Origin of the sequence: Cupriavidus numazuensis, from assembly GCF_905397435.1 — a bacterium.
Lineage (GTDB): Bacteria > Pseudomonadota > Gammaproteobacteria > Burkholderiales > Burkholderiaceae > Cupriavidus > Cupriavidus numazuensis.
On the sequence record NZ_CAJPVI010000063.1, the window covers coordinates 1 to 47,206 of the forward strand.

Annotated in this window: 41 protein-coding genes and 1 rRNA gene; 15 read left to right on the top strand and 27 right to left on the bottom strand. The window is 66.9% G+C overall.

Annotated elements, in window-relative coordinates; all coding sequences use genetic code 11:
• The 6 genes from KHO41_RS34190 to KHO41_RS34215 all read right to left on the bottom strand — a co-directional run.
• Positions 1–102: ribosomal RNA gene (locus tag KHO41_RS34190) — 16S ribosomal RNA — on the bottom strand; the annotation flags it as partial.
• A 582-nt stretch (positions 103–684) separates the two neighbouring features.
• Positions 685–1,461 (bottom strand): enoyl-CoA hydratase, encoded by a 777-nt coding sequence (locus tag KHO41_RS34195; protein ID WP_211957657.1) that lies wholly within the window; start codon positions 1,459–1,461, stop codon positions 685–687.
• A gap of 61 nt (positions 1,462–1,522) precedes the next feature.
• Positions 1,523–2,668, bottom strand: a complete 1,146-nt coding sequence (locus KHO41_RS34200; protein WP_244874163.1) for a glycosyltransferase family 9 protein — start codon at positions 2,666–2,668, stop codon at positions 1,523–1,525.
• Positions 2,669–3,203: 535 nt separating this feature from the next.
• The gene (locus tag KHO41_RS34205) at positions 3,204–3,956 is read right to left on the bottom strand and encodes an amino acid ABC transporter ATP-binding protein (RefSeq protein ID WP_211957690.1); all 753 of its coding nucleotides are present in this window, start codon (positions 3,954–3,956) and stop codon (positions 3,204–3,206) included.
• A 31-nt stretch (positions 3,957–3,987) separates the two neighbouring features.
• Positions 3,988–4,641, bottom strand: coding sequence for an amino acid ABC transporter permease (locus tag KHO41_RS34210; protein ID WP_211957659.1), 654 nt, complete (start codon positions 4,639–4,641; stop codon positions 3,988–3,990).
• Positions 4,642–4,764: 123 nt separating this feature from the next.
• Positions 4,765–5,562, bottom strand: a complete 798-nt coding sequence (locus KHO41_RS34215; protein WP_211957660.1) for an amino acid ABC transporter substrate-binding protein — start codon at positions 5,560–5,562, stop codon at positions 4,765–4,767.
• A 338-nt stretch (positions 5,563–5,900) separates the two neighbouring features.
• Here KHO41_RS34215 and paaG point away from each other — a divergent pair, with 338 nt between their 5' ends.
• The 3 genes from paaG to paaK all read left to right on the top strand — a co-directional run bounded on the left by paaG (position 5,901) and on the right by paaK (position 8,564).
• Entirely contained in the window at positions 5,901–6,686 is a 786-nt protein-coding gene (gene paaG, locus KHO41_RS34220; RefSeq protein ID WP_211957691.1) for a 2-(1,2-epoxy-1,2-dihydrophenyl)acetyl-CoA isomerase PaaG, read from the top strand.
• Between the two features lie 46 nt (positions 6,687–6,732).
• Entirely contained in the window at positions 6,733–7,176 is a 444-nt protein-coding gene (gene paaI, locus KHO41_RS34225; protein ID WP_211957661.1) for a hydroxyphenylacetyl-CoA thioesterase PaaI, read from the top strand.
• An 83-nt stretch (positions 7,177–7,259) separates the two neighbouring features.
• A complete protein-coding gene (gene paaK / locus KHO41_RS34230; protein WP_211957662.1) occupies positions 7,260–8,564 on the top strand; it encodes a phenylacetate--CoA ligase PaaK in 1,305 nt (434 codons plus the stop codon).
• Between the two features lie 18 nt (positions 8,565–8,582).
• Here the strand turns inward: paaK and mltA are convergent, their stop codons facing one another.
• Entirely contained in the window at positions 8,583–9,728 is a 1,146-nt protein-coding gene (gene mltA, locus KHO41_RS34235; protein WP_211957663.1) for a murein transglycosylase A, read from the bottom strand.
• 130 nt (positions 9,729–9,858) lie between these two features.
• Between mltA and KHO41_RS34240 the strand changes: the two genes are divergently transcribed.
• Entirely contained in the window at positions 9,859–10,059 is a 201-nt protein-coding gene (locus KHO41_RS34240) for a hypothetical protein (protein ID WP_211957664.1), read from the top strand.
• A gap of 25 nt (positions 10,060–10,084) precedes the next feature.
• On the opposite strand, the gene apaG is transcribed toward KHO41_RS34240, so the two are convergent.
• Positions 10,085–10,459 carry a Co2+/Mg2+ efflux protein ApaG gene (gene apaG / locus KHO41_RS34245; RefSeq protein ID WP_041679716.1) on the bottom strand — a complete coding sequence of 125 codons (375 nt, stop codon included), beginning with the start codon at positions 10,457–10,459 and terminating at the stop codon, positions 10,085–10,087.
• A 206-nt stretch (positions 10,460–10,665) separates the two neighbouring features.
• Here apaG and rpe point away from each other — a divergent pair, with 206 nt between their 5' ends.
• The 8 genes from rpe (at position 10,666) to KHO41_RS34285 (ending at position 18,128) form a co-directional block, all read left to right on the top strand.
• Complete coding sequence (rpe, locus tag KHO41_RS34250) at positions 10,666–11,367, top strand: ribulose-phosphate 3-epimerase (protein WP_211957692.1); 702 nt, start codon at positions 10,666–10,668, stop codon at positions 11,365–11,367.
• An 8-nt stretch (positions 11,368–11,375) separates the two neighbouring features.
• The gene (locus KHO41_RS34255; RefSeq protein WP_211957665.1) at positions 11,376–12,113 is read left to right on the top strand and encodes a phosphoglycolate phosphatase; all 738 of its coding nucleotides are present in this window, start codon (positions 11,376–11,378) and stop codon (positions 12,111–12,113) included.
• A 442-nt stretch (positions 12,114–12,555) separates the two neighbouring features.
• A complete protein-coding gene (gene trpE, locus KHO41_RS34260; protein WP_211957666.1) occupies positions 12,556–14,073 on the top strand; it encodes an anthranilate synthase component I in 1,518 nt (505 codons plus the stop codon).
• 27 nt (positions 14,074–14,100) lie between these two features.
• On the top strand, positions 14,101–14,670 hold the full coding sequence (locus tag KHO41_RS34265; protein WP_211957667.1) for an aminodeoxychorismate/anthranilate synthase component II: 570 nt from the start codon (positions 14,101–14,103) through the stop codon (positions 14,668–14,670).
• A 68-nt stretch (positions 14,671–14,738) separates the two neighbouring features.
• Positions 14,739–15,767, top strand: a complete 1,029-nt coding sequence (gene trpD / locus KHO41_RS34270; protein WP_211957693.1) for an anthranilate phosphoribosyltransferase — start codon at positions 14,739–14,741, stop codon at positions 15,765–15,767.
• A 7-nt stretch (positions 15,768–15,774) separates the two neighbouring features.
• Positions 15,775–16,578 (top strand): indole-3-glycerol phosphate synthase TrpC, encoded by an 804-nt coding sequence (gene trpC, locus KHO41_RS34275; RefSeq protein WP_211957668.1) that lies wholly within the window; start codon positions 15,775–15,777, stop codon positions 16,576–16,578.
• A 128-nt stretch (positions 16,579–16,706) separates the two neighbouring features.
• Positions 16,707–17,327, top strand: a complete 621-nt coding sequence (locus KHO41_RS34280) for a CYTH domain-containing protein (protein WP_211957669.1) — start codon at positions 16,707–16,709, stop codon at positions 17,325–17,327.
• A 33-nt stretch (positions 17,328–17,360) separates the two neighbouring features.
• Entirely contained in the window at positions 17,361–18,128 is a 768-nt protein-coding gene (locus tag KHO41_RS34285; protein WP_211957670.1) for a uracil-DNA glycosylase, read from the top strand.
• A gap of 29 nt (positions 18,129–18,157) precedes the next feature.
• Here KHO41_RS34285 and KHO41_RS34290 read toward each other — a convergent pair whose 3' ends face one another.
• Positions 18,158–18,430 (bottom strand): acylphosphatase, encoded by a 273-nt coding sequence (locus KHO41_RS34290; RefSeq protein ID WP_211957671.1) that lies wholly within the window; start codon positions 18,428–18,430, stop codon positions 18,158–18,160.
• Positions 18,431–18,640: 210 nt separating this feature from the next.
• Between KHO41_RS34290 and KHO41_RS34295 the strand changes: the two genes are divergently transcribed.
• Positions 18,641–20,395: an ABC transporter permease gene (locus tag KHO41_RS34295; RefSeq protein ID WP_376989890.1), complete on the top strand. Its 1,755-nt coding sequence runs from the start codon at positions 18,641–18,643 to the stop codon at positions 20,393–20,395.
• Positions 20,396–20,402: 7 nt separating this feature from the next.
• The gene (locus tag KHO41_RS34300) at positions 20,403–21,752 is read left to right on the top strand and encodes an ABC transporter ATP-binding protein (RefSeq protein WP_211957672.1); all 1,350 of its coding nucleotides are present in this window, start codon (positions 20,403–20,405) and stop codon (positions 21,750–21,752) included.
• Positions 21,753–21,940: 188 nt separating this feature from the next.
• Here KHO41_RS34300 and KHO41_RS34305 read toward each other — a convergent pair whose 3' ends face one another.
• From KHO41_RS34305 to KHO41_RS34325, 5 genes are all read right to left on the bottom strand, one after another.
• Positions 21,941–24,253: an FUSC family protein gene (locus KHO41_RS34305; RefSeq protein ID WP_211957673.1), complete on the bottom strand. Its 2,313-nt coding sequence runs from the start codon at positions 24,251–24,253 to the stop codon at positions 21,941–21,943.
• A 62-nt stretch (positions 24,254–24,315) separates the two neighbouring features.
• Complete coding sequence (locus KHO41_RS34310; RefSeq protein ID WP_211957695.1) at positions 24,316–26,130, bottom strand: M61 family metallopeptidase; 1,815 nt, start codon at positions 26,128–26,130, stop codon at positions 24,316–24,318.
• Positions 26,131–26,185: 55 nt separating this feature from the next.
• Complete coding sequence (acuI, locus tag KHO41_RS34315; RefSeq protein WP_211957674.1) at positions 26,186–27,190, bottom strand: acrylyl-CoA reductase (NADPH); 1,005 nt, start codon at positions 27,188–27,190, stop codon at positions 26,186–26,188.
• Positions 27,191–27,312: 122 nt separating this feature from the next.
• A complete protein-coding gene (locus tag KHO41_RS34320; protein WP_211957675.1) occupies positions 27,313–28,062 on the bottom strand; it encodes a DsbC family protein in 750 nt (249 codons plus the stop codon).
• Positions 28,063–28,101: 39 nt separating this feature from the next.
• On the bottom strand, positions 28,102–29,379 hold the full coding sequence (locus KHO41_RS34325) for a UbiH/UbiF family hydroxylase (protein WP_211957676.1): 1,278 nt from the start codon (positions 29,377–29,379) through the stop codon (positions 28,102–28,104).
• A gap of 114 nt (positions 29,380–29,493) precedes the next feature.
• Between KHO41_RS34325 and ychF the strand changes: the two genes are divergently transcribed.
• On the top strand, positions 29,494–30,585 hold the full coding sequence (gene ychF / locus KHO41_RS34330; protein ID WP_211957677.1) for a redox-regulated ATPase YchF: 1,092 nt from the start codon (positions 29,494–29,496) through the stop codon (positions 30,583–30,585).
• An 895-nt stretch (positions 30,586–31,480) separates the two neighbouring features.
• Here the strand turns inward: ychF and KHO41_RS34335 are convergent.
• The 13 genes from KHO41_RS34335 to KHO41_RS34395 form a co-directional block, all read right to left on the bottom strand.
• Entirely contained in the window at positions 31,481–31,975 is a 495-nt protein-coding gene (locus KHO41_RS34335) for a GDYXXLXY domain-containing protein (protein WP_211957678.1), read from the bottom strand.
• Positions 31,972–33,096, bottom strand: coding sequence for a DUF4401 domain-containing protein (locus KHO41_RS34340; RefSeq protein ID WP_211957679.1), 1,125 nt, complete (start codon positions 33,094–33,096; stop codon positions 31,972–31,974). Before KHO41_RS34340 ends, KHO41_RS34335 begins: the two co-directional genes overlap by 4 nt.
• Entirely contained in the window at positions 33,093–34,121 is a 1,029-nt protein-coding gene (locus tag KHO41_RS34345) for a DUF2157 domain-containing protein (protein ID WP_211957680.1), read from the bottom strand. The genes KHO41_RS34340 and KHO41_RS34345 overlap by 4 nt, the downstream gene beginning before the upstream one ends.
• A gap of 83 nt (positions 34,122–34,204) precedes the next feature.
• Positions 34,205–35,254 carry a UDP-glucose 4-epimerase GalE gene (gene galE / locus KHO41_RS34350; RefSeq protein WP_211957681.1) on the bottom strand — a complete coding sequence of 350 codons (1,050 nt, stop codon included), beginning with the start codon at positions 35,252–35,254 and terminating at the stop codon, positions 34,205–34,207.
• Positions 35,247–35,654, bottom strand: coding sequence for a hypothetical protein (locus KHO41_RS34355; protein WP_211957682.1), 408 nt, complete (start codon positions 35,652–35,654; stop codon positions 35,247–35,249). The genes galE and KHO41_RS34355 overlap by 8 nt, the downstream gene beginning before the upstream one ends.
• A 54-nt stretch (positions 35,655–35,708) precedes the next feature.
• On the bottom strand, positions 35,709–38,027 hold the full coding sequence (locus KHO41_RS34360) for a polysaccharide biosynthesis tyrosine autokinase (protein WP_211957683.1): 2,319 nt from the start codon (positions 38,025–38,027) through the stop codon (positions 35,709–35,711).
• Positions 38,027–38,851: a Crp/Fnr family transcriptional regulator gene (locus tag KHO41_RS34365; RefSeq protein WP_211957684.1), complete on the bottom strand. Its 825-nt coding sequence runs from the start codon at positions 38,849–38,851 to the stop codon at positions 38,027–38,029. The genes KHO41_RS34360 and KHO41_RS34365 overlap by 1 nt, the downstream gene beginning before the upstream one ends.
• A gap of 57 nt (positions 38,852–38,908) precedes the next feature.
• Complete coding sequence (locus tag KHO41_RS34370) at positions 38,909–40,069, bottom strand: polysaccharide biosynthesis/export family protein (RefSeq protein WP_211957685.1); 1,161 nt, start codon at positions 40,067–40,069, stop codon at positions 38,909–38,911.
• A 23-nt stretch (positions 40,070–40,092) separates the two neighbouring features.
• On the bottom strand, positions 40,093–41,814 hold the full coding sequence (locus tag KHO41_RS34375) for an FAD-dependent oxidoreductase (protein ID WP_211957686.1): 1,722 nt from the start codon (positions 41,812–41,814) through the stop codon (positions 40,093–40,095).
• Positions 41,814–43,040 (bottom strand): glycosyltransferase, encoded by a 1,227-nt coding sequence (locus KHO41_RS34380; protein WP_211957687.1) that lies wholly within the window; start codon positions 43,038–43,040, stop codon positions 41,814–41,816. The genes KHO41_RS34375 and KHO41_RS34380 overlap by 1 nt, the downstream gene beginning before the upstream one ends.
• On the bottom strand, positions 43,037–44,425 hold the full coding sequence (locus tag KHO41_RS34385; protein WP_244874164.1) for a hypothetical protein: 1,389 nt from the start codon (positions 44,423–44,425) through the stop codon (positions 43,037–43,039). The genes KHO41_RS34380 and KHO41_RS34385 overlap by 4 nt, the downstream gene beginning before the upstream one ends.
• Positions 44,426–44,460: 35 nt before the next feature.
• A complete protein-coding gene (locus KHO41_RS34390) occupies positions 44,461–45,663 on the bottom strand; it encodes an acyltransferase family protein (protein WP_211957688.1) in 1,203 nt (400 codons plus the stop codon).
• 165 nt (positions 45,664–45,828) lie between these two features.
• Positions 45,829–47,115 (bottom strand): glycosyltransferase WbuB, encoded by a 1,287-nt coding sequence (locus KHO41_RS34395; RefSeq protein ID WP_211957689.1) that lies wholly within the window; start codon positions 47,113–47,115, stop codon positions 45,829–45,831.
• Positions 47,116–47,206: the final 91 nt, after the last annotated feature.

Genomic DNA, 47,206 nt, shown 5'->3' on the forward strand with positions numbered 1-47,206 from the left:
TCGCCACTCGCCACCAGGCCGAAGCCCGTGCTGCCGTTCGACTTGCATGTGTAAGGCATGCCGCCAGCGTTCAATCTGAGCCAGGATCAAACTCTTCAGTTCAATCTCTGTATGGACCCGAAGGTCCTCGCTCTTTCGAGCGGTCGCTCACTCTCAGAAAACTGACTGACCAGATCCGAAAATCCAGTCACGTTTTGCTGTGCGAGCACTGATAACTTTTGAAGCTCCGAAGTCCGAAGACTTCGTGCGTCCGCTACCCAGCGCCCACACTTATCGGTTGTTTGGTTGTTAAAGAACCCGTCCTTGCGGACCACGCTACCGGCTTTGCCGTTTGCGTCGCTGCGTCAGCAGCAGAGAAACGAGATTATGCAGAACTTTCTTCGTTTCGTCAACCGGGTCAGCATCTTTTTTTGCTTCGGTTCGTCGCGCCAAACACCTCGCTTCGAACCACCCAATCGACCCCGCAACCCTTGCCAGCCCTGCTTTGCAGCGCCGCGTTGTGTTGCGAGGGGGCGAATATTAGGCCGGTTTGCCGAGGGTTGCAACACCTTTGTCACAACGGCACAGCAACCTGCACCATCCAATTCACCCAACTCTTTGATCGATAAGGGAATACGGCGTTCCTTTTAGCACCGGGAAACTGAATACCCCTGAGAAAGCCTCGGGTATTCCCCTATCCAGTGATCAGCGATGCTTGAAGTCAGGGCTGCGTTTCTCGACAAAAGCAGCCATGCCTTCCTTCTGGTCTTCGCTGGCAAACGTCGCATGGAACAACCGGCGCTCGAAGCGCACGCCTTCGGCGAGCGTAGTCTCGTAGGCCGCGTTGATCGATTCCTTGATCATCATGACCACGGGCAACGAGTAGCCGGCAATGGTCTCCGCCGCCGCGAGGGCTTCGTCCAGCAGTTTGTCCGCCGGCACCACGCGCGAGACCAGGCCGGCGCGCTCCGCCTCGGCGGCATCCATCATGCGGGCGGTCAGGCACAGGTCCATGGCTTTGGCCTTGGACACCGCGCGCGGCATGCGCTGGGTGCCGCCGGCGCCGGGCATGGTACCGAGCTTGACTTCGGGCTGCCCGAAGCGCGCGTTCTCGGCGGCAATGATGATGTCGCACATCATCGCGAGTTCCGAGCCGCCGCCGAGCGCGTAGCCTGCCACGGCCGCAATCACCGGCTTGCGGATGGTACGGATCGTTTCCCAGTTACGGGTAATGTAGTCGCCCTTGTACACGTCCATGAACGAGTACTTGGCCATCATGCCAATATCGGCGCCGGCCGCGAACGCTTTTTCGCTGCCAGTAATCACGATGGCACCGATGTTCTCATCCTTGTCGAACGCCGTCAGTGCGGCGCCCAGTTCATCCATCAGTGCGTCATTGAGCGCATTCAGCGCCTTCGGGCGGTGCAGCGTGACCAGCCCGACGCGGCCGCGCGTTTCCACGAGGATGTTCTCGTACGACATGTCTTCTCCTTTGTAGGCAAATGCAGCCGGAGAGTTTGCCACGTTGCCGCGGCAATTGGGACTATCCGCGCGGGGTGGCAGGCGCGATGACGGCGCGACCGCCGGCATTCGCGAGACCACCTGGCTTGGCCCACAAACCCTTTTGCGGGGCTTGCCTGTTCAGGGGTCGATCGCCGTTCTTCGTTGCCGCATCTGCCGCACGGGGATTCCCATCGGCCGAAATAAGCGCATAGGACGCCTGCACGACCTGATCCACCTGCACGTCCTCGATCAACGTGCCCGTCGATGGCTTGACGATGCGCAGGCGGTTGCTGTCCCCGGCCGGACCTGTCACGTGAGAAAGCGTCGGACCGAAAATCGCGATGACCGGCGTACCGAACGCCGCCGCGACGTGGGTTGGCCCGGTATCCGTGCCGATCAGAAGATCCGCGTCGGCGATCAGCGCCATCATTTCCGGCAGCGGCGTCTTGCCGCACAGGTTGATGACGCCCGGAAACTTGTCCGCTATCCGCGCAATATGCTCTGCTTCGGCCGGTGTACCAATAAGCACCGGTTGATGGCGCGGGAAGTATCGCGACCATCCGTCCAGCAACTCGATCCATCTCCCCACAGGCCAGAGTCGCGTGTTGGCTCTGTTGTGATAGAACGAGCTGTTGCCGGTATGCAGGCAGATAAAGGGCGATGCCAGCCCGTAGCGCGCCCGGATATCGATATCCGGCCTCCTCAGCGAAGGCATGGCCCGCTGTGCAATATGCTCAGGCGTGCAATAGGCGAGCAGGCGCTGGACGACCGTTGTCCTGTGGGTGTCCGGCGGATCCACTTCCTGACGCACCTTGTAGACCTTGACCTTGTGAGCGGCCGGGAAGCACCAGCCAAGACTCGGGAAAAAGTCCGTCCGGTTGATGGTCAGGTCCAGGATCAGGTGATAGGGATAGCGGACCAGCGCCTGCGCGAGTATCAGCCACTTGTGCGGATTCACCAGCAAGGGCAGCCGGGGGCCGCCACGCAGGATGAGGATCCGCGAGATGCGCGGATCGTGCTTGAACAGTTCGCCAGACCGGTGCTTCAGCAGCAGGTCGATCTCGATATCGTTCCCATAGGTTTCGCGCAGGGCGTCGATGGACGCGCTGGCCCATACAACATCCCCCAGGCCGCCAATGCAAAGAACCAGTGCACGGGGCCGCGATTTGCCGTTGGCCAGCTTCATTTTCTGCAACATCGATTCTCCAGCTTCCGAAATGGGGTCGGCCCTGCCCTTTTGGGTGCTTTAAGGCGCATCGAGGAAGCGCAAATGCGCGCGGGCGGCTCGAACGTTTGAACGGAATCCTGAGCCCCGGGAAGGAGCCATGGAGTCTGCCAGACCTTTGTTTGGATATAAAGACAGGCAAATTGATGTTTGGTTGCATCGACATCGCATTCCGATTGGCAACTCACGCAGGCAGCTGATACATCACTTTTTCAGCTTCGCGCGGCCCCTCATATCTAAAATAGGAAAAATGCGGGAATGGCGGGCGGCACCCTCCAACCAGTGTCAGCGGGAAAATTGGACGTAGGTTCTGTACGGGAAATAAGACGGAGCTAGCCGTATTGCGAACCATGCATCGCCGGCCGGACAGCTTCGAGGGGGAGAAAGGTGACCAGCGGGAGCCGTGGCCCGGCCAGCAACCACGGGGTGGCGGCGGAGCGCCTAGGAAGATGCCACCGCACAATTTCGACTGTCATGCGGTGGCGAGTTGCAGCAACTAGAGCATGTGCGCGAGGAATTCGCGAGTACGCGCATGGGCCGGGGCTCCAAATACGTGCTCGGGCGGCCCTTCCTCCAGGATCCTGCCTTCATCCATGAACACCACATGATTGGCGACTTCGCGCGCGAAGCCCATCTCGTGCGTGACCACCAGCATGGTCATGTGTTCGTCGGCCAGTTGCCGCATGGTGCGGAGAACCTCGCCAGTCAGCTCGGGGTCGAGCGCCGACGTCGGCTCGTCGAACAGCATGATGTCGGGCTCCATCGCCAGCGCGCGGGCAATCGCCACGCGCTGCTTCTGCCCGCCGGACAGGCGCGCGGGATAGCTGTCCCGCTTGGCCAGCAGGTCGACCTTGCGCAACAGTTCCTCGGCCTTGGGCACTACCGCATCGCGCGACAAACCCTTGACGGTCATCGGCGCTTCGATGATGTTCTGCAGCACCGTCATGTGCGGGAACAGGTTGAACGACTGGAACACCATGCCCATCTTCCGGCAAATACGGCGCACTTCCGTATCCGGCACGTACTTTGCCACGCCGTCGGCGCCAGTCGATGCAAGCGCCTCGCCTTCGATCTCAACGGTGCCGCTGTCGATCACCTCGAGATGGTTGAGGCAGCGCAGCAACGTGCTCTTGCCCGAGCCCGACGGCCCGATCACCGCCGTGACATCGCCCTTGCGCAAAGTCAGGGAGACACCGCGCAGGACCTGCAGCGGCCCGAACGCTTTGACGATGTCCCGCGCCGCGACCATGGGTGCACGATTGGAATCGGCTCCGGCCGCGTCAGTCATCATGTTTGGCATAGCGTTTCTCGAGGTTCTGGAAGAACCAGGTCAGGATCAGCGTCATCACCAGATAGAAGAGCGCTGCGACCAGGAACGGCGTGGTCGTGAAATCGCGCTGCACGATGCCGCGCGCGGTGCGGAGAATATCGTTGAGCGCGAGCACGTAGATCAGCGATGTGTCCTTGATCAGCGTAATGGTCTCGTTGCTGACCGGCGGCAATACCCGGCTGACCATCTGCGGCAGCACCACGCGGCGCATGGTCTGGAAATAGGTCATGCCGAGCGCCTTGCTGGCTTCATACTGGCCGCGATCGACCGACTTGATGCCCGCGCGGAAGATTTCCGCGAAATAGGCGGCATAGTTCAGCGCGAACGCCACCACCGCGGCGGGAAAATCGGGCAGCCGCACGCCGATGACCGGCACGAACGGCAGCGCGAAATAGATGAACAGCATCTGCAGCATCAGCGGCGTGCCGCGCATCAGCCAGATATAGCCGTTGACGAGGCTGCTCAGCAGCGGCCACTTCGAAATGCGGGCAAGCGCCAGCGCGAGACCGAGCGGTACCGACAGGGCCAGCGTGATGAAAAATAGTGTGAGGGTGATTTTCGCACCCTGCGCCAAGGGCGGCAGAAGGGATAAGACGTAATCCATGCTTGCGCGGATGGGAGGGGTTCGGATCCCGGGCGCCTGGCTGCTGATACTTTGCCGGCGCGCGGGCCGCGATGAGGCGCGACGCAGCGCCAATTGGGCACGAGGCGTCGCGAACGATCCGGATTACTTGGTGATGTCGGCGCCGAACCAGCGGGTGGCGATGCGGGCCGCCGTACCGTCTTCCTTCATCGAATGCAGCGTCTTGTCGAGTTTGCCAAGCAGCTCGGCATCGTCCTTGCGCACGCCCACGCCGTAGTCTTCCGTACCGAAGTTCTCGTCGAGCACACGGTATTCGCCTGCGCGCTTGCTGATCAGGTAGCGGCCCACGACTTCGTCGACCACGATCGCATCGAGGCGGCCGGCCGACAGGTCCATCAGCGCCGTCACGTTGTCGCCGAAGGTCTTCAGTTCCTTCAGGCTGCCCGCGACCTGCGCTTCCTTCTTGATGGCGTCCACGGCGCTGCTGCCATCCTGTGCGCCGACAATGCGGCCGGACAGGTCAGCCTTGGTCTTCACCGGGGAGTTGGTGCCGACGATGATGATCTGGTGGTTCGTCATATAAGGAGCGGTGAAGCTGATGTTCTGCTTGCGCTCTTCAGTAATGGTCAGGCCGTTCCACAGCACATCCACGCGCTTGCCGTTGAGCTCGGCTTCCTTGGCGCTCCAGTCGATGGGCTTGAACTCGACCGTCATGCCGAGGCGGTGGCTCGCCTCCTTGGCCATGTCGATATCGAAGCCGACAAGTTCGTTATTGCTGTCGCGGAAGCCCATCGGCGGGAAATTGTCGTCGAGGCCGACGATGATCTTGGCGGCGGCAGCCGGAGCCGGCTCCGTGCCGGCGGCAGGCGCCGATTCCTTCTTGCCGCACGCACCGAGTAGCGCGACGGTCGAAATGAGGAGTAGTGCTGCGAACTTCTTCATGGAGGTATCCAATACAAATAGACGGCGCGCCGGTGTCCCGGGTACGGAGACCGGCGGATTTGAGGTTATTGCTGGCAGCGCGATTATAGAGCGACACCCTCCGCCGGCATTGCGGAGGTCGCCGGCAATCGCGCAAAGCTGCTCGAGTTGCCGCGGGTAAGGCACATGGAATGGCTTGAATGGGTGGGAGCAGGCGGTCGTGCATCACACCCGCGGCCGGATTTTGATGCTACCATTCACCGACCGATCGGTCGGTTAATTAAAGCCGCCCGCCGAGAACACCAAGGCAGGAGACAACAATGCCCCCGATGTCCGCGCCCGCTGGCCAGCCGGTCAGTATGGACTCCGGCCCGGTCTTGCTTGCATGGCAAGGCAATGTGGCTGTCATCACCCTGAACCGCCCCGACAAGCTCAACAGCTTCACGCGCGAGATGCACGGCGCGCTGCAGCAGGCACTCGATCATGTGGAGGCCGGCGGCGCCCGCGCCCTGCTCCTGACTGGCGCGGGCCGCGGCTTCTGCGCCGGACAGGATCTGGCCGACCTCGACTTCACGCCCGGGAAGATGACCGACCTGGGCGGCCTGATCGACGGCTATTTCAATCCGCTCGTGCGCCGCCTGCAGGCGCTGCCAATGCCGGTCGTGGCGGCCGTCAATGGCACTGCCGCGGGCGCCGGCGCCAACCTCGCGCTGGCTTGCGACATGGTGCTGGCGGCGCGCTCGGCCAGTTTTATCCAGGCTTTCGTCAAGATCGGTCTGGTGCCGGATTCCGGCGGCACCTGGCTGCTGCCCAAGCGCATCGGCATGTCGCGCGCGATGGGCCTGGCCATGACCGGCGAAAAGCTCACGGCCGAAAAGGCCGAGAAATGGGGCTTGGTCTGGGAAATCATGGACGATCCGCTGCTGCACGAGCAGGCGCTGGCGCTGGCCACGCACCTGGCAGCCCAGCCGACGCGTGCGCTCGCCGCCATCAAGCGTGCCATGTATGCGAGTACGACCGCGACCCTCGATGCACAGCTCGACCTCGAGCGCGACCTGCAGCGCGAGCTTGGGCAGTCCGCCGACTATGCGGAAGGCGTCAATGCCTTCCTGGAAAAGCGCGCGCCGAAGTTCACCGGCCGCTGACCGGCAGGCGCCACCGGGCGCCGCCCCATCGAGACAGGAGACCCGCTTGACCAAGAATCCGCAGGCACTCGCCGAGGCGGCCGCCGCCGCCATGTATGAAGCCGATACCTGCAGCCGCTGGCTCGGCATCGTGGTGCAGGAAGTGCGGCCCGGCTATGCCAGGTTGACCATGCCGGTGCGCCCCGAATTCCTCAATGGCCACGGCATCTGCCACGGCGGCCTGATGTTTACACTGGCTGACTCCAGCTTCGCTTTCGCGTGCAATAGCCACAATATCAATACGGTGGCAGCGGGCTGCAGCATCGAGTTCCTCAAACCCGTGCATGGCGGCGACGTGCTGACCGCCGAAGCGGTGGAACAGACATTGTCCGGGCGGCACGGCATCTACGATATCCGCGTGACCAACGCCGCCGGCGAAGCCGTGGCGATGTTCCGCGGCAAGTCGGCGCAGATCAAGGGACACGTGGTACCGCCGGACAGCAGCACCTGAAGTTCGCCAGGCCCGTGGCCTGACCCAGCACAAGACGATGACACGATGCAATCGACATGAACGCCCCACGTGCAGGAGACGATATGAGCACGCGCCTGACCGATCTGCCGCTCGAGCCCATCGAGACCGCCAGCCGCGCCGAGCTGCAGGCACTACAGCTCGAACGCCTGAAATGGTCGCTGCATCATGCCTACGAGCATTCGCCGGTCTACCGCCGCAAGTTCGACGAGGCCGGCGTGCATCCGGATCAGGTCCAGACGCTCGCGGACCTCGCGCGCTTCCCGTTCACCACAAAACAGGACCTGCGCGACAACTATCCGTTCGGCATGTTCGCGGTGCCGCAGGATCGCGTGGCGCGCGTGCATGCGTCGTCGGGCACCACGGGCAAGCCGACCGTCGTCGGCTACACGCTCAAGGACATCGACACGTGGGCCACGGTGATGGCGCGCTCGATCCGGGCCTCTGGCGCGCGGCGTGGCGACAAGGTGCACGTCAGCTACGGCTACGGGCTCTTCACCGGCGGCCTTGGTGCGCACTACGGCGTGGAGAAGGCCGGCCTCACGGCGATTCCGTTCGGCGGCGGGCAGACCGAGCGCCAGGTGCAGCTGATCATGGATTTCAAGCCCGAGATCATCATGGTCACGCCGAGCTACATGCTCGCCATCGCCGACGAATTCGAGCGCCAGGGCATTGATCCCGCCACGACCTCGCTGCGCGTCGGCATCTTCGGCGCCGAGCCGTGGACGCCGGAAATGCGCCAGGCAATCGAGAAGCGCATGAATATCTCCGCCGTCGACATCTATGGTCTGTCCGAAGTGATGGGCCCGGGCGTTGCCAATGAATGCGCCGAGACCAAGGACGGCCCGACCATCTGGGAAGACCACTTCTACCCCGAAATCATCGACCCGGACACCGGCGAGGTGCTGCCCGACGGCGAGTTCGGCGAGCTGGTGTTCACGTCGCTGACCAAGGAAGCGATGCCGGTGGTCCGCTATCGCACGCGCGACCTGACCCGCCTGCTGCCGGGCACCGCACGCGCGGCGTTCCGGCGCATGGAGAAGGTCACCGGCCGGACCGACGACATGATGATCGTGCGCGGCGTGAACGTGTTCCCGTCGCAGATCGAGGAGTTGATCCTGAAGCGCCCGGAACTGGCGCCGCACTACCAGTGCGTGCTGACGCGCGAAGGGCCGATGGACCTGCTGACCGTGCGCGTGGAATGCGCCCACGGCGGCGAACCGGCGACGGCGCAAGCCGCGCGCGACGCGCTGGCCCACGATATCAAGGCCTATATCGGCGTCAGCGCCGGCATCGAGGTGCTGCCGACCGGCGGCATCGAGCGTTCGGTCGGCAAGGCCCGGCGCATCGTCGACCAGCGCCCGCGCTGACGGTTACCGCGCGGCGCGTCAGCTGCGCGGCATCAGCACCCACATCCGGCCGCCCTGCTTCATGCGGCCGGCAGTCTCGCCAGCGGCGTCGCCTGCCCCCCAGAAGAAGTCCGCGCGCACCCCGCCCTTGATCGCGCTGCCGGTGTCCTGCGCGAACATCAGCCGCTCGATCGGTTCGGTCGACAGCGGGCGCGTGGTCGACAGGAACACGGGCACGCCGAGCGGAATCGTGGCCGGATCGACCGCGATCGAGCGTTCCGCCGTCAGCGGCACGCCCAATGCGCCAACCGGGCCGTCATTGGTCGGCGGCAGTTCGCGGAAGAACACGAAGCGCGGGTTCACGTTGAGCATTTCCTCGACGCGCGACGGATTGGCGCGCGCCCATGCCTTGATGCCCTGCATGGTTGCCTGCGCCGGCGTGATCTCGCCACGGTCGAGCAGCCACTTGCCGAACGAGCGGAACGGCTGGTCATTGGTGCCGCCAAAGCCCACGCGCATCACGGTGCCGTTGGCCAGCCGGATGCGGCCGGAACCCTGGATCTGCAGGAACGCGGCTTCCACGGGGTCGTCCACCCACACCAGTTCGCTGCCGCGCATCGCCGGATTCTGCAGCAGCTCGGCGCGCCCGGGCAGTGCGCGGTTGGCGAACTGCGCCGGCTTGCGGTACAGCGGAACCTGGTATTGGCCCTGGCGCGTGCGCGAGCCATGCAGGATGGGCTCGTAGTAGCCGGTGATCAGGCCGCTTTCGGTGCCGTCGCCGTTGACCACGCGGAAAGGCTGGAAGTTGGATTCGAAGTAGGCGCGCATGGCACCGAGGTCGCCGGCGTCGACCATCAGGCCTGCGGCACAGGCGCGGCCCCACTCGGCGCGCTTCTTCAGCGCCTGGCAGCTAGCCTGCAGCGCAGGCCACGCGGCGCGCATGTCGTCCTGCGTCCAGCCGCTGATCTCGTTCCAGTTCGCGGCCTGCAGGCGGCCCTTCTGCGCACCCGGGGTCGGCGCGGTCGTGCCGGGCGTACCACCGGTTTCGATGCGCGGCGGCGGCCCGCTCATGCAGCCGGCCAGCAGCGCGGCGCCGGCGGCCAGCGCCAGCCAGCCGCGCCACGGCGCACCGGTACGGCTGGCCTGGGATCGCGAAAACGTGGAAAGGGAATTCGGAATTGCCATCTTGTCTGTTCGTATTGTCCAGCGCCGCCGCGCATGCATCGGGGACGATGCCCTACAATGCCCGGCGTCAGTCTTCACCGTTGCCGGCGCCTGTGAGGGACGCCCGCCTTACCGATCATGTACGAGGATCATGTCCGAGTTCCTTGAAGCCCACCCGATGCTGCTGTTCGCGCTCGAAGCCGGCGTGGCGCTGTTCCTGCTGATCTTCATCGTGGTCTGGACCATGGGTACGGCGAAGAAAAATCCACGCCCTACCCGCGCCCCGACCGACCATGCGTCGCGCCAGACTGAGGCGCCCGCGCAGGATCAGGACAGCCAGCCGCGCCAGTAGGTTCCCGGCGCCGCGAGTTTGCGCCTCAGTGCAGCATGCGCGGCAGTACCAGCGCGAATTCGGGAATCGGCACCTCGAAGCGGTGTCCGTCCTCGGCCACGCAGAAATACTCGCCCTTCATCGAGCCGACCGGCGTCGAGATCGTGGCCCAGCTCGTGTACTCGAAGTGCTCGCCCGGCTTGAGCAGCGGCTGGTGGCCGACCACGCCGAGGCCGGAGACTTCCTGCGACGCATTGTCGCTGTCAGTGATGATCCAGTGGCGCGAGATCAGTTGCGCCGCAACCTCGCCCGTATTGTGGATCGTGATGGTGTAGGCGAAGGCGTGGCGCCCGCGTTCGGGGTCGGACTGGTCGGGCAGGTACTGGGTACGTACCGCCACGGAAAAGGCGTACTCGCTCATTTGTCTGGTCTGCGGGATCCGGCTCAAGGGTAGGCGCATTGTGCGGCAAGGCTCCGGTAGCGGCAAGTGCAGCACCGGCCCCGGCCCTGCGGCGCGGACAGGCGTAAAATACGCGCGATTCGCCGGCCGGCAGTCCCGGATCGCCCCGCAGGGGCAGGATTTCCGCCATGCCGCCGCCCAACAGTCCCCTTTTTCCGCCCGCCGCCATGAGCACGCCCACCTACCGCATCGCCCCGTCCATCCTGTCCGCCGACTTCGCCCGCCTGGGCGAGGAAGTCCGCCGCGTGACCGAGGCCGGCGCCGACTGGATCCACTTCGACGTGATGGACAACCACTACGTCCCGAACCTGACGGTGGGCCCGCTGGTCTGCGAAGCGATCCGCCCGCACGTGACCGCGCCGATCGACGTGCACCTGATGGTGCGCCCGGTGGACCGCATCATCCCGGACTTCGCCAAGGCCGGTGCCAATATCATCACCTTCCACCCGGAAGCCAGCGAACACGTGGACCGCTCGCTCGCGCTGATCCGCGACAACGGCTGCCAGGCCGGCCTGGTGTTCAACCCGGCCACGCCGCTGCACCACCTGGACCACGTGATGGACCGCCTCGACGTGATCCTGCTGATGTCGGTCAACCCGGGCTTTGGCGGCCAGTCGTTCATCCCCGAGACGCTGAACAAGCTGCGCGCGGTGCGCCAGCGCATCGATGCCTACACCGAGCGCACCGGCCGCAAGATCCTGCTCGAAGTGGATGGCGGCGTGAAGGTCGACAATATCGCCGAGATCGCCGCGGCCGGCGCCGATACCTTCGTGGCCGGCTCGGCCGTGTTCGGCAAGCCCGACGCGGACGGCGGCTACCGCGGCATCATTGCCGCGCTGCGCGGCGAGCTGGCCAAGGCCGGCCAGTGAGCGCCGCGATGAGCGCCGGCATGACGCTGCGCCGCACCGACTGGCGCGGCATCGAAGGCGTGATCGTCGACCTGGACGGCACCATGGTCGACACCGCCGGGGACTTCCACGCATCGATCAACGCGATGCTGCTGGCGCTCGCGCACCTGCACCCGAACCTGGGGCCGGTCGCGCCGATGTCCGAGCAGGAGATCGTGAGCTTCGTCGGCAAGGGTTCGGAGAACCTGATCCGGCGCGTGCTGGACGCGCGTTTCTCGCCACTGCACGCCAACGGCCTGTTCGCGCAAGCCTACGCACTCTACGACCGCGAATACATCCGCATCAACGGCCAGTTTTCGCAGATCTACCCCGGTGTGCGCGAAGGCCTGGCGGCCCTGAAGGCGGCCGGGCTGCGCATGGCCTGCGTGACCAACAAGCCGTACAGCTTCACCGAGCCGCTGCTGGCAAAGACCGGGCTGGCCCAGTATTTCGAGCTGGTCTACGGCGGCGACGCGTTCCCGCTGCGCAAGCCTGACCCGTACCCGCTGCTCAAGGTGGCCGAGGTTTTCCGCCTGGATCCGTCCGCCATGCTGGCGATCGGCGACTCGGAAAACGATGCACAGGCGGCGCGCGCGGCCGGCATGGGAGTGCTGCTGATGCCCTATGGCTACAACCATGGCAACCCTGTACAAGCCGTTGACGCCGATGGTATAGTCGATTCCATTGCCCGCGTGGCAGAGCTTCTTTCTGCACACGAAACGCGCTGAAATCCGGCTCAAAACCGGCAGTCCAAAGGCAATCAGACTTTCATAGCCCTGAACACCTCAATGTTCTTCAATCGCAAACGCATCTCTTCTGGCAGTGATCGGCAGGCTTGGCCCTGGCGTCGCTGGCGCGCCTCCCAACAGGCGTAAAGTGCGTTCGCGAGTCCGCTGAGCGGCCTTCGTACCGAAGGCTCGCCAGCACCGGCCAGGGTGCCGGCATCCTTACCAGGATCCCCTTTCACTCCCCGCCAGCAAGCGTAGCTGCATATGCTACGTTTAGCTCAAGAACGCGCCACACGCCGCCACGGCCGTGTGCGGTCTTGTCCGCAGTCATCCCGCACCACGGTTCCGCAGCCCGGAGCGGCCTTGCGCCTGCTCCCGCCCAATTGCCGACACCACGGCGCCGCGCCAACAAGAACCCGCCGCGCCGCAAACGAGGATCGACATGACCGAACTGGAATTCAAATCGCTGGCCGACCAGGGCTACAACCGCATCCCGCTGATCGCCGAGGCCTTCGCCGACCTGGAAACGCCGCTGTCGCTGTACCTGAAGCTGGCCCAGTCGCAGACGCGCGGCGTCAACACCTTCCTGCTCGAATCCGTGGTCGGCGGCGAACGCTTCGGCCGCTATTCGTTCATCGGCCTGCATGCGCGCACGCTGCTGCGCTCCTACGGCAACCGCGCCGAAGTGGTCACCGACGGCAAGGTGGTCGAGACCCACGAAGGCAATCCGCTGGACTTCATCGCCGAGTTCGAGAGCCGCTTCAAGGTGGCGCTGCGCCCCGGCCTGCCGCGCTTCTGCGGCGGCCTGGCCGGCTATTTCGGCTACGACGCGGTGCGCTATATCGAGAAGAAGCTGGCCAACACGCAGAAGCCCGATGACCTCGGCCTGCCCGATATCCAGCTGCTGCTGTGCGAAGAGCTGGCCGTGATCGATAACCTGTCGGGCAAGCTCTACCTGATCGTCTACGCCGACCCGACCACGCCCGAAGCCTACTCCCGCGCCCGCCAGCGCCTGCGCGAACTGCGCATGAAGCTGCGCCAGCCGGTGGATGTGCCCGTGACCAGCCCGTCGGTGCAGACCGACGTCTACCGCGAGTTCGACAAGGCCGATTACCTGGCCGCCGTGCACAAGGCCAAGGAATACATCATGGCCGGCGACATGATGCAGGTGCAGATCGGCCAGCGCCTGATGAAGCCGTACCGCGACGCACCGCTGTCGCTGTACCGTGCGCTGCGCTCGCTGAACCCGTCGCCGTACATGTACTTCTACAACTTCGGCGATTTCCAGATCGTCGGGGCCTCGCCGGAGATCCTGGTGCGCCAGGAATCGCGCAAGGTCGGCACCAATGGCGATTCGCGCGACGAGCATATCGTCACCATCCGTCCGCTGGCCGGCACGCGTCCGCGCGGCAATACGCCCGAGAAGGACGCGCAACTGGCCACCGAACTGCTCAACGATCCGAAGGAGATCGCCGAGCATGTGATGCTGATCGACCTGGCGCGCAACGATATCGGCCGCATCGCCGAGACCGGCTCGGTCAAGGTCACCGACAAGATGGTGATCGAAAAGTACTCGCACGTGCAGCACATCGTCAGCTCGGTCGAAGGCACGCTGCGCCCGGGCATGAGCAACCTCGACGTCCTGCGCGCCACCTTCCCGGCCGGCACGCTGTCGGGCGCGCCCAAGGTGCACGCGATGGAAATCATCGACGAACTGGAGCCGCGCAAGCGCGGCATCTACGGCGGTGCCGTGGGCTACCTGTCCTTCGGCGGCGAGATGGACCTGGCAATCGCGATCCGCACCGGCATCATCAAGGATGGCAATCTCTACGTGCAGGCCGCAGCCGGCATCGTTGCGGACTCGGACCCCGAAGCCGAATGGAGGGAAACCGAAGCCAAGGCGCGCGCCGTGATCCGCGCCGCCGAGCAGGTCCAGGATGGCCTGGACTCCGACATCTGAACGAGAGGGAACAAGGGAGAAAAGGCCATGCTGCTGATGATCGACAACTACGATTCGTTCACCTACAACCTCGTCCAGTACTTCGGCGAACTCGGCGAGGACGTGCGCACGTACCGCAACGACGAGATCACGATCGAGGAAATCGAGGCGCTCAAGCCCGACCATATCTGCGTATCGCCGGGCCCGTGCAGCCCGAAGGAAGCCGGCGTCTCGGTTGCCGTGCTGCAGCACTTTGCCGGCAAGGTGCCGCTGCTCGGCGTGTGCCTGGGCCACCAGGCCATCGGCGAAGCGTTCGGCGGCAAGGTAATCCGCGCCAAGCAGGTCATGCACGGCAAGGTCAGCACCATCGAGACCACGCAGCAAGGCGTGTTCGCCGGCCTGCCCAAACACTTCGACGTGACGCGCTATCATTCGCTGGCGATCGAGCGCGAGACCCTGCCGGACTGCCTGGAAGTGACCGCCTGGACGCCTGACGGCGAGATCATGGGCGTCCGCCACAAGACGCTGGCCGTCGAAGGCGTGCAGTTCCATCCCGAGTCGATTCTTTCCGAACAAGGCCATGCGCTGCTGGCCAACTTCCTGAAGACGACGCGATGAGACTGCTCGACACTGCCACGCCATCCGTTTCCATCGCGCCGCACGCCACCCAACCGACCGAGACCGCCATGACCATCACCGCCCAGGAAGCGCTGACCCGCTGCATCGAACATCGCGAGATCTTTCACGACGAGATGCTGCACCTGATGCGCCAGATCATGCAGGCGCAGATCACGCCGGTGATGGTGGCCGCAATCCTGACCGGCCTGCGCGTGAAGAAGGAAACCATCGGCGAGATCTCGGCCGCGGCGCAGGTGATGCGCGAATTCGCCAACAAGGTCACGGTGACGGACCGCGAGAATTTCGTCGATATCGTCGGCACCGGTGGCGACGGCTCGCATACCTTCAATATCTCGACCGCGTCGATGTTCGTGGCGGCGGCTGCCGGCGCCAAGATCGCCAAGCACGGCAACCGCGGCGTGAGCTCCAAGTCGGGCAGTGCCGATGTGCTCGAAGCGCTGGGCGTCAACATCATGCTGACGCCGGAGCAGGTCGGCCAGTGCATCGAACAGACCGGCATCGGCTTCATGTTCGCGCCGACCCATCACCCGGCCATGAAGAACGTGGCGCCGATCCGCAAGGAAATGGGCGTGCGCACGATCTTCAATATCCTGGGCCCGCTGACCAATCCGGCTGACGCGCCGAACATCCTGATGGGCGTGTTCCACCCGGATCTCGTCGGTATCCAGGTGCGCGTGATGCAGCGCCTGGGCGCGAAGCACGCGCTGGTCGTGTACGGCAAGGACGGCATGGACGAGGTGTCGCTCGGCGCCGCCACGCTGGTCGGCGAACTGAAAGATGGGGAAGTGCGCGAGTACGAGATCCATCCGGAAGACTTCGGCCTGTCGATGATTTCCAACCGCGGCCTGAAGGTTGCCGATGCAGTCGAGTCGAAGGAAATGCTGCTCGAAGCGCTCGGCAACGTGCCCGGCACGCCGCGCGAGATCGTCTCGCTTAACGCAGGCACCGCGCTGTACGCGGCCAACGTCGCCGATTCGATTGAAGACGGCATCCGCCGCGCGCGCGAAGCCATCGCCAGCGGCGCCGCGCGCGAGAAGCTCGACCACTTCGTGCGCGCCACGCAGCAATTCAAGTAAGGCAACCATGTCCGACATCCTCGACAAGATCCTGGCCGTCAAGGCCGACGAAGTCTCTGCGGCGCGCAAGAAGCGCGACCTGCCGAGCCTGCGCGCGGAGGCCGAGAGCCTGCGCCATGAAGCCGGCTTCGCGCCGCGTGGCTTCGAACGCGCGCTGCGCGAGAAGATCGCCGCCGGCCACGCCGGCGTGATCGCCGAAGTCAAGAAAGCATCGCCGTCCAAGGGCGTGCTGCGCGAGAACTTCGTGCCCGAGGCGATTGCAGAGAGCTACGCGAGCCACGGCGCCGCCTGCCTGTCGGTGCTGACCGACGTGAATTTCTTCCAGGGCCACGCCGACTACCTGAAGCGCGCTCGCGGCGCCTGCCCATTGCCTGCCCTGCGCAAGGACTTCATGGTCGACCTGTACCAGGTCTACGAAGCGCGCAGCTGGGGCGCGGACTGCATCCTGCTGATCGTCGCCGCGCTGGACCCGGGCCTGATGGCCGACCTGGAAGCGTGCGCACATGAACTTGGCATGGATGTGCTGGTGGAAGTCCACGGTGCCGACGAACTCGACAGCGCACTGCGCCTGAAGACGCCTCTGCTCGGCGTCAACAACCGCAACCTGCGCACGTTCGAAGTCTCGCTCGACAACACGCTGGACCTGCTGCCGAGCATGCCGGCCGACCGGCTCGTGGTGACGGAATCCGGCATCCTGGGCCCGAACGACGTGAAGCGCATGCGCGAAGCCGATGTGCATGCGTTCCTGGTCGGCGAAGCGTTCATGCGCGCGCCGGACCCGGGCGTGGAACTGGCACGGTTGTTCACCTGAGTGACAATCCCCGCCGAACACTGAAGTACGCTGCCGGTTTGCTCCCCTCTCCCGCAAGCGGGAGAGGGGACCGGATTGCAGTTATTGCACCGGGATCGCATTTGTCCGCCCCGAGTCTCCCACACGACATGCCCATGGAAATCGAACTGAAGCTCGCCGTTCCCAACGATGCGCTGGCCCCGATCGCCGCGTGGCTCGACGCCAACGGCGAGTCGAAGGGCGAAGTCACGCTGCTCAACGTCTACCTCGATACGCCCGAACGCGACCTGGCCCGCGCGCGCGCCGCGCTGCGCCTGCGCCGCAAGGGCCCGCAGTGGCTGCAGACGCTGAAGACCGCGGGGCAGAGCCAGGGCGGGCTGGCGAGCCGGCACGAGTGGGAAACCGAGGTGGCCGGCGAGGCGATCGATCTGCAAAAGCTGCCCGATGAAGCGCGGGCCTTGCTCGCTCCGCTGGCCGACCGCCTTGCGCCGGTCTTTCGCACCGACTTTGCGCGCCGCGTCTGGATTCTCGAACACGATGGCGCGCGCATCGAGGCCGCGCTCGACAACGGCACCATCACCGCCCCTGCCACCCACGCGCAGGAGCGCATCCAGGAACTGGAACTGGAATGGCTGTCGGGCGATGAAAGCCGCGCCGCCGACACGCTGCGGGCACTCGGTGCACGCTTGCAGGCCGTTGCCGCCCTGACGCCCTCCGACCTCAGCAAGGCCGCTCGCGGCTACCGGCTGGCCGGTGTCGCGGACGCCTGATCCGCTCCTGCCCTTCCGCACTCATTCGTACGCATGCAAGCCGATCTTTTTGCCATTGAGACTGACACCGCCACACCGCCCGCCGCCACCGCCGGGCTGCAAGCACAAGCCGACGCCCTGCCCGCCGACTGGCGCGCCCTGCTCGCGCCCTGCTTGACGGCACCCGCCTGGCAGGAACTGGCCGCCTTCGTCGATGGCGAGCGCGCTGCGGGCAAGCCGGTCTTCCCGCATGAGGTCTTCCATGCGCTGCACCTGACGCCGCCCGATGCGGTCAAGGTCGTGATCCTCGGACAGGACCCGTACCACGGCACCGGCGTGGTCGGCGGCGTGGAACTGCCGCAGGCACACGGTCTGGCGTTCTCGGTGCCGGACGGCATCAAGGTGCCGCCGAGCCTGCGCAATATCTTCAAGGAAATCGCCGCCGAATATGGCGACAGCCCGGCGCCGCGCGCGTCCGGCAACCTCGAAGGCTGGGCGCGCCAGGGCGTGCTGCTGCTGAACACGGTATTGACGGTGGAACAAGGCCAGGCCGCGAGCCACGCACGCCGTGGCTGGGAGGCCGTGACCGACTGCGTGATCCACGCGCTGGCCGCGAGCCATCCGAACCTGGTGTTTCTGCTGTGGGGCAGCCACGCGCAGGCCAAGAAGCCGTTGCTGACCGATAGCCACTGCGTGCTTGAGGCGCCGCACCCCTCGCCGCTGTCGGCGCATCGGGGCTTTCTTGGCTGCGGGCATTTCCGCGAGGCCAACCGGTGGCTCGAGGCGCATGGCAGGACGCCGGTGGATTGGCTGGCTGCCTGAACCGCTGTCTGCTGCCGGACGGGCTGCGGCTATACCGTCGGCCGAAACTCAAAATCCTCGAACGATCCCTGCCCCGGCTCCATGTCCACGCGCGAGACATGCGCAGCCGGCGGACCGGCCTGCATCCAGTTGCGCAGCGCCTCCAGCTGCTGGACCGTGCCGAAGGCCATGACCTCGACCGTGCCGTCGGCCCGGTTGCGCACCCAACCCCTTACCCCAAGCGCGATGGCCGCTTGCGCGCAGCCCGCTCGGTAGCCGACCCCCTGCACGCGCCCATGCGCGGTCATGTGCCAGGTTTCCATGGCAAGCTCCTTTTGCGGCATGTCGACAGCAACGATACATCGACACGTCACCCACAAGACGTAAACTAGTCGGCTGTCCCAGGCGTTACCAGAGAATGCGCGCCACAAGGCGTGATGTCGGCGGCACCCATGCCGCCTGCCGGGCCTGACCCCCAGGCCGCCCCTTCCGCCGCCGGCACCTGCCTGCCGGTTGTCCAGCCACCAAGCGCCATGATGCAACCGCCCGCCAACGATCATCCGGTCACGCCAGCACCTGGCTATGACAGCCAGTTGCTGACTGCCCCGCCCAACCGCTTCGATTTCGCGCTGCTGCCGATCCTCCTCGCGATCATCGTCATGGTGGCGTTCGCGGCACAGCAGATGAACGTGCCGTTCGTGCCCGGCGAGCCGATGACGGTACACCTGGACATCGCCTACCTGCCCTATTACCTGATGCGCACGAGCATCCGCATGCTCGCGGCGCTGGCGGCGTCGCTGGTGTTCTCGCTCGCGTTCGCGGCGCTGGCGTCGAAGAACCGCACAGCCGAAAAGGTGCTGGTGCCGGCGCTGGACATCCTGCAATCGATCCCTGTGCTCGGCTTTCTGTCGATCACGGTGACCGGCTTCATCGCGCTGTTCCCGGGCAACCTGATCGGCGTGGAATGCGCAGCGATCTTCGCCATCTTCACCTCGCAGGCCTGGAACATGGCCTTCAGCCTGTACCAGTCGTTCCGCACGATCCCCGGCGACCTGATCGAGGCGGCGGCCATGTTCCGGCTGTCGCCGTGGCAGCGCTTCTGGCGGCTCGAAGTGCCGTTCGCCATGCCGGGACTGCTGTGGAACATGATGATGTCGATGTCGGGCGGCTGGTTCTTCGTGGTCGCGTCAGAGGCCATCTCGGTGTCCGGCCAGGACATCCGGCTGCCGGGCATCGGATCCTATATCGCGCTGGCCATCCAGCAGCAGAACCTGGCCGCCATCGGCTGGGCCATCCTGGCGATGCTGGTGGGCATTCTGGTGTACGACCAGTTGCTGTTCCGGCCGCTCGTGGCATGGGCCGACCGCTTCCGTTTCGAGACGCTGGCGCAGGACAAGGAGCCGGAGTCGTGGCTGCTCGACCTGCTGCGCCGCTCGGAATGGGTGCGGGCGCTGCTCGCGCGCACGGCGGCGCTGGCGGAGCGCACGCTCGCGTGGGGCGCACGGCGCCAGGGCGCCGCGACGGCTGAACCCGATCCGCGCCGCGTGCAATGGCGCGAGCGCGCCAGCAATGCTGTCATCCTGCTGGTGGCAATGGCCGCACTGGGCCGCGTGATGTATTTCGTGCACAGCGAAGTCGGCTGGGCCGAAGTCGGCCATGTGCTGTGGCTCGGCACCCTGACCATGGTGCGCGTGATCGTGCTGATCGCGCTGGCGGCAGTGATCTGGGTGCCCATCGGCATCCGCATTGGCCTGAACCCGTCCGTCGCACGTATCGCGCAGCCGGTGGCGCAGTTCCTGGCGGCGTTCCCGGCGAACCTGATGTTCCCGCTGGTCGTCATGCTGATCGTGCGCTTCGGCCTGAACCCCGAAATCTGGCTGAGCCCGCTGCTGATCTTCGGCACCCAGTGGTACATCCTGTTCAATGTGGTGGCCGGCGCCTCGGGCATTCCGACCGAGCTGAAGCTGGCCGCGCGCAACTTCGGCCTGCGTGGCTGGCTGCTGTGGAAGCGCTTCCTGATCCCCGCCGTGTTCCCGAGCCTGCTGACCGGACTGGTGACGGCCGCGGGCGGTTCGTGGAATGCCAGCATCGTGGCCGAATACGTGACCTGGGGCGACCGCACGCTGGTGGCCACGGGCCTTGGCAGCTATATCGCCGAGACCACGGCGCGCGGCGATTTCCCGCGCATTGCGCTCGGCATCGGCGTGATGGCGCTGTTCGTGGTCGGCTTCAACCGGTTGCTGTGGAACCGCCTGTATCAACTCGCGCAGGAGCGCACCCGCTTGTAAGGCAACGATGGCAGAAAACCTGAACCCCGCCGTCACGGCACCGGCCGTGATCGCGCTGCGCGGCGTCTCCAAGATCTTCCGCACGGCCAACAAGAGCGACCGCGCCGTGCTCGAAGGCGTCGACCTGACGCTGCGCGAAGGCGAGATCGTGGCGATGCTCGGCAAGTCCGGCTCGGGCAAGTCGACATTGCTGCGCATCATGGCCGGCCTCGTCGGCGCCGACCGCGGCGACGTGCAGTTCCGTGGGAGGCGTCTGGCCGGCACGGCCGAGGGCATCGCGATGGTGTTCCAGTCGTTCGCGCTGTTCCCGTGGCTCACGGTGCAGCAGAACGTGGAACTCGGCCTCGAAGCGCAGGGCGTCGCCAAGGCCGAGCGCGCACGCCGCGCCGAAGCGGCGATCGACATGATTGGGCTCGCCGGCTTCAACGGCGCGCTGCCCCGCGAGCTGTCCGGCGGCATGCGCCAGCGTGTGGGCATTGCCCGCGCACTCGTGACCCAACCCGACCTGCTGCTGATGGACGAGGCGTTTTCCGCGCTCGACGTGCTGACCGGCGAAACCCTGCGCGACGAGATGCTGGACCTGTGGGAAAGCGGCCGTGCGAATATCAAAAGCATCCTGATCGTTTCGCACAACATCGAGGAAGCAGTGATGATGGCCGACCGCATCGTCATCCTGTCGAGCGATCCGGGGCGCATCCGTGCCGAAGTGCGCGTGCCGTTCCCGCGCCCGCGAAATCGCGACGACGCCCAGGTGCGCGCGCTGATCGACGAGGTCTACACGCTGATGACCTCGCCCGCGGCGGCCGAGCCACGCGCGCCCGCACTGGCCCCGTCGCGCCAGATCGGCTACCGCTTGCCCGAGGTGGACATCAGCCAGATGGATGCCATCCTGGACCTGCTGTCCGAACCGCCGTTCCATGGCCGCGCGGACCTGCCGCACCTGGCCGACGAAGCCGGCCTGACCGACGACGACCTGCTGCCCGCGTGCGAAGCGCTGCAGCTGCTGCAGCTCGCGCATATCGAACGCGGCGACATCACGGTCACCACGGCTGGCCGCGATTACTACGCGGCCGAGCCGACCGTGCGCAAGGAGATGTTCGGCAGGCAGTTGCTCGCGCATGTCGCGCTGGCCACGCATATCCGGCGCGAACTGGAAGCGTCGGAAGACGGCGAGGTCGGCGAGGAGCAGGTGCTGCGCGAGCTGGAGGCGTTCCTCAAGCCCGAGGAAGCGGAGCGCGTGCTGTCCGTGGCGGTGGACTGGGGCCGGTATGGGGAGGTTTATGAGTACAGCTATAACAGCGGGATGTTGACGTTGCCGAGGGAAGAGCAGGCAGAGTCTGGGCAGGCTGCCGGATAGAACCGTTGCCTGCCAGTACTCAGGGCCCGGACTCCCCTCTCCCATTTGTGGGAGAGGGGTTGGGGGAGAGGGTAGGCGTATCTCGATGCGATACGCCCGACTTCGTAGATGCGCCTGCCCTCTCCCCCCCCTCTCCCGCAAGCGGGAGAGGGGGGGGCACACCATTGGTGTACGAGCCTGCCCCGCCCTCAATCCCGCGTCCGCATCGCCCTTCCGATCGCCCCGGTGCGCAGCGCGATCTTCGCCGCATCCTCGCGCAGCGCGCGCAACCGGCGCTCGAGCACCGCATTGGCGGAACGGCCGGTCGAACTTGCCGTCGGGCCAGGCTCTTGAACGGATTCCCCCGCCGCCGCCGCATGCGCAAGCTCATCGGCACGGCGCCGGTCGGCCGAATCGGCAAGCCGCGCACGCCGGTCATCGGCGTGCTCGGGCGGCGGGCCTTCCAGCGACGGACCGCTGGCGCTGGCCACCTGCTCGCTCGGCCGGATAAAGCCCGCGCCGCGGCTACCCGAGCGGTCGTCCGCAGCCAATCGTTCGATCGCGAGCTGCAGGCTGCGATTCGCCGCATCGGTCGCCTGTTCGATCGCAGACTCCGCCGCAGGAATATCAAGCTCGGTGTAGTGCTGGCGCACCTGGATACGCGCCGCCGCCACGTGCGCCGCGACCAGGTAGTTCTGCACGATGAAGCGGTTCAGGTTGTCCACCGCGCGGTGCCGGCTCTTGGGCTCGTCGAGCATGCGCTGGAACGAGCCGATCAGTGCCGATAGCGCGTCCATGAACTGCTTGCGCTGCACGCGATAGGCGAAATCGTCCTTGGCACGGCGCAGCAGCAGGTCGCGCGTGGCGGCGATGTAGCGGCGGTTGGCCTGCAGCACGCCTTCCACGAGCTTCGGGATCGCGCGGTATTCCCAGCTCGGCAGCACGAAGCTGAACAGCGAGGCGATGATGCCGCCGATCACCGTATCGACGAGCCGTTCTCCGGCCGCGTTCTGCGTGTTCGGCATCAGCAGGTTGATCTGGATAAGCACCTGCACGCAGGCCGCGATCGCCGTGTAGCGGTATTTGATCGTCGAGAACGCCGCGCTCGCGACCAGTGCCAGGAACAGGAAACCGAGCAGCACCAGCGGTTCGTGGAACACCTTCAGGATGCCCACGGAAATGATGCAGCCGATCAGCGTGCCGATCACGCGGTCGTTGTAGCGCTGCTTGGTCATGCTGAAGTTCGGCTTCAGGATGACGATGATGGTCAGCAGGATCCAGTAGCCGTGCGATGCGTATGGCAGGTGGTCCGCGATCCACAACCCCAGCGCCACCGCCATCGAGATACGGATCGCGAAGCGGAACGCCGGCGCACGCCACTTGAGGTTGTCGCGCAGCACGCCGAGTTCGTATTTCTGGCGCGTCAGGAACGGCGTCATGTCGGCGCCGGGCAGCACTTTGGCTGGCTCTACAGGCGTGCGCGAGGCTTCGTGCAACTGTCCCACCAGCGTGATGGCGCCGCGAATCATGTCCAGCGTCTCGCACAGCGCCGTCATCGCCGCAGGCGAAATGTGGTGGTGGCGCAGCTGGGCGATCTCGCGCTCCACGGCACGCAGGTCGTCGCGGTAATCGACGGCGGCGTAGGACGGCCGCCCGCGCGTGACTTCGTAGGCGATCTCCTCGACGTCCTTGCACATCAGCATCACCAGCCGATGCAGGTGGTCGAGCACCGGCGTGCTGCCGAAGGTCTGGCGCAGCAGCGGATAGTCGGTATTGGTCGACAGGATGTACTCGTACAGGTCCAGCATGCGCAGGTGGACCTGCACCAGCAGCCCGTCATGCGGCGTGCGGTTGCCGCGCAGCACCAGATCGCGCGCGGCCTGCTGGCGCTCGGCCACGATGATCTGCTGGCGCACTAGCCGGTTGAACTGCGCCTCGTAATCGTTGCCGGCGTCGTAGAAGGCGGCCTTGACCTCCAGATAGCTAGCCATCTCGTACAGCGATTCCGCGAGGATCTGCTGCTTGGTGCGGCGTTCGGTGATCCAGCTCACCAGCATCGCGTAGCCAAGATACGCCACGGCGCCGAGGATGAACAACGCCGTGTGCTCGAGCGCGCGGCGCACCACGAAGTCCTCGTTGATGGTCAGCGTCATCACGAACAGCGTGGAGAACTGCAGCGGCAACGTCTTGTTCCCGTACACCGACATCATGCCGGCCATGAAGGTGACCAGCACGAGCACGAATGGCATCACGCGCGGGAACGGTGTTGCCAGCGCGACCACCAGCGTGACGCCACCGCACAGCAGCACGCTGGCCAGCATCTCGTTGAACTTGTGGTTCACCGGGCTGGGCAGATCCATCAGGCTCGTGCACAGCGCGCCCATCGAGATCACCATCGCCGTGGGCAGGTCGGCAAACTGCAGCGCGATCAGCGTGGCGCCGATCACCCCCGTGGCCGAGCGCAGGCCACGGTAGACATAGTGCGAATAAACGAAGGTGCGGGGATCGTGCGCGTATTGCATGGACGCGTGGCTAGGTCAGGCTGGGCGGAGATGCGGGCGGGATGCGGACGGGCTGGGACGCTTCAGCGTCCCAGCCAGCGCGTGCGCGAAGCGTGTTTCCCGCTCTCCAGGTTCAGCTTGTACTGTGCCGCCGGTTCGCGCGCGAGCGTCAGTGGCAGCACGTGCAGTTCATCGCGACGGAAGACATGCAGCGTGACCGGGTCGCCGGCGCGGTAGCGTCCGAGCAGCTTGTCGAGCTGGCCCGGTGCGACACGCAGGCCGTCCACGGCGGCGAGCAAGTCGCCCGCGGAGATGCCGCCGGCCTGTGCTGCGCCGCCGTCGAGCACCTGCGTCACGCGCACCCAGCCATCGTCCGACTTGACCTTGATACCGAGCGCCGCCGTGCGGGCCGGCTTCTGCGCTTCGGCCTTCACGCCGAAGCGCTTGAACAGCGGCGCCAGCGGCAGTTCGCCGGTGCCATCGGTCAGCGAGCGCAGCAACGCGCCCAGGCGCAGGCCCGTGATCTCGTCGAACAGCGCATGGACTTCGGCCTCGGTCACGCCGCGCTGCACGGCGTCCGGCGCATAGAAATCGCGGCCATAGCGCTGCCACAGCGCGCGCATCACGTCGTCGAGCGAGCGCCGTCCGCCGGTCTTGTCGCGAATGGTCAGGTCCAGTACCAGCGCCACCAGCGATCCCTTGGTGTAGTAGCTGACGATGGCATTGGGCGCGTTCTCGTCCTGCCGGTAGTACTTGGTCCACGCATCGAACGAGCTTTCGGCCACGCTCTGCTTGGTGCGGCCATTGCCACGCAGCACGCCGTTCCAGGTCTTGGCCAGCATCTCGACATACTGCGTGTCGGTCACGCAGCCCGAGCGCACCAGCACGAGGTCGTCGTAGTAGCTCGTAAAGCCCTCGAACAGCCACAGCAGCGGCGTGTAGGTTTCCTCCTGCAGCCGATATGGCACGAACGCCGCGGGCTTGATGCGCTTGACGTTCCAGGTATGGAAATACTCGTGGCTGCACAGGCCCAGGAAGGTGCGGTAGCCCTCGCTGGTCTCGCTGTCGCCGAGCACGGGCAGGTCCGAGCGCGCGCACATCAGCGCGGTGCTGGCGCGATGCTCGAGGCCGCCGTAACCATCGGTAGTCACCATCGTCATGAAGACGTAGCGGCGATTGCTGTCGAGGAACGGTGCGCGTGCGCTGCGCGGTTCGAACAAGCGGATCTGAGCTTCGCAGATGCGCTTGAGGTCGCGGCAAACGCGGTCGATGTCGAGTTGCGGCACGCGGCCGGTGAACACGAGGTCATGCTGCGCCCCGCATGCGCGGAAGCTGGCCATCAGGAAATCACCCATTTCGACCGGGTGATCGACCAGTTCGTCGTAGTCGGCGACCTGATAGCGGCCGAAGCCGTAGCGCTTGGCACCTTCACGGCCCGAGGCCTCGCGCATTGCCGTGGCGACGCGCCAGTTGCGGTAGGTCTCGCCGGCGGGCGCGTGGATGTCCACCGTGCACGGCTGATCTTCCTGTCCCTCCACGCACAGGAAGACCGAGCTGCCGTTGAAGAAGCCGTGGGTCGTATCGAGATGCGCGGCGCGCACCGACAGGTCCCACGCGTAGACCTCGTAGCTCAGCGTGAGCGGACCGGCGGAAACGTCGACCGGCGCGGCCTGCCAGCTCTGCTTGTCGAGCTTGGTCAGGGTCACCGGCTTGCCGCCCGCATCGGCGCGGATGCGCACGATATGGCGGGCGAAGTCGCGAATCATGTAACTGCCCGGAATCCAGGCCGGCAGGAAAAAGCGCTGGCCGGCGGGATCGGGCGAAGTCACCGTGACGGTGACGGCGAAAAGATGCGCTTCAGGTTGAAGCGGGGCGATGGCATAGCGGATCGGCGTCATGGGCATGATTGTATCGTTCGTCATTCGGCGCGATCCGCCGAGGCTGCCAACGCGCTCAGGTGCGGTTGACGTTGACCACCGTGCGCCCGCGCAAACCGCCTTCGACGATGCTGCGGCCGGCGTCGACCGCTTCGCCCAGCGTGATCTCGCGCGTAATCGCGTTGAGGCGGTCCGGCTCGAGGTCCGTGGCCAGCCGCGCCCATGCCTGTTCGCGCAGCGACATCGCCGCCATCACGCTGTCGATACCGGCCAGCGTCACGCTGCGCAGGATGAATGGCGCGACCGAAGCCGGAAAATCCATGCCCTGCGCGAGCCCGCATGCCGTCACCACGCCGCCGTAGCGCACCTGCGCGCATGCATTGACCAGCGTGTGCGAGCCCACCGCGTCCACCACTGCCGCCCAGCGCTCCTTCTGCAGCGGCTTGCCCGGCGCCGACAGTTCGGCACGGTCGATGACCTCCGCCGCGCCGAGCGCCTTGAGGAAATCCGCTTCATCGCGCTTGCCGGTGGAAGCCACCACGCGATAGCCGAGCTTGCCGAGGATCGCGATCGCCACCGTGCCCACGCCGCCTGATGCGCCGGTGACGAGCACATCGCCATCTCCAGGACGTACCGGGCCGTTGACGCCGCCGCGCTCCAGCCCGAGCACCGACAGCATCGCCGTGTAGCCGGCCGTGCCGATCGCCATGGCCTGGCGCGTCGTAAAGGCATCGGGCAGCCGCACCAGCCAGTCGCCCTTCAGGCGCGCACGGTGCGCCAGGCAGCCCCAGTGCGTTTCGCCGACGCCGTAGCCGTTCAGCACCACCTTGTCGCCGGCCTTCCAGCGCGGGTGCGACGACTCCAGCACCGTGCCGGCGCCATCGATGCCGGCCACCATCGGCCACTTGCGCACCACCGGCGAGCGGCCCGTGATCGCCAGCCCGTCCTTGAAGTTGATCGTCGAATAGTCGACCGCGACCAGCACGTCGCCGTCGGCGGGCAGCTGGCTCTCGTCCAGCGTGGCGATGTTGGCCTGGGTCGCACCGTCGGCCTGGGTCAGCAGCAATGCCTGGAACGTCATGGAAGTCTCCTGTGCCGCCCTGCCGGGCGATCTTGCGAAGGGATGATCCGGGAATGGTCCGGAATGCAAAGCGGCCGGACTGAGCCGGCCGCCTGCTAGGGCCGGGACATGCCGGCCGGTCCTTACTTCTTGATGCTGGCGAGCTTGCGTTCGAGCGTGCCGGCGTCGGCCGCGCCCGGAATGCGTGTGCCGTCCATAAAGAACACGGCCGGCGTGCCCGTGATGTTCATGCTCTGGCCGAGTGCGAGGTTGTCATCGACCGGCGTCTTGCAGTTGCCGTTGCCGGTCAGCGCGACCTTGTTCAGCATCCAGTCACGCCACGCCTTGGTGCGGTCGGCCGCGCACCAGACCTGCTTCGCCTTGGTTTCCGAATCGGGCGACAGCACCGGATACAGGAAGGTGTAGACCGTGATGTTGTCCATCTGCTGGAAGGTCTGCTCGATACGCTTGCAGTAGCCGCAGTTCGGATCGGAGAACACGGCGACCTGGCGGCTGCCGTCACCCTTGGTCCACTTGATGGCACGCGCGAGCGGCAGGTCCGACCACTTGATGCGGTTGATATCGGCCAGGCGCTCCTCGGTCAGGTTGGTGCCGGTCTTGGTATCGATCATCTCGCCGTTGATCACGTAGCGGCCGGTGGCATCGGTGTAGACCACCTGCCCGCCGACGTTGACCTCGAACAGCCCGGGCACCGGGCTCTTGGTCACGCTCTTCACTTCGGCGCGGCCGCCCAGCATCTTTTGCAGGGATTCCTTGATGCGGTCCGTGCCCGGTTCGCCCGCCGCCATGGCGTGCAGGGCAAAGCCTGCGGCCGCCAGGCCGCCGGCAACGGCGGTCGTCCAGGCGGGGTAGCGGCGCATGAGTTGGAACATATCGACTCCAGGTATTCAGTCAGTATCCGGGCACCGGCGTCAGCCGAGCGCCCGTTCAATCAGGATGCGCTTGAGCAGCGACTGCCGGCCCACGGTGCGGATGCCGGTATTGCGCACCACGCGCGCCGCGCTGCCGGGCAGCGAAAACAGCCGGTGCAGGCCATCGGTCGCGGCGGTCAGCGACAGCAGGTCGGTAGCGCGCGCGCGCTCGTAGCGGCGCAGCAGGCGCAGGTCGCCCTCGCTGCGGAAAGATTCTTTGGCGGCCATGACCTTGCCGAGTTCCGCAACATCGCGCAAACCGAGGTTCATGCCCTGCCCGGCGAGCGGATGCACCACGTGCGCGGCGTCGCCCACCAGCGCCAGATGCGGCTGCACGAACTGCTCCGCGCGCTGCAGCACCAGCGGAAAGCCCTGTGCCGGCGTGACACAGCGCAGCGTGCCGAACTGGCTGCCGACCGCGCCCGCGGCCGCTTGCATCACCGTGGCGGCCAGCGCCTCCGGCGACAGCGCGAGCAGTTCGTGCGCGTGGGCTTCGTCGGCCGACCACACCATCGACATGCGCGAGCCCGGCAGCGGCAGCATGGCCAGGATCTCGCCGTTGGCGGGCTCCTCGTCGGCCATCAGCTTTTCCGGGGCGCCCAGGAACCATTGCCACGCGGTGTCGTGGTGCGGCCGCTCGCATTCAAAGTTCGCCACCACGCCAAGCTGGCGGTAGCGCCGCGTCGTCACGCCGATATGGCACTGCTGGCGCACCCAAGACCGCGCGCCATCGGCGCCGACCACGCAGGCCGCGCGGATCTTCGTACCGCCGGAAAGCGTAAGGGTCGCGCCATCGGCATCGCGCTCGAAGCCGGCGGCGGTGTCGTCGTGCCACTGGACCTGGTGCTGGAAGCCGAGCGCGGTATCTAGCGCGCGCTCCACGAGCCCGGATTCGACGATCCACGCGAGCTGCGGCACGGCTGCGGCGTAGGCCGAGAAATGCAGGTCGCCATCGAGGCTCGGCGAGGTCTCAGCGGCGCTCACGTCGCCGAACACGCGCATATCGCGCACCGGCTGGATGCGCGACGGATCCAGCGCCTCCCACACGCGCATGCGCTCAAGGAGCGCCTGCGAACTCGCGGAGAACGCATAGATACGGCTGTCCCAGTCATCGGGCCCGGCCGGCGGGCGCCCCCGCGCGGGACGCGGCGCGACCAGGGCCACGCTCATGCCCTGCTGCGCCAGCAGCAGCGCGCAGGACTTGCCCACGATGCCGCCGCCGACAACGGCGATCTGGAAAGCTGAGGAATTGCGGATGGACGCGTTGGATCGGGTCATGGCTGGATTATAGCCACCTCACCCGCGCGGCCCCGGCGGCTCACGGCGCGGCGGGGCAGGGCCGAGAGCCCCCATCCGCTAGAATATGGGTTTTGCTATTTCCCGCCTGACACCATGAGCCTCCAATGCGGCATCGTCGGCCTGCCCAACGTCGGCAAGTCCACGCTGTTCAATGCCCTGACCAAGGCCGGCATCGCCGCCGAAAACTATCCGTTCTGCACGATCGAACCCAATGTGGGCGTGGTCGAAGTGCCGGATCCGAGGCTCGCCAAGCTGGCCGAGATCGTCAAGCCGGAGCGCATCCTGCCGGCCACGGTCGAGTTTGTCGATATCGCCGGCCTGGTGGCGGGCGCTTCCAAGGGGGAAGGCCTGGGCAACCAGTTCCTCGCCAACATCCGCGAATGCGACGCCATCACCCACGTGGTGCGCTGCTTCGAAGATGAGAACGTGATCCACGTGGCCGGCAGGGTCGATCCGCTGTCGGACATTGAAGTGATCAACACCGAACTGGCGCTGGCCGACCTGGGCACCGTCGAGAAGGCGCTGGCCCGCTACATCAAGCCGGCCCGCGCGGGCGACAAGGAAGCGCTGCGGCTGGTCGCCGTGCTGGAAAAGGCACAAGCCGTGCTCGACCAGGCCAAGGCCGTGCGCACGCTCGACCTGGCGCCGGAAGAGTGGGACGCCATCCGCCCGTTCTGCCTGATCACCGCCAAGCCCACCATGTACGTCGCCAACGTGCGTGAAGATGGCTTCGAGAACAACCCGCACCTGGACGCCGTACGTGAATACGCGAAGGCGACCGATTCGCCGGTCGTGGCTGTCTGCGCCGCCATCGAAGCCGAAATCGCCGACCTGGACGACGCCGACAAGGCCGAGTTCCTGACCGACCTGGGCATGGAAGAACCGGGCCTGGACCGCGTGATTCGCGCCGGCTTCAAGCTGCTGGGCCTGCAGACCTACTTTACGGCAGGCGTGAAGGAAGTGCGCGCCTGGACCATCCACGTGGGCGACACAGCGCCGAAGGCCGCCGGCGTGATCCACACCGACTTCGAACGCGGCTTCATCCGTGCGCAGACGATTTCCTATGACGACTACATCGCCTTCAAGGGCGAGACTGGCGCGAAGGAAGCTGGCAAGATGCGGGCCGAAGGGAAGGAGTATGTGGTGAAGGATGGGGATGTGTTGAATTTCTTGTTCAACGTCTGAACGTTACTGGTACTGCGGTTTCCGTACAGAAGAATCCCTGTGACCTTTAGAGGCACGGGGATTTTTTTTGGGTGTTGTGCTTGGCGGGCGCCGCTGTTTCTGTTTGGCGTAGCCGGCGGGGGTTTTGTGGTTGGGGTTGGGTGTCGCTCTTGGCCCGCGCGGCTGTTTCGCCGGCGTAGCCGGCGAGTCACTTTTTGTCCGAGCGACAAAAAGTAACCAAAAAGCGCGTCGTTGCCGCTGGCCATCAATTCCACGGCGGCAGTGGTTCAAACGGCTTTGGACGCCTGCGATGGTGGTCGGCCGTTCGACCCTGCTACGCCATGTGAGTCAGAACCTGTGCCTCACGCGGCACGACTTTTGGACGATCCCCAAGACGGACTCGGGTACAGCGTTTCAACACGGTCAGTGGTGGGACGCCTTCGGCTGCGCTGCGCGCACGTCGTCGTCTGGGGGCAAGCGCATCAACGTCGCTGGCGCCCGAGGTCCGTTTCCTTTCTCTACGTGCATGCAAGCGCGGGCATCTTCACCGAGGCGTAGTTTGCCTTGGGCCTGTGTGCTCAGACTAGGGCCCTGCGCGCAGCGCAGCCGAAGGCGTTCATACGATATGGGTGGTAGCAGGGGCCACGAACGCTTGCAGGGCTCGTTCAATCAGCGCCGTATGCCCGACCACGGTGGTGCCCCACGCGGCAGGCAGCGTCACTGACTCTGAAGCCCATACCCGTACAACACCCTTGGCACACTACGATAAAAATTCGCCCCTTTGGGGCAACCAAAACGCGTTTTTGGTTACTTTTGTCGCTCGGACAAAAGTGACTCGCCGGCTACGCCGGCGAAACAGCCACGCCTGCCAAGAACGACATCCCCACAATTCGCGCCCAAAGAACTCCCTTCCCCCCTATAACCCCTCCATCCCCTCCCCCCTCAACCCCACCAGCAAAGCCTGCCCGCTCCCATCCACCCGGAACTCCCCAAACCGCGCCTTCTCGAAGCGCCCACCCTGCCCTTCCTGAAAGAAATAAGCATCGGTCGACACCTGCACCTGCCTGCCGCCCCACCGCGAATCGACGGTCTGGAAGCGCAGCAGCTGTTCATCCGCTGCAAGCGGCTCATCGCGATGCAGGCGGACGAACGAGGCTTCCCGGTTCGCATCGAGCCGGATGACTGCAACACCGTCGCGTTGCTCGAGCCCCGCTGGCTGCGCAGCACGGATGGCCGCGCCGATGGCGAAGTTCAGCGCCATGTAGTCGCCCTGCATCAGCGACCGCGGATCGACCGGGGCGAGCCGGAGGTAGACGGTGTCGCCGTGCGCCAGTACGCGCTCCTTGCCGAAGATGCCCACACCGGCCAGCGCCAGCGTGAGCACCCAGGCAATCAGGATCCATCGTTTCATGCGACCTCCTTTGCCGGCGCAGCCTGCATGAGCCATTGGCGCAGGCCGAGCAGCACAATCCCCGCGCCGACGAGCGTGGCGGACTTGGCCAGCAGCGTCCAGTGCAGCGAGCTGTAGTACCAGATAAAGCCGATGGCGATGGCGGCGATGCCGAGGCCCAGCCATGGCAGCGAAGCGCGCCGCAGCGCCAGTCCGAGCGCAAGTGCGCCGGCGCCGACAGCGGGCGCTGCGGACATCAGCACGCCGAATGCTGCTGCGCCGGCCAACACGACGGCAGTTGCCGGACCAGACAGGGCGAGCCGCTGGCATTCCATCCACACGAAGCCAACCAGCACCACGCCGACCAATGCGCCTGCCAGCCAGCGTGCGCTGGTAAGGAGCGGTACGGTGTCGGGAATCTCCAGCCATGCCAGCGGATGGCTGGCGCCCGTCACTACGAGCGCGGCGCCCAGCGCAAACAACAGCGTGGCATCCATGGCCGGCTCCAGCCACACATGCCGGCCCGCGGCACACAGGCGCTGCTCAGTTACGGTGAACCACGCCGCGAGCGCGCATGCGGCCGGCGCCAGCCAGCCCAGCGACCACGGAATGGCCAGCCACGCGTGTCGCACCGAGTCCGTCAGCACAAGGTGGACGGCGACTGCCAGCCCGATCCAAACACCTGTCGCGGCCAGGAAGCGGTGCAATCGATTGGGGATCAGCACGTACAACAGCGCTTCGAATACGGCCAGTCCAACCCAGAAGCCGGCCGTCTCGACCAGCCGCTCACCGCCAAGCACCGTCGCAACGCCATAGATCACCATGCCCTGGCCGCTCAGGCTTACCGCCAGCGCGAACTGTCCCAGCGCGATCCCCGTGCCGCTGCGCCCGTACAGGACCGCGGCAAGGGCAATCATCGCAAGCCCGGTCAGCGCGATCGCAACCGCGTTCTCGCGCACCGCAACGAAGACGGCGCCCAGGAAGAACATCTGGAAAAACAATGCGCCGAGCCATCCGGCCGCGCCCATCAACGCGCGCACCGCCCACGGCGTGCGCACCCGTGCAACGAGTTCGCCCTGCACCTCGCCACGCGCGGCCAGCTCGCGCCACAGCGCCTGTTCGGTCTGAACGGTATCGGTCATGACAGCTCCACGGCTTGCGCGCGGTAGGCCTGCATCAGCCACGCGGCCGCACCAGCGGCCATGCCTACGGTAAGTAGTCCGAGCAGCAGGAAGGCGCCGAAATCGGCCTTGCCTTCAAGCAGCAGACGACCGACTGCGGCTACGACGAGGACGATGCTGGTCAGGCTTGCCAGGCTCAGCACCACGATGTCGAAGGCGCGCTGCCGGAACCACCAACCCAGGGCGAGCAGCGCCAGCGCCGCGAAGCCAAAGGCCGACAGGTCGGGCCGGTTGGCAAACAGTGCGGACAGTCCCACGAAACCCGCATGGAAACAGGCCATCGCCGCAAGGATGCGTGCGCCGGTCTGGCCGCGGAAGCCGAATGCGGCGGCATGCGCGCAAAGCCAGGCCCACAGGGCAAGCTGAAACAGCACAGCGCCAAGCAACAGCAGCGTCGTGGTGCGCGCGTGGCGGGCATCGAACAGCAGCTCGAACATGCCGCCAACGCCGAGCCGTACGCTCAGGTAGCGCAGCAGCGCCACGTTGCCGATCACGATCACGAGCCACCAGTGCGGCGCCGCGCGCGCCGCCAGCGCCCATGGCACGGCCAGCAGGGCCCACAGCGCGAAGAGCTGCCAGGCATCGGCTCCGGTCTGGTAGGTCTGGCCGATCACGGCGAGCAGCACGCCGGCCAGCGCCTGCGCGCCGCCAAGCGCGGCGCGGCCCGCCATGTCGCCGCCCGGCCGGACAAGCGCAAACCCGGCAAGCAGGCTGATGGTCGCCGCGATCACGCCGAATTTCGCGAACTTGTGCAGGTCTTGCCAGTTGAAGGCGAAGAAGACGATCACGCCTGCACAAAGCAACACCGTGCCGAGCGCAAGCAACCCGTGGTCGAGCCAGCGGTGCCAGTCGGCCGCTTCCGGCTCGGTGCCGGCCCAGGGACGCGCCACGCCGCCGGCAGTCAGCCGCCCGTCTGCGCGCCAGTCTGCCAGGGCCTGGCGGATGGCGCGCCGCTCGCCGGTTGCCGGCGTCGATGTCATAGTCATGCACGTGCCCCGGAGTCGGAATGGATCGACTCTAGCAAAGCGCAGCCAGCGCCGCACGTGGAAAGATCAAGACGGCCCCAGCGTCAGCCGACAGCCTCGCCGCAGTCCGCCGACATCGTCCTGAACCCCTCGGGATTCCGGGCCTGCCACCGCCACGAGTCCTCGCACATCCTTGCCAGGCCGAACCGCGCCCGCCACCCCAGCAAGCGCGCGGCAAGCGACGGATCGGCATAGCAGACCGCGATGTCGCCGGGCCGGCGCGCGACGATCTCATAGGGCACCGGACGGCCGCTCGCGCGCTGGTAAGCGTCGATCACTTCCAGCACGCTGTAGCCCTGCCCGGTCCCCAGGTTGACCGTCAGCCCCCTGCCCTCGCGGCGCAGGTACTCCAGTGCCGCGACGTGGCCCTCGGCCAGGTCGCAGACGTGGAGATAGTCGCGCACGCCGGTGCCGTCCGGCGTCGGGTAGTCGCCGCCGAAGACCTGCAACTGTGCACGGCGGCCCGCCGCGACTTGCGCAACGTAGGGCACGAGGTTGTTGGGAATGCCCTCGGGGTCCTCGCCAATCAGGCCGCTCGGGTGCGCGCCGATCGGGTTGAAATACCGCAGGCAGGCAATGCGCCAGGTTGGATCCGAACGCGCCAGGTCGCGCAGAATCTGCTCGCCGGCGAGCTTGGTCTGGCCATACGGGTTGGTGGCCGACAACGGAAAGGATTCGGCGATGGGCACACTCGCCGGATCGCCATAGACGGTCGCCGAGGAACTGAACACCAGCCGGCGCACCTGCGCGACCCGCATCGCCGAGCAGATGGCAAGCAGTCCGTTGACGTTGTTGTTGTAGTAGGCGAGTGGGTCGGCCACCGACTCGCCCACTGCCTTGAGCCCGGCGAAGTGGATCGTGCCGGCGATAGGCAGCCGCGTGAACAGCCGCTCCAGCAGGGCCCGGTCGCGCACGTCGCCTTTGACGAAATGCGGGGTGCGCCCGGTGATCGCGCCGATGCGCCCGACCACCTCGCGACAGCTGTTGCTCAGGTTGTCGAGACCGATCACGTCGTAGCCGGCATCGAGCAGCGCCACCCATGTATGCGAGCCGATATAGCCCGTGGCGCCCGTCAGCAGCAGGGTTTCAGCCATGGCGTGCCTCCTGGGGCCGCACCTCTGCTGCGCAGCCATCGCCCGCGTGCGCCTTCGCCAGGCAGATGGACAGCACCGTCCCCGCTGCAAAGCCGACCATATCAATGCCGATGTCGAGCAGGCGCGGATGCCGGTTGATGGCGAAGATCTGCAACGTCTCGGTCAGCACTGCCAGCACCAGCATGCATGCACCGATACGCCGGGGCGCCCACGCGATCGGGCGTGCCGCCAGCAAGCCCGACATGCCGGTGAACAGGACGAAATGGGCCAGCGACGACAGCGGAATCGGCGCGTGCAGGCTGCGCTCGATCCCGTCGCGCAGGCTGCCCGGCATCTGGGTGCCGATCATCAGCACCACCACCAGGCCGAGCATGAGTGCCCAGGCATGACCTCGTTTCATTGTTTTCCTCCGTTGCTGTCGACCTGCCGCGCCGCGATGCCATGCGCAGCCGCTTTATGACCCTGCTGCCTGCACGGCCCCGCTGGCGCGCACCAGCCGCCGCGCCTCCTCGCAATGCAGACGGCCGGCCGCCCGTTCGCTGACGCCGTTGAGTACGCCGCCCACCACATGTGCGCCTGCCCGCCCCAGTTGACGCAGAGCCTCGGTGGCGGCAGTGCCGGAAGTCTGGCCCGCGCGCAGGAAAAGCAGCGTGGCCGATGTCACGTTGCAGACCAGCATCGCATCGGACACCGCCAGCACCGCGGGTGTGTCGACCAGCACCAGGTCGAAGCGCTCGGCGCCGGCTGCCATCATTTCGCGCAGGCGCGGCCCGGTCAGCAGTTCGGACGGGTTCGGCGGCGGCGTGCCCGCCACCAGCAACCACAGGCCCGGCGTGCCGCTGGCGCATACGGCGTCGGCGACGCTTGCCCGGCCCGCCAGCACGTCCGACAACCCCGGCGTATCGGCAACGCCGAAATGGCGCGCCACGGCGCCGCGGCGCAGGTCGGCATCGACCAGCAGCACGCGCATGCCGGCATCGGCGGCCAGCACCGCCAGGTTGACAGCCCCGAACGTCTTGCCGGCTCCGACGCCGGGACTGGTCACGGCCACCGTGCGGCGCCCCTCCGCCAGCAAGCCCAGACGCAAGGCCGTGCGCAGCGCGCGCAGGCATTCGACCGCCAGCGCATCGGGATGCTGCCGCGCGAGCAGGAACTGGCTGTCTGCAGTCCGCGCGGCCGTTCCGTCGGCCAGCCTGTCAGCTTCCGGTCGCCGCTCCACCAGGCCCGGCAGTACCGGCAAACGCCGGGCCGCACCGGCCCGTTGTTCCAGGGCCCGTTGTTCGGGACTGAAAACGACTTCGCAGACCACCGGCAGCTCCAGCGCCGCCTCGACCGTCGCCGCGCTCGACACGCCCGTGGCCAGCCTGCGCCGTGCTGCCACCAGCCCCATCCCGAGCAACAGGCCGAGCGCCGCGCCGGCGGCGGTGATCGCCCCACGTGGCGGACCTGCCGGCACCATTGGCGGCACGGCGCGGTCGAGCAACTGGACGTTGCTGACCACGTCGCTCTCGGCCAGTCCAAGCCACTGGGCTTGCCGCCGCAGCGTCATGTAGGTCTCTTCGGCCACCCGGACGTCGCGCGCCAGCGAGACCTGGTCGCGCTCGGCCTCCGACAGGCTCTGCAAGCGGCCATCCAGCCCACGCCGGTCCTGCCGCAGTTGCTCGATCTGGTCGTCGATTGCGCGGACTTCCTGGTTCTCCGGCGTGTAGCGGCGCAGCAGCCGCGCGCGCTCCATCCGCAGCGCCGTGATCTGGCGCTGGTATTCGATGCTGCCACTGAGGTACGACTGCGCCTCCTGGCTCGGCGCCAGCGAACCGGCGCGCGCGCGATGGCGGGCCAGCGCGCGCTCGGCCTGTTCCAGTTCCGTGCGCACGCGCGGCAGCTCGCTCTCGACGAACGCCAGCGTGCGCGATGCCTGCTCGTTGCGCTGGCGCACCAGTGCGGTGATGAAAACATCGGCTACCGCATTGACCACGGCGCTGGCGCGGCGCGGATCGGCGTCGCGCCACGCAATACGCAGCTCGTCGCCCTCCGTATCCGCCGTACCGACCGTACCGGCAGCCACGTCACGCCGCGCGGACACGACCGTCAGCGCACTGGCCAGCCCCTCCGCCGCGCTTGCCGCGTCGCGACGCACGAGCGTGAAGCGCGTGCCGGGTCGCGCCACGACCTGCGCGATGTGGATCGACACGCTGCCTGCCGTCGGCTTGTCGGCATGGACTGTCTCGCCGATCCGCCCGCTCAGCAGTCCGGCTCCATCGGGCCCGAGCAGGCGGAAATGCCCGGCGTTCTCGATCTCGACGATGAACGGCTGGTTCAGCATGATCTCCGGCACGTTGAAGCTGTCCACGGCGATGCGCTCGCCGCCCCACCCGTAGCGAGCCGGCGCCAGCCACGGTGCGGGCACCAGGCCATCGGCACCGGGACGCACGACCCGGGACCATGCACCCGCCAGCCATGGAACGCTGAGCGGCCCGGCCTCGATGTCGAGGCGTTGCGCCTGCACGACCGGTGCCAGCAGCGCGCGGCTGGTCAGCAGGTTCGGCTCGAGCGCGGCGGTCCCGCCCGCACGGTCGTGCCAGGGGACGGCATCGGGCCCCAGCAGGCGCACCCGCGCATCGGCTTCGTACGATGGCGGCAACGACCCGGCGTACAGCGCCCCCGTCAGCGCACCGGCGGCAGCCAGCGCGGCGCACATTGCCAGCGCGCCACCGTCCTGGCCGCGCCACGTGATAGGCCGAAAGGCCGCTGCGATCCGTGCGGCGGCATCCATCAGCAACTCCCGGAATCGGCGAGATGGACGACGCGCAGAAGCGGAGGTTCGTACGGGTCGTCATCCGCTCCGGGCAAGTCGTCCTGACGCAAGCTGTCCGCCATGCCTCCGGCGCCGGGCAACAGCAGCCGCTCATATTCGCTGCGTATCTGCCGATAGCAGTCGCACGCGAGCCGCTCCAGCCCGCTCCGGTCGAGTTCCGCGATACGTCCGCGGCTGTGGCGGATCAGCCCGAGATCGGAAAGCCGGCCCATCACCGTGGCCACGCCTTCGCGCCGCACGCCGAGCGCGTCGGCAATGCCCTGCTGCGTAATGGCCAGTTCGCTCACCGGCATCCGGTCCAGCGTCAGCATCAGCCAGCGGCACACCTGTTCCTGCAGGCTGTGGTGCCGGTTGCAGACCGCAATCTGTGCAACCTGGGTCAGCAGTGCCTGCACATAGAGCAGGCACTGCCGCCGCAACACCGGCAAGCGGCGAAACGCATCGCGCATGTCCGCGGCCGGCAGCCGGTAGGCAAAGCCCGTGCAGCGCACTTCGATACGGTATGGCATGGTGTCGCCGCCGGTGAGCACCGGCAGGCCGACCAGCCCTTCGTGCCCGACCACCGCGATTTCGATGCCATCGCCATCGGGCGTCAGCGACGAGAGCGCCACCACGGCCGACTTCGGGAAGTAGACATGCCGGATGAGCTGGCCGGGATCACTCAGCAACTGGCCGGCCCGTAGCCGCACCAGTTCGAGGCCAGGCGACAGCACTTCCCAGTCGGACGGCCCCAGTCCGGCCAGCATCAGATTCACTTGTGGTGCGATGCCCTGCATATTCATGTCGGCTCCCCGTTGTGCAAAGAATGGCGTATCCCCGTATCCCGGTCCCCCACCCCTTCAGCGCGCCAGTTCCTTCGTGAAGAACAGCGTCTGGATGGTCGGTGTGATCTGCTCCAGCACGCGGTTGAAGCGCACTGCGTCGGACGTGCCGACGTACACCACGTCGAGCGGCTCCAGACGGAACTGCGTCGACAGCAACAGCGCGTCGATCTGGCTCATGTCGAGGCGGTAGACTTCGGGCCGCGTGGGGTTATCGCGCATGCCGCGCACCACGAAAACCTGGCGCGGGTCGGCATAGCGCACGTCGATGCTGTTGACGCCGGTCAGCGCGTCGGCCAGCGTCAGGCGGCCACGCGTCATCAGCAGCGAGGTCGGCTTGGCCACCTCGCCCAGCACGAAGATGCGGCTGCCGAGGCGGTCGGGCACGCTCACCACGTCGCCGGCCTGCAGCAGGAAATCGCTCTCGCCTTCACGCCGCCCGATCAGGTTCTCGAGGTCCATCTCGTACACCTGCTGCCCGCGCGTGAGGCGCACGCGCTGCACGTCGGCTTCGGGCAGCGTGCCACCGCTGCGGGCGATGGCGTTGATCATCGTCAGCGGCACGTCGGTTACCGGCAGCGAGCCTGGATTGCGCACCATGCCCGTCACGTCGACCCGCCCATTGCGGAACGACAGCACGCGCACGTCCACGCGCGGATCGCGGATGTCGCGCGACAGCGCACGGACGATCATGGCGCGCACTTCATCCACGGTGCACCCGCCTACTCGCATCACCCCCACCGGCGGGTAGTACATCTCACCGCTGCGCGACACGCGAAAGCCGTTCTGGTCGAGCGGCACCGCCGGCTGTGCGCCCTCAGGCGCCGCGACCGCCGCTACGGGCGCCCCCGGTGGCGGCGCCGCGGAACTCAGCTGCGGGTTGTACAGCACGATCACGCCGACCATGTCCTGCGGGCCGATGCGGTATTCGTACCGCTCGATGCTGGCGCGCAGGTCGATGCCGCGCGCGGGCGAGCGTTTGCTGTTGGTCTCCGCCACCGCATCGATCTGCTCGCGCACCACATCCGCCGTGATGAGCTTGACCGCGTAAGTGTCATTCCCTGTCTTGGCCCGCATGTCGTCCTGCAGCCGGCTGCCGTCGAGCGCCGGTCCAGGCGCCCACGAGCAGGCAGCCAGCAGCGTGGCTGACAGCAGTACCGCAAGCGTCCTCGTCATCATGGGTCGGTTCTCCTTGTGGTGGATCAGGCAGGCGACCGCGCGGCGGCGGCAGCCGGAATGGAAAACGCCAGCACCTGCGCTTCCTGCGGCTCGGCCGCGCGCACTGGCGCCGCAGTGCGGCCTGCGCCGTCACCCGCCGTGGCCAGACGCGCGGCAAGGTGATCGGCCAGCCGCAGCGCCAGCGCCGCGATGGTGATGGTTGGGAAATTGGCGCCCACGGTCGGGAACACCGAACTGCCGCCGATATAGAGATTGCCGATGCCGTGCACGCGGCAGTCGGGGTCGACCACCCCCTGCCGCGGCGACACATGCATGCGCGTGGTGCCCATGTGGTGCCACGTGCCTTCAAGCTGCGCTGGCCACGCACTGCCCTCGACCGGCGGATCGAGCGTGACGTCCGCCACGCCGCTTTGCGCAAGTTCCTCGGCCAACAGCGCGAAGGTGCGGTCGAAGGTGCGCTGCACGAGCGAACCTAGCTTCCACGACACACGCACGCGCGGGATGCCGAGCGCGTCGCGCTGGTCCGACAGCGTGACGCGGCTTTCGGGATCGGGCTCGGCTTCGACGATCGCCTGCATGCGCACGCCGGAAATCAGCGAGCGCGGCTGCAGCAGGCGCGTAAGCCCGAAGCCGACCGTGTCGACCGGATGCCGCAGCATGGTGAGCAGGTCGCTCGCCGGTCGGTAGCCGGGCTGGTCCTTTTTCAGCAGCGCCTGCTTGGCGCGGATCAGCGCTTCGGCGCCGGCGCTGCCTTCGCCGTAGAACATCGAGTAGAACCACACGCGTGAGTTGAGCAGGCCCTCGCGCTGCAACACCTCGGGCCGCAGCGCGAACTGCGACGAGATATGCTGGCCGTGCGCGCTGACCGCCGCGTTCTGGTAGTGGTACTTGATGTCGTAGAGCTTGTTGCGCGCCCATTGCGGCCGGAAGCGCACGTCACCGGACATCAGCCGCGGGTGGTCCATGAAATAGCGCCCTACCAGGTCGTTACCGTTGCCGAGTCCGACGGACTGGGTGTGGCTCGACGCCAGCAACAGGCGCGCATTCTCGATGCCGCCGGCGGCAAGCACGAAGACCTGCGCGGCCACCTTCATGCTGCGGCCATTAAGCGTGCGGACCGAGACCTGCGTGACGGCGGTGGCGTCGGGATTGGTGTCGATCGACACCACGTTGGCGTACAGGTAGACGCGCACGCGGTGCGCCTGCGACAGCGCCTCGCGATACAGCTTGCCGAAGCGCGCGGGCGGGCTGAACTGCGAGATGGTGTCGCGGATCTTGCCGCCGGTGAGCGGCAGGCGCCGTACATCGGCGCGGCCGATGGCCGCCTCCCACCAGGCCGGATCGAAATTGTCGGGGCCCAGCTTGAGCACGTCGTGGGTGCGCTGGTAGTACGGCGTCAGCGTGTCGAGCCCGAACGGCCAGCCGCTGTTCGGCACCCAGTCGCGCCGCTCCAGGTCCCACGGGTCGAGCGGCCGGCACCAGCCACCCCAGCAGTTGCTGCTGCCGCCGAGGTAGCGGCTGCGGCTGCCGTCCGCAAACGTGTACGGCAGGCCAACGTTCTCGCCGCGGTACAGGTCACGTGTCTCGTCGTCGGGCTTGAAGCCGCCGCTCTCCAGCAGGCACGTTGCGATCCCCGCGCGCTGCAACTCCAGCGCGAGCGTAATGCCGGCCACGCCGGCGCCGATGATGCAGACCGTTGTCCGGACAATACTGTCCTGTTCGACTTTTCTTGTATCGATGAACATTACCGCTCCCGCCTGCCCAGGCTCTGAAGGTGAAGGCCCGCCGCCGTGACCGGGCCGCTGCCGGCGAACGGCACCGGGCCGCCCTGCACCACGCGCAGGACGTCGGCCGCCATCGCTTCGACGGTGAAATGCAGCGCGAAGGCCACGCGGGCCCGCGCGCGCATGCGCTCGCGTTCGGCGGGCTCGGTGGCAAGCCAGCGCCGCAGCATCGACTCGGTGCCATCCACCGAGTCGAGCGCGCTCAGTCCGGCGCCGTTGCGCACCAGCTCGCGCCAGATGTTGACCCGCGTCGACACCAATGCCGGCACGCCGCAACCGAGCGACTCGGCCACGGCGATGCCGAAGTTCTCCTGATGCGAAGGCAGCACGAACGCCTCGCTGGCATGGAAGGCGCCCCACTTCATCGCGTCTTGCAGCATGCCGGGCCAGCTCACGCGCGCACCCACGCCGAGCGCCTCTGCGCGCGCCCGCAGCGTGGGTGCCCATTGGGCATCGCCGTCGGGACCTGCCATCACCAGATGCAGCGAAGGATCGATGCCGGCCACGCGGGCGAAGGCCTCGACCAGCAGGTCGCATCCCTTCTTGGGATGGATGCGGCCGAGGAACAGCAGCAGCCGTTTTCCGCGCAGCTCGGGATGGGCGGCCAGGAATGCTTCACGCAGCGTGCCGTCATCGAGCGGTGGCCTGGCCGTGCCGAAGTTCACTACGGCCTCACGCACGCGATACAGCCAGAACGAGTCCCTGGCACGCAGCCGTTCATCTTCTGCCGTGAACATCACCACACGCGCGTCGCGCAGCACGCGGTACTCGGCCCACGGCCAGTACAGCCATTTCTTCAGGTGCTTGAGCGGATGCTGCGTGCGGAACCACGGGTCGAGCATGCCGTGCGGAAACACGTAGTAAGGCACGCCCGTGCCGCGCAGTGCCATCCACGCGGCAAAGCCGTGGTACTGCCACAGGCCGTTGACGATCACCGCATCGAAGCGCACCGCGTTCGCGCGCAGCCAGGGCAGCAGACGCGGCGAGTAGCGGTAGCCGCCGCGCGCGGGGCCCAGCGCATGCACGGCCGGGTCGTCCGGCTGTAACCACGGCGCGTCCGGCGCATCGAGCGTGACCAGTTCCACGTGGTGCCCGAGCGCGGCCATCCGCCGCGACATCTGGCGCACGCTTTCGGTCGTGCCGCCCTGTTGCGGGTCGAGCGAGGGAAGGAGCTGGAGCAGCTTCATGGGCGTTGTCCTGGCTGGGAGAGCGATGAAAGCGACGAAGGCGACGACAGGGCCGGCACTACACGCAAGGCCACCGCCGGTGGTGCGGACGGTGGCACCGCCCGCCGCAGCGACATGCGCTCCAGGCGAACCTGCGTGGCCACCAGCAGGCCCAGCGCCACGCCGTAGACCAGCCCCGAGAAGCGCGGCCCGAGCGGGTTGCCGCCGATCGACGTGGCCGGCAGCGCCGCCAGCACCAGCAGCGCACGGCCGAGCACGGCGAGATAAGGCGCATCTGGCGCCGCGCGCCGCCAGCGCCGGTAGAACAGGCTGCCGCGTGCGAGCGCATAGAGCACGATGAGCGGCAGCGCCAGCCCGAACGCGATGCCGCCGGCGAATAGCTGGTAGACCCAGAAGTTGTGCCCGGCCGACCATTCATTGATGGCGTAGAACTCCTCCTGCGTCATCTGGTCGGCCAGCGCGGGCAGGTACTCCGGCGAGTATCGGTAGTTGTGTCCGTAGCCCTTGCCGAACAGCAGCGACGCGCTGCTCGACCTCACCTGGTCGAGCTGGTCCTTGATTTCGGCAAGGCGCGTCGCGGTGGTCGGATCGATGCCCGAGGCGGTGGCCTTGGCAGCCTGCATGCGCTGCGTCCAGTGTGCCGCCACGCTGGGAAACGCGGCCGAGCCGATCACCACGGTCCCGCCCACAAGCGCCACCGCGATCACCGCCGTGCGCGCGAGCGAGCGCAGCAATTGCTGCAGCGACGGCGCGGCCAGCCACGTCGCCAGGCAGAACAGCAGCGCAGTGCCGACCAGCAGGCTGCGGGTCACGCTCAGCAGTTCGATCGCCAGCGAGATCAGGAACAACGCGAGCTTGACACGCGTGACGCGGCGCGCCACCACGATCTCATGCAGCAGCAGGCCTTGCAGCGCCAGGAACACCACCGAGACGATGCGAAAGCGGACGGTCTCCAGGCCGCCGCCCACCGCCATGCCGTAGCCGAACGCAAACAGCAGCGAGACCACCATGCCGCAGAACATCGCCAGTTCGATCTGTTCGATCCGCCTGACGTGCCACGGCCGGCAGGCGGCAAGGTAGCCCACCATCAGCAGCATGAACGGCAGCAGCACGCGCAGGTAGTTGCCCATGTCGTTGCCCTGCAGCACATGCGGCACCACGCTGCCCGGCACGGTCAGCAGCAGCGCGGCCATGACCAGCGCACTGAAGCGGTTGCCGACGCCGAAACGCGGCCCGATCAGCGCGAGCACGATCGCCGCGCCAAGTGCCGGCACGGTCAGCAGGATCTGCATGATGCCGCTGCCGTTCTTGTCGACACTCTTGAAGTCGACCGCCAGCGGACATAGCGCCAGCCAGATCCAGAAAGTCGCATAGCGGTTGTTCATGGTGTCGGCGTCCTGTTGTGTCCTGTTGCGTCGTCTTAACCCCGCGCCGCCACGGCCAGTGCCGGCGCGGCGGGCGCCAGCCAGTGGCGCAGCCGGCGCCGCAGCGGCTCCTCGTAGCCACGGAACACCAGCACGCTGAGCCCCACCACGGCGGCCAGCGCAGCCCAGCCGGAAGCGGCCGTCACGCCGGCCAGGTGCAGCAGCCGGCCGAACGGCACGTGCAGCAGGTAGAGCGCGAAGCTGGCTTCGCCGAGCGTGACCAGCCAGCGCCACGACAGGAACGCCGGACCGCCGGACATCGCCAGCCCAAGAATCAATGCGCCGAACAGCGGCGACTGCGCGTAGAACGCCGGCGACATGGGTTGCAGCACTGACAATGCCGCGATGCCCGCCAGCGCTGCGACGGCCAGCACGTGTCCCGTCCGCACGCGTTCCGCGCCCGCTTCGGCAAGCCGTGCATGGACCAGCGCGGCGCAGATGCCGAGCACGAATTCGAAAAGATGGGTCGGCGGAAACTGCGCGACGAGGAAGCCGTGCCGCGACACCGGCAGCACATGCTGCAGCCAGCCGATCCATGCGCCCTGCGCCAGCCACAGGCCCACGCACCATGCCGCCAGCGCGCGGTTGCTGCTGGCCCCAAGGCGCGCGAGCAGCCAGGGAAACAGCGCATAGAAGAATGCCTCGCACGAAATACTCCACGCCGGACCGTTCCATGGCTGGTTGAGCGAGGCGAACGGCGTCCACGCGGTCAGCGCGAGGCCTTGCAGCGCGAGGCTTGCACCAAGCGCGCGAAGGTTGGCGGCGTCGCTGCCGGAAAGGCCATACCACTCGCGCAGCAGGAAAGCGTCGCCGTCCCGCAGCAGCCATGCGGTAACCGGCAGCGCGAGCACGAGCGACAGCAACAACACCGGATAGATTCGCGCGAAGCGGGCCACATAGAACGCGCGCCGCGCCTGCGCACCGCCAGTCGCCAGCGGGCGGCGGTAGTTCCACGTCAGGATGAAGCCCGACAGCACGAAGAAGAACGACACCGCCGGCCGGCCACCGTCTGCAGCGCGCTGCAGGGCCTGCGGCACGGCCAGCAGGCCGATCTGGGCGAAGTGGCAAAGCACCACCATGAGCGCCGCGAAAAAGCGCAGGCTCGTCAGCGCCGGCAGCACCGCCGGCGCCCCAACGCCTGAAGCGGTGTGCGGATTCAACCGCGATGGCGCCTGCGCGCCCGGCTTGCCTGCGAACATGGGCTTGCTCCCGTGCACGGCAGCGCTTCCACGCTTGCCGTGATGCCAATAGATACCGCCACCAGCCGGATCAGCGTGCCGGGGCGATGGCGGCGGCGATATTCGCGTTGCCTGGTCCGGGTCATGGGTGGCCTCCGTCACGTCGCATGGCGCGGTCCATCGTGGCTACTCGGCCTCTTCGGCGCGCAGCGGCGCCGGGGCCAGGTCCGCGCCGGCTGGCCGGGCGGTGTCGTCCGAACACAGCGCGCGCAGCCGCGCATCGAGGCGGCCCAGGACTGCGGGCGCCGACAGGTTGCCGACGGCATAGGCCCGCGCCGACACGCCCAGCGCCGCGCACAGCTCGCCATCCGCCGCCAGCCGGCGGATGGCGGCCGCCAGCGCGTCGACGTCTTCGGGCGGCACCGCCACGCCGCGCCCTCTCAGCGCGTTGAACAGCTCGGTGCCAGGCTCGGCCATCGCCACGATTGCGCGCCCGCTCGCGAGCATCCCTGTCAGCTTGGACGGCATCACGAGATCGGCCGCGCCACCGCGCTGCGGCAACACGTGGATGTCAGCAAGGTTGAGCAGTTCGTTGAGCGCGTCGGCCGGCTGCAGCGGCAGGAAGTGGCAGTTGTCGAGGCCGGCGCAGTGCAACTCCAGTTCGGCGCGCGCCGGCCCGTCGCCGCAGAAGACGAACGCGATGCCCGGCTCGCCGGCCAGAGCGGCCGCCGCGCACATCAGCACGTCGAGTCCTTGCTTGGCGCCCATGTTGCCGGCGTACAGCACCACCTTCTGGCCTGGCCGGATACCGAGAGACTGCCGCAGTGCGCTGGGCCGCTCGAGCGGGCGGATGGCATCGGTGTCGACCCAGTTCGGCAACAGGAACAGGCGCGGCGCCGGCACCCCCTTCCTGGCGGCCGTCTCGACCATGTGCGACGTGATGCTCGACACCACATCGAAGCGGCGCAGCAGCAAGCGCTCCACGGCCAGCGCGAAGCGCCGGGCGCGCGCGCCGCGCAGCAGGCCAAGCTGGAAGGCGGCGTCGACCTCGTAGTCCTGCACATGGAGCCAGCAGCGCGCGCCTGCGATCCGCCCCGCCAGCCACGCGACCGGCGCGGCCATCAGGCCCGGTGCGACCGCCATGACCACGTCTGGGCGCCAGAACGTCTGGCGCAGCATGGCCGGCAGCGCAGCGGCCGCGAAGCTCGCAAGATGCAGCAGGCGCTTCGCGCCGCCGGGCTGGCGCGGCACCCACAGCGGCACGCGCTGCAGCCGCACGCCACGCAGTGTCTCGGAGCGGTAGCGGCTCGCGGAATAGCCGGGCTCGACCTGCCACGCCGGGTAGTACGGCGGGCCGCACACCACGCGCACCTCGTGGCCGGCGGCCACCAGCGCCTCGGCCATCTCGGCGGTGTACTTGCCCGTGCCAGTCAGTTCCGGCGCGTAGTTCTGCCCGCAGATCAGGATTCTCATCTTCCGCTCCGGGTGACTTCGACGGGAGCCGGCGCCACCGCCGTGTCGGCGGCCTCCGGCCGGCTGCGCGCGCGGCGACCGGCCAGCAGCG

Excerpts from the sequence above, each read along its gene's own strand:
- KHO41_RS34195 (WP_211957657.1), bottom strand. The coding sequence starts at position 1,461 with ATGTCGTACGAGAACATCCTCGTGGAAACGCGCGGCCGCGTCGGGCTG.
- KHO41_RS34200 (WP_244874163.1), bottom strand. The coding sequence starts at position 2,668 with ATGAAGCTGGCCAACGGCAAATCGCGGCCCCGTGCACTGGTTCTTTGC.
- KHO41_RS34205 (WP_211957690.1), bottom strand. The coding sequence starts at position 3,956 with ATGGTCGCGGCGCGGGACATCGTCAAAGCGTTCGGGCCGCTGCAGGTC.
- KHO41_RS34210 (WP_211957659.1), bottom strand. The coding sequence starts at position 4,641 with ATGGATTACGTCTTATCCCTTCTGCCGCCCTTGGCGCAGGGTGCGAAA.
- KHO41_RS34215 (WP_211957660.1), bottom strand. The coding sequence starts at position 5,562 with ATGAAGAAGTTCGCAGCACTACTCCTCATTTCGACCGTCGCGCTACTC.
- paaG (WP_211957691.1), top strand. The coding sequence starts at position 5,901 with ATGGACTCCGGCCCGGTCTTGCTTGCATGGCAAGGCAATGTGGCTGTC.
- paaK (WP_211957662.1), top strand. The coding sequence starts at position 7,260 with ATGAGCACGCGCCTGACCGATCTGCCGCTCGAGCCCATCGAGACCGCC.
- mltA (WP_211957663.1), bottom strand. The coding sequence starts at position 9,728 with ATGGCAATTCCGAATTCCCTTTCCACGTTTTCGCGATCCCAGGCCAGC.
- KHO41_RS34240 (WP_211957664.1), top strand. The coding sequence starts at position 9,859 with ATGTCCGAGTTCCTTGAAGCCCACCCGATGCTGCTGTTCGCGCTCGAA.
- apaG (WP_041679716.1), bottom strand. The coding sequence starts at position 10,459 with ATGAGCGAGTACGCCTTTTCCGTGGCGGTACGTACCCAGTACCTGCCC.
- rpe (WP_211957692.1), top strand. The coding sequence starts at position 10,666 with ATGAGCACGCCCACCTACCGCATCGCCCCGTCCATCCTGTCCGCCGAC.
- KHO41_RS34255 (WP_211957665.1), top strand. The coding sequence starts at position 11,376 with ATGAGCGCCGGCATGACGCTGCGCCGCACCGACTGGCGCGGCATCGAA.
- trpE (WP_211957666.1), top strand. The coding sequence starts at position 12,556 with ATGACCGAACTGGAATTCAAATCGCTGGCCGACCAGGGCTACAACCGC.
- KHO41_RS34265 (WP_211957667.1), top strand. The coding sequence starts at position 14,101 with ATGCTGCTGATGATCGACAACTACGATTCGTTCACCTACAACCTCGTC.
- trpD (WP_211957693.1), top strand. The coding sequence starts at position 14,739 with ATGACCATCACCGCCCAGGAAGCGCTGACCCGCTGCATCGAACATCGC.
- trpC (WP_211957668.1), top strand. The coding sequence starts at position 15,775 with ATGTCCGACATCCTCGACAAGATCCTGGCCGTCAAGGCCGACGAAGTC.
- KHO41_RS34280 (WP_211957669.1), top strand. The coding sequence starts at position 16,707 with ATGCCCATGGAAATCGAACTGAAGCTCGCCGTTCCCAACGATGCGCTG.
- KHO41_RS34285 (WP_211957670.1), top strand. The coding sequence starts at position 17,361 with ATGCAAGCCGATCTTTTTGCCATTGAGACTGACACCGCCACACCGCCC.
- KHO41_RS34290 (WP_211957671.1), bottom strand. The coding sequence starts at position 18,430 with ATGGAAACCTGGCACATGACCGCGCATGGGCGCGTGCAGGGGGTCGGC.
- KHO41_RS34295 (WP_376989890.1), top strand. The coding sequence starts at position 18,641 with ATGATGCAACCGCCCGCCAACGATCATCCGGTCACGCCAGCACCTGGC.
- KHO41_RS34300 (WP_211957672.1), top strand. The coding sequence starts at position 20,403 with ATGGCAGAAAACCTGAACCCCGCCGTCACGGCACCGGCCGTGATCGCG.
- KHO41_RS34305 (WP_211957673.1), bottom strand. The coding sequence starts at position 24,253 with ATGCAATACGCGCACGATCCCCGCACCTTCGTTTATTCGCACTATGTC.
- KHO41_RS34310 (WP_211957695.1), bottom strand. The coding sequence starts at position 26,130 with ATGACGCCGATCCGCTATGCCATCGCCCCGCTTCAACCTGAAGCGCAT.
- acuI (WP_211957674.1), bottom strand. The coding sequence starts at position 27,190 with ATGACGTTCCAGGCATTGCTGCTGACCCAGGCCGACGGTGCGACCCAG.
- KHO41_RS34320 (WP_211957675.1), bottom strand. The coding sequence starts at position 28,062 with ATGTTCCAACTCATGCGCCGCTACCCCGCCTGGACGACCGCCGTTGCC.
- KHO41_RS34325 (WP_211957676.1), bottom strand. The coding sequence starts at position 29,379 with ATGACCCGATCCAACGCGTCCATCCGCAATTCCTCAGCTTTCCAGATC.
- ychF (WP_211957677.1), top strand. The coding sequence starts at position 29,494 with ATGAGCCTCCAATGCGGCATCGTCGGCCTGCCCAACGTCGGCAAGTCC.
- KHO41_RS34335 (WP_211957678.1), bottom strand. The coding sequence starts at position 31,975 with ATGAAACGATGGATCCTGATTGCCTGGGTGCTCACGCTGGCGCTGGCC.
- KHO41_RS34340 (WP_211957679.1), bottom strand. The coding sequence starts at position 33,096 with ATGACCGATACCGTTCAGACCGAACAGGCGCTGTGGCGCGAGCTGGCC.
- KHO41_RS34345 (WP_211957680.1), bottom strand. The coding sequence starts at position 34,121 with ATGACTATGACATCGACGCCGGCAACCGGCGAGCGGCGCGCCATCCGC.
- galE (WP_211957681.1), bottom strand. The coding sequence starts at position 35,254 with ATGGCTGAAACCCTGCTGCTGACGGGCGCCACGGGCTATATCGGCTCG.
- KHO41_RS34355 (WP_211957682.1), bottom strand. The coding sequence starts at position 35,654 with ATGAAACGAGGTCATGCCTGGGCACTCATGCTCGGCCTGGTGGTGGTG.
- KHO41_RS34360 (WP_211957683.1), bottom strand. The coding sequence starts at position 38,027 with ATGGATGCCGCCGCACGGATCGCAGCGGCCTTTCGGCCTATCACGTGG.
- KHO41_RS34365 (WP_211957684.1), bottom strand. The coding sequence starts at position 38,851 with ATGAATATGCAGGGCATCGCACCACAAGTGAATCTGATGCTGGCCGGA.
- KHO41_RS34370 (WP_211957685.1), bottom strand. The coding sequence starts at position 40,069 with ATGATGACGAGGACGCTTGCGGTACTGCTGTCAGCCACGCTGCTGGCT.
- KHO41_RS34375 (WP_211957686.1), bottom strand. The coding sequence starts at position 41,814 with ATGTTCATCGATACAAGAAAAGTCGAACAGGACAGTATTGTCCGGACA.
- KHO41_RS34380 (WP_211957687.1), bottom strand. The coding sequence starts at position 43,040 with ATGAAGCTGCTCCAGCTCCTTCCCTCGCTCGACCCGCAACAGGGCGGC.
- KHO41_RS34385 (WP_244874164.1), bottom strand. The coding sequence starts at position 44,425 with ATGAACAACCGCTATGCGACTTTCTGGATCTGGCTGGCGCTATGTCCG.
- KHO41_RS34390 (WP_211957688.1), bottom strand. The coding sequence starts at position 45,663 with ATGTTCGCAGGCAAGCCGGGCGCGCAGGCGCCATCGCGGTTGAATCCG.
- KHO41_RS34395 (WP_211957689.1), bottom strand. The coding sequence starts at position 47,115 with ATGAGAATCCTGATCTGCGGGCAGAACTACGCGCCGGAACTGACTGGC.